The organism is Serratia fonticola (assembly GCF_001006005.1).
Classification (GTDB): domain Bacteria; phylum Pseudomonadota; class Gammaproteobacteria; order Enterobacterales; family Enterobacteriaceae; genus Chania; species Chania fonticola.
The window spans coordinates 4,263,167-4,319,915 of sequence record NZ_CP011254.1 but is presented as its reverse complement, the minus strand read 5'-3'; the positions used below and the strand labels follow the sequence as shown (position 1 = coordinate 4,319,915).

General features: G+C 53.2%; 56 protein-coding genes, 3 tRNA genes, 1 pseudogene and 1 riboswitch (2 of these 61 cut by a window edge). Of the genes and pseudogenes, 26 read left to right on the top strand and 34 right to left on the bottom strand.

Annotated elements, in window-relative coordinates; all coding sequences use genetic code 11:
• Nucleotides 1-228, top strand: partial view of a YceI family protein gene (locus WN53_RS19130; protein ID WP_024486808.1) — the end only. 351 nt of this gene lie to the left of the window's left edge; only the last 228 of its 579 coding nucleotides appear in the window; its start codon lies off the left edge, out of view; its stop codon occupies nt 226-228.
• Nucleotides 229-318: 90 nt separating this feature from the next.
• Here WN53_RS19130 and trhO read toward each other — a convergent pair whose 3' ends face one another.
• A complete protein-coding gene (trhO, locus tag WN53_RS19125; protein ID WP_024486809.1) occupies nt 319-1,371 on the bottom strand; it encodes an oxygen-dependent tRNA uridine(34) hydroxylase TrhO in 1,053 nt (350 codons plus the stop codon).
• A gap of 208 nt (nt 1,372-1,579) precedes the next feature.
• Between trhO and WN53_RS19120 the strand changes: the two genes are divergently transcribed.
• A complete protein-coding gene (locus tag WN53_RS19120) occupies nt 1,580-2,677 on the top strand; it encodes an NADH:flavin oxidoreductase/NADH oxidase (protein ID WP_046808173.1) in 1,098 nt (365 codons plus the stop codon).
• A 19-nt stretch (nt 2,678-2,696) separates the two neighbouring features.
• Here the strand turns inward: WN53_RS19120 and WN53_RS19115 are convergent, their stop codons facing one another.
• Nucleotides 2,697-2,858, bottom strand: a complete 162-nt coding sequence (locus WN53_RS19115) for a hypothetical protein (RefSeq protein ID WP_024486562.1) — start codon at nt 2,856-2,858, stop codon at nt 2,697-2,699.
• Nucleotides 2,859-3,185: 327 nt separating this feature from the next.
• On the opposite strand from WN53_RS19115, the gene WN53_RS19110 reads away from it, so the two are divergent.
• From WN53_RS19110 to WN53_RS28245, 5 genes are all read left to right on the top strand, one after another.
• Complete coding sequence (locus tag WN53_RS19110; protein ID WP_024486561.1) at nt 3,186-4,106, top strand: Kdo(2)-lipid IV(A) acyltransferase; 921 nt, start codon at nt 3,186-3,188, stop codon at nt 4,104-4,106.
• A 59-nt stretch (nt 4,107-4,165) separates the two neighbouring features.
• The gene (locus tag WN53_RS19105; protein WP_024486560.1) at nt 4,166-4,450 is read left to right on the top strand and encodes a YciI family protein; all 285 of its coding nucleotides are present in this window, start codon (nt 4,166-4,168) and stop codon (nt 4,448-4,450) included.
• 184 nt (nt 4,451-4,634) lie between these two features.
• On the top strand, nt 4,635-5,870 hold the full coding sequence (mdtG, locus tag WN53_RS19100) for a multidrug efflux MFS transporter MdtG (protein WP_024486559.1): 1,236 nt from the start codon (nt 4,635-4,637) through the stop codon (nt 5,868-5,870).
• Between the two features lie 477 nt (nt 5,871-6,347).
• On the top strand, nt 6,348-7,901 hold the full coding sequence (locus WN53_RS19095) for a peptide MFS transporter (protein WP_024486558.1): 1,554 nt from the start codon (nt 6,348-6,350) through the stop codon (nt 7,899-7,901).
• A 390-nt stretch (nt 7,902-8,291) separates the two neighbouring features.
• Nucleotides 8,292-8,987 (top strand): colicin Z family toxin, encoded by a 696-nt coding sequence (locus tag WN53_RS28245; RefSeq protein WP_024486557.1) that lies wholly within the window; start codon nt 8,292-8,294, stop codon nt 8,985-8,987.
• A 49-nt stretch (nt 8,988-9,036) separates the two neighbouring features.
• On the opposite strand, the gene WN53_RS19085 is transcribed toward WN53_RS28245, so the two are convergent.
• Nucleotides 9,037-9,447, bottom strand: a complete 411-nt coding sequence (locus WN53_RS19085; RefSeq protein ID WP_024486556.1) for a hypothetical protein — start codon at nt 9,445-9,447, stop codon at nt 9,037-9,039.
• 140 nt (nt 9,448-9,587) lie between these two features.
• Nucleotides 9,588-9,986 carry a VOC family protein gene (locus WN53_RS19080; protein ID WP_024486555.1) on the bottom strand — a complete coding sequence of 133 codons (399 nt, stop codon included), beginning with the start codon at nt 9,984-9,986 and terminating at the stop codon, nt 9,588-9,590.
• A 132-nt stretch (nt 9,987-10,118) separates the two neighbouring features.
• Between WN53_RS19080 and WN53_RS19075 the strand changes: the two genes are divergently transcribed.
• Nucleotides 10,119-10,919, top strand: a complete 801-nt coding sequence (locus tag WN53_RS19075) for an AraC family transcriptional regulator (RefSeq protein ID WP_024486554.1) — start codon at nt 10,119-10,121, stop codon at nt 10,917-10,919.
• Here WN53_RS19075 and leuA read toward each other — a convergent pair.
• On the bottom strand, nt 10,891-12,558 hold the full coding sequence (gene leuA / locus WN53_RS19070; protein WP_046808172.1) for a 2-isopropylmalate synthase: 1,668 nt from the start codon (nt 12,556-12,558) through the stop codon (nt 10,891-10,893). The two genes, WN53_RS19075 and leuA, sit on opposite strands and share 29 nt — an antisense overlap.
• 175 nt (nt 12,559-12,733) lie before the next feature.
• Between leuA and WN53_RS19065 the strand changes: the two genes are divergently transcribed.
• Together WN53_RS19065 and WN53_RS19060 are read left to right on the top strand one after the other, a co-directional pair.
• Nucleotides 12,734-13,108: a MysB family protein gene (locus WN53_RS19065; protein ID WP_024485685.1), complete on the top strand. Its 375-nt coding sequence runs from the start codon at nt 12,734-12,736 to the stop codon at nt 13,106-13,108.
• Between the two features lie 97 nt (nt 13,109-13,205).
• Nucleotides 13,206-13,754 carry a GNAT family N-acetyltransferase gene (locus WN53_RS19060; protein ID WP_024485686.1) on the top strand — a complete coding sequence of 183 codons (549 nt, stop codon included), beginning with the start codon at nt 13,206-13,208 and terminating at the stop codon, nt 13,752-13,754.
• A 3-nt stretch (nt 13,755-13,757) separates the two neighbouring features.
• On the opposite strand, the gene WN53_RS19055 is transcribed toward WN53_RS19060, so the two are convergent.
• The 3 genes from WN53_RS19055 to WN53_RS19045 form a co-directional block, all read right to left on the bottom strand.
• On the bottom strand, nt 13,758-13,997 hold the full coding sequence (locus WN53_RS19055) for a YceK/YidQ family lipoprotein (RefSeq protein ID WP_370454289.1): 240 nt from the start codon (nt 13,995-13,997) through the stop codon (nt 13,758-13,760).
• Nucleotides 13,998-14,078: 81 nt separating this feature from the next.
• The gene (mdoH, locus tag WN53_RS19050; protein ID WP_024485688.1) at nt 14,079-16,646 is read right to left on the bottom strand and encodes a glucans biosynthesis glucosyltransferase MdoH; all 2,568 of its coding nucleotides are present in this window, start codon (nt 16,644-16,646) and stop codon (nt 14,079-14,081) included.
• A complete protein-coding gene (locus tag WN53_RS19045) occupies nt 16,639-18,207 on the bottom strand; it encodes a glucan biosynthesis protein G (RefSeq protein WP_024485689.1) in 1,569 nt (522 codons plus the stop codon). The genes mdoH and WN53_RS19045 overlap by 8 nt, the downstream gene beginning before the upstream one ends.
• 252 nt (nt 18,208-18,459) lie before the next feature.
• On the opposite strand from WN53_RS19045, the gene mdoC reads away from it, so the two are divergent.
• The 3 genes from mdoC to WN53_RS19030 all read left to right on the top strand — a co-directional run bounded on the left by mdoC (nt 18,460) and on the right by WN53_RS19030 (nt 22,125).
• Nucleotides 18,460-19,587: a glucans biosynthesis protein MdoC gene (mdoC, locus tag WN53_RS19040; RefSeq protein WP_046808170.1), complete on the top strand. Its 1,128-nt coding sequence runs from the start codon at nt 18,460-18,462 to the stop codon at nt 19,585-19,587.
• 313 nt (nt 19,588-19,900) lie between these two features.
• Complete coding sequence (locus tag WN53_RS19035; RefSeq protein ID WP_021178338.1) at nt 19,901-20,125, top strand: hypothetical protein; 225 nt, start codon at nt 19,901-19,903, stop codon at nt 20,123-20,125.
• A 278-nt stretch (nt 20,126-20,403) separates the two neighbouring features.
• Complete coding sequence (locus WN53_RS19030; protein WP_024485690.1) at nt 20,404-22,125, top strand: potassium/proton antiporter; 1,722 nt, start codon at nt 20,404-20,406, stop codon at nt 22,123-22,125.
• Between the two features lie 417 nt (nt 22,126-22,542).
• Here WN53_RS19030 and WN53_RS29055 read toward each other — a convergent pair whose 3' ends face one another.
• The 3 genes from WN53_RS29055 to WN53_RS19015 form a co-directional block, all read right to left on the bottom strand.
• A complete protein-coding gene (locus WN53_RS29055; RefSeq protein ID WP_255417739.1) occupies nt 22,543-22,674 on the bottom strand; it encodes a hypothetical protein in 132 nt (43 codons plus the stop codon).
• 69 nt (nt 22,675-22,743) lie between these two features.
• A complete protein-coding gene (locus WN53_RS19020; RefSeq protein WP_024485692.1) occupies nt 22,744-23,247 on the bottom strand; it encodes a YlaC family protein in 504 nt (167 codons plus the stop codon).
• Between the two features lie 119 nt (nt 23,248-23,366).
• Nucleotides 23,367-23,672, bottom strand: a complete 306-nt coding sequence (locus WN53_RS19015; RefSeq protein ID WP_024485693.1) for a hypothetical protein — start codon at nt 23,670-23,672, stop codon at nt 23,367-23,369.
• Nucleotides 23,673-23,816: 144 nt separating this feature from the next.
• Here WN53_RS19015 and WN53_RS19010 point away from each other — a divergent pair, with 144 nt between their 5' ends.
• From WN53_RS19010 to WN53_RS19000, 3 genes are all read left to right on the top strand, one after another.
• Nucleotides 23,817-24,230 carry an Exc2 family lipoprotein gene (locus tag WN53_RS19010; RefSeq protein ID WP_024485694.1) on the top strand — a complete coding sequence of 138 codons (414 nt, stop codon included), beginning with the start codon at nt 23,817-23,819 and terminating at the stop codon, nt 24,228-24,230.
• Between the two features lie 428 nt (nt 24,231-24,658).
• On the top strand, nt 24,659-26,161 hold the full coding sequence (gene proP / locus WN53_RS19005; RefSeq protein ID WP_024485695.1) for a glycine betaine/L-proline transporter ProP: 1,503 nt from the start codon (nt 24,659-24,661) through the stop codon (nt 26,159-26,161).
• Between the two features lie 283 nt (nt 26,162-26,444).
• Nucleotides 26,445-27,641: an MFS transporter gene (locus WN53_RS19000; RefSeq protein ID WP_235166997.1), complete on the top strand. Its 1,197-nt coding sequence runs from the start codon at nt 26,445-26,447 to the stop codon at nt 27,639-27,641.
• Nucleotides 27,642-27,745: 104 nt separating this feature from the next.
• Here WN53_RS19000 and WN53_RS18995 read toward each other — a convergent pair whose 3' ends face one another.
• Nucleotides 27,746-28,702: a DMT family transporter gene (locus WN53_RS18995; RefSeq protein WP_024485697.1), complete on the bottom strand. Its 957-nt coding sequence runs from the start codon at nt 28,700-28,702 to the stop codon at nt 27,746-27,748.
• A gap of 139 nt (nt 28,703-28,841) precedes the next feature.
• Between WN53_RS18995 and WN53_RS18990 the strand changes: the two genes are divergently transcribed.
• Nucleotides 28,842-29,336 (top strand): Lrp/AsnC family transcriptional regulator, encoded by a 495-nt coding sequence (locus WN53_RS18990; RefSeq protein WP_024485698.1) that lies wholly within the window; start codon nt 28,842-28,844, stop codon nt 29,334-29,336.
• Between the two features lie 124 nt (nt 29,337-29,460).
• On the opposite strand, the gene WN53_RS18985 is transcribed toward WN53_RS18990, so the two are convergent.
• Nucleotides 29,461-29,880, bottom strand: coding sequence for a hypothetical protein (locus tag WN53_RS18985; RefSeq protein WP_046808169.1), 420 nt, complete (start codon nt 29,878-29,880; stop codon nt 29,461-29,463).
• A gap of 268 nt (nt 29,881-30,148) precedes the next feature.
• Between WN53_RS18985 and WN53_RS18980 the strand changes: the two genes are divergently transcribed.
• Nucleotides 30,149-30,601: a hypothetical protein gene (locus WN53_RS18980; protein WP_024485700.1), complete on the top strand. Its 453-nt coding sequence runs from the start codon at nt 30,149-30,151 to the stop codon at nt 30,599-30,601.
• 320 nt (nt 30,602-30,921) lie between these two features.
• Here WN53_RS18980 and WN53_RS18975 read toward each other — a convergent pair whose 3' ends face one another.
• Nucleotides 30,922-31,377, bottom strand: coding sequence for a PaaI family thioesterase (locus WN53_RS18975; RefSeq protein ID WP_024485701.1), 456 nt, complete (start codon nt 31,375-31,377; stop codon nt 30,922-30,924).
• Between the two features lie 238 nt (nt 31,378-31,615).
• Between WN53_RS18975 and WN53_RS28980 the strand changes: the two are divergent.
• Nucleotides 31,616-31,891 (top strand): annotated as a pseudogene (locus tag WN53_RS28980) (site-specific integrase); the annotation flags it as partial.
• Between the two features lie 92 nt (nt 31,892-31,983).
• Here the strand turns inward: WN53_RS28980 and WN53_RS18965 are convergent.
• The 6 genes from WN53_RS18965 to uvrY all read right to left on the bottom strand — a co-directional run bounded on the left by WN53_RS18965 (nt 31,984) and on the right by uvrY (nt 35,515).
• A tRNA-Leu gene (locus WN53_RS18965) sits at nt 31,984-32,069 on the bottom strand.
• 10 nt (nt 32,070-32,079) lie between these two features.
• Nucleotides 32,080-32,153: transfer RNA gene (locus WN53_RS18960), tRNA-Cys, on the bottom strand.
• A gap of 55 nt (nt 32,154-32,208) precedes the next feature.
• Nucleotides 32,209-32,284 (bottom strand) — tRNA-Gly (locus tag WN53_RS18955).
• Nucleotides 32,285-32,428: 144 nt separating this feature from the next.
• Nucleotides 32,429-32,977 (bottom strand): CDP-diacylglycerol--glycerol-3-phosphate 3-phosphatidyltransferase, encoded by a 549-nt coding sequence (pgsA, locus tag WN53_RS18950; RefSeq protein ID WP_021804755.1) that lies wholly within the window; start codon nt 32,975-32,977, stop codon nt 32,429-32,431.
• Between the two features lie 56 nt (nt 32,978-33,033).
• Nucleotides 33,034-34,866, bottom strand: a complete 1,833-nt coding sequence (uvrC, locus tag WN53_RS18945; protein WP_024485702.1) for an excinuclease ABC subunit UvrC — start codon at nt 34,864-34,866, stop codon at nt 33,034-33,036.
• Nucleotides 34,859-35,515, bottom strand: coding sequence for a UvrY/SirA/GacA family response regulator transcription factor (gene uvrY, locus WN53_RS18940; RefSeq protein WP_024485703.1), 657 nt, complete (start codon nt 35,513-35,515; stop codon nt 34,859-34,861). Before uvrY ends, uvrC begins: the two co-directional genes overlap by 8 nt.
• Nucleotides 35,516-36,307: 792 nt before the next feature.
• Here uvrY and WN53_RS18935 point away from each other — a divergent pair.
• A complete protein-coding gene (locus tag WN53_RS18935; protein WP_021178352.1) occupies nt 36,308-36,532 on the top strand; it encodes a DUF2594 family protein in 225 nt (74 codons plus the stop codon).
• Nucleotides 36,533-36,900: 368 nt separating this feature from the next.
• Here WN53_RS18935 and WN53_RS18930 read toward each other — a convergent pair whose 3' ends face one another.
• Nucleotides 36,901-37,329 (bottom strand): universal stress protein, encoded by a 429-nt coding sequence (locus tag WN53_RS18930; protein WP_021178353.1) that lies wholly within the window; start codon nt 37,327-37,329, stop codon nt 36,901-36,903.
• A 630-nt stretch (nt 37,330-37,959) separates the two neighbouring features.
• On the opposite strand from WN53_RS18930, the gene cycA reads away from it, so the two are divergent.
• Nucleotides 37,960-39,360: a D-serine/D-alanine/glycine transporter gene (gene cycA / locus WN53_RS18925; RefSeq protein ID WP_024486730.1), complete on the top strand. Its 1,401-nt coding sequence runs from the start codon at nt 37,960-37,962 to the stop codon at nt 39,358-39,360.
• A 66-nt stretch (nt 39,361-39,426) separates the two neighbouring features.
• On the opposite strand, the gene WN53_RS18920 is transcribed toward cycA, so the two are convergent.
• Complete coding sequence (locus tag WN53_RS18920) at nt 39,427-40,341, bottom strand: DMT family transporter (RefSeq protein WP_024486731.1); 915 nt, start codon at nt 40,339-40,341, stop codon at nt 39,427-39,429.
• A gap of 146 nt (nt 40,342-40,487) precedes the next feature.
• The gene (locus tag WN53_RS28790) at nt 40,488-40,661 is read right to left on the bottom strand and encodes a hypothetical protein (RefSeq protein ID WP_164721884.1); all 174 of its coding nucleotides are present in this window, start codon (nt 40,659-40,661) and stop codon (nt 40,488-40,490) included.
• Nucleotides 40,662-41,050: 389 nt separating this feature from the next.
• On the opposite strand from WN53_RS28790, the gene WN53_RS18915 reads away from it, so the two are divergent.
• Entirely contained in the window at nt 41,051-41,365 is a 315-nt protein-coding gene (locus tag WN53_RS18915; RefSeq protein ID WP_024486732.1) for a hypothetical protein, read from the top strand.
• A 114-nt stretch (nt 41,366-41,479) separates the two neighbouring features.
• Here the strand turns inward: WN53_RS18915 and WN53_RS18910 are convergent, their stop codons facing one another.
• Nucleotides 41,480-41,713: a hypothetical protein gene (locus tag WN53_RS18910; RefSeq protein WP_024486733.1), complete on the bottom strand. Its 234-nt coding sequence runs from the start codon at nt 41,711-41,713 to the stop codon at nt 41,480-41,482.
• Between the two features lie 502 nt (nt 41,714-42,215).
• On the opposite strand from WN53_RS18910, the gene WN53_RS18905 reads away from it, so the two are divergent.
• From WN53_RS18905 to WN53_RS18895, 3 genes are read left to right on the top strand one after another with little or no spacing between them, the layout of a single operon-like run.
• Nucleotides 42,216-42,626 (top strand): GNAT family N-acetyltransferase, encoded by a 411-nt coding sequence (locus WN53_RS18905; RefSeq protein WP_024486734.1) that lies wholly within the window; start codon nt 42,216-42,218, stop codon nt 42,624-42,626.
• A 25-nt stretch (nt 42,627-42,651) separates the two neighbouring features.
• A complete protein-coding gene (locus WN53_RS18900) occupies nt 42,652-43,341 on the top strand; it encodes a helix-turn-helix transcriptional regulator (protein ID WP_024528492.1) in 690 nt (229 codons plus the stop codon).
• A gap of 19 nt (nt 43,342-43,360) precedes the next feature.
• Nucleotides 43,361-44,650: a cytosine permease gene (locus WN53_RS18895; protein WP_046808167.1), complete on the top strand. Its 1,290-nt coding sequence runs from the start codon at nt 43,361-43,363 to the stop codon at nt 44,648-44,650.
• A 92-nt stretch (nt 44,651-44,742) separates the two neighbouring features.
• Here the strand turns inward: WN53_RS18895 and cobT are convergent, their stop codons facing one another.
• From cobT to cbiB, 6 genes are read right to left on the bottom strand one after another with little or no spacing between them, the layout of a single operon-like run.
• Nucleotides 44,743-45,801 carry a nicotinate-nucleotide--dimethylbenzimidazole phosphoribosyltransferase gene (cobT, locus tag WN53_RS18890; protein WP_024486287.1) on the bottom strand — a complete coding sequence of 353 codons (1,059 nt, stop codon included), beginning with the start codon at nt 45,799-45,801 and terminating at the stop codon, nt 44,743-44,745.
• Nucleotides 45,802-45,805: 4 nt separating this feature from the next.
• Nucleotides 45,806-46,423, bottom strand: coding sequence for an adenosylcobalamin/alpha-ribazole phosphatase (locus tag WN53_RS18885; protein ID WP_024486286.1), 618 nt, complete (start codon nt 46,421-46,423; stop codon nt 45,806-45,808).
• Nucleotides 46,424-46,432: 9 nt separating this feature from the next.
• Complete coding sequence (cobS, locus tag WN53_RS18880; RefSeq protein WP_024486285.1) at nt 46,433-47,179, bottom strand: adenosylcobinamide-GDP ribazoletransferase; 747 nt, start codon at nt 47,177-47,179, stop codon at nt 46,433-46,435.
• Nucleotides 47,176-47,721, bottom strand: coding sequence for a bifunctional adenosylcobinamide kinase/adenosylcobinamide-phosphate guanylyltransferase (cobU, locus tag WN53_RS18875; protein ID WP_024486284.1), 546 nt, complete (start codon nt 47,719-47,721; stop codon nt 47,176-47,178). Before cobU ends, cobS begins: the two co-directional genes overlap by 4 nt.
• Nucleotides 47,718-49,259 (bottom strand): cobyric acid synthase, encoded by a 1,542-nt coding sequence (locus WN53_RS18870; protein ID WP_024486283.1) that lies wholly within the window; start codon nt 49,257-49,259, stop codon nt 47,718-47,720. The genes cobU and WN53_RS18870 overlap by 4 nt, the downstream gene beginning before the upstream one ends.
• A 49-nt stretch (nt 49,260-49,308) precedes the next feature.
• Complete coding sequence (gene cbiB / locus WN53_RS18865) at nt 49,309-50,265, bottom strand: adenosylcobinamide-phosphate synthase CbiB (RefSeq protein ID WP_024486282.1); 957 nt, start codon at nt 50,263-50,265, stop codon at nt 49,309-49,311.
• A gap of 161 nt (nt 50,266-50,426) precedes the next feature.
• Nucleotides 50,427-50,619: riboswitch (cobalamin riboswitch) on the bottom strand.
• Nucleotides 50,620-50,840: 221 nt separating this feature from the next.
• Between cbiB and cobD the strand changes: the two genes are divergently transcribed.
• Nucleotides 50,841-51,914 (top strand): threonine-phosphate decarboxylase CobD, encoded by a 1,074-nt coding sequence (gene cobD, locus WN53_RS18860; RefSeq protein WP_024486281.1) that lies wholly within the window; start codon nt 50,841-50,843, stop codon nt 51,912-51,914.
• A gap of 190 nt (nt 51,915-52,104) precedes the next feature.
• Here the strand turns inward: cobD and WN53_RS26895 are convergent, their stop codons facing one another.
• The 4 genes from WN53_RS26895 to hypF all read right to left on the bottom strand — a co-directional run.
• On the bottom strand, nt 52,105-52,854 hold the full coding sequence (locus WN53_RS26895; RefSeq protein WP_052754323.1) for a PA3715 family protein: 750 nt from the start codon (nt 52,852-52,854) through the stop codon (nt 52,105-52,107).
• Nucleotides 52,855-52,912: 58 nt separating this feature from the next.
• Complete coding sequence (locus WN53_RS18850; RefSeq protein WP_024486279.1) at nt 52,913-54,115, bottom strand: hypothetical protein; 1,203 nt, start codon at nt 54,113-54,115, stop codon at nt 52,913-52,915.
• A 220-nt stretch (nt 54,116-54,335) separates the two neighbouring features.
• On the bottom strand, nt 54,336-54,926 hold the full coding sequence (locus WN53_RS18845; protein ID WP_024486278.1) for a HupE/UreJ family protein: 591 nt from the start codon (nt 54,924-54,926) through the stop codon (nt 54,336-54,338).
• A 60-nt stretch (nt 54,927-54,986) separates the two neighbouring features.
• A protein-coding gene (hypF, locus tag WN53_RS18840) for a carbamoyltransferase HypF (RefSeq protein ID WP_046808166.1) crosses the window boundary here: on the bottom strand, nt 54,987-56,749 show its 3' portion. The gene runs 574 nt beyond the window's last position; 1,763 of the gene's 2,337 nt are visible here — the last part of the coding sequence; its start codon lies beyond the right edge, outside the window; it ends in the stop codon at nt 54,987-54,989.

Genomic DNA, 56,749 nt, shown 5'->3' with positions numbered 1-56,749 from the left:
GAAGGTTATGCTGTAGTCGGCAACCTGACGTTGAACGGCGTGACCAAGCCGGTCACACTGGCAGCCAAACTGGTCGGCGAAGGTAAGGATCCTTGGGGCGGTTACCGCGCTGGTTTCGAAGCCAACGGTAAAATCAAGCTGAAAGACTTTGGCATCACCACTGACCTGGGCCCGGCTTCTCAAGAAGTTGAGCTGATCATCTCGGTCGAAGGCGTTCGCGAGAAGTAATACATTCGTTATACAACAAGGGCGCTGAATTAGTAGGGGCGCTGCATGCTGCGCCCGCTTAGCAGCGCCCTACTTAACTTATGTGTCCCCTTACTCTTTCGGTTCTGGGATATGCATGGTGGTTTGCAACAGCCCTTTGGACTTATTGAAGATTTTCACGCCATTCTCGCGGCCAGCCCGGCGGGCTCGCTGTTCTTCACGCGGTAGTTTCAACTCTTCGCGGCAGGTCTCGCTGCAACAGCCAGCAAATTTCTCGGCACAGCTTGGGCACTGGATAAACAGCAGATGGCAGCCGTCGTTCAGGCAGTTGGTATGAGTATCACATGGCGCACCGCACTGATGGCAGTTGGCAATCACGTCTTCTGAGATACGTTCCCCCATGCGCTCGTCAAACACAAAGTTCTTGCCGATGAACTTCAATGGCAACCCTTGCGCCTTCGCCTGGCGGGCATATTCGATAATACCGCCTTCCACGTGATAGACGTTTTTGAAGCCATTATGCAACATATAGGCGCTGGCTTTCTCACAACGGATCCCACCGGTACAGTACATGACAATATTTTTGTCTTTCTGCTCCTGTAGCATCTCCACTGCCATCGGTAGCTGATCGCGGAACGTGTCGGAAGGCACTTCGATCGCCTTATCAAAGTGCCCAACCTCGTACTCATAGTGGTTGCGCATATCAACGAACACCGTATTCGGATCGTCGATCATCTGGTTAACGCGATCGGCCTGCAGATACTCACCTACATTGGCAGGGTTGAAGGTCTCATCTTCAATCCCGTCGGCCACAATACGTTCACGCACTTTCAAGCGCAGTACCCAAAAGGATTTGCCATCGTCTTCCAGCGCAATATTCAGGCGCACTTGATCCAGAGCCGGATACGAAGCAAACAGCACGGTTTTGAACGCGTCAAAGTGACTCTGCGGTACGCTGATTTGCGCATTGATGCCCTCTTTGGCCACGTAGATACGGCCAAACACCTTCAGTTTATCGAACTGAATATACAGGCTATCGCGAAATGCCTTGGGGTCGTCAATGGTGAAATATTTATAAAAAGAAACTGTGGTGCGTGGCTCGGTTTCGGCCAGCATACGCGCCTTCAGTTCCTCATTAGAAATTCGGTTATGTAACACTGGCATGGTGTACTTTCCTGTCTTTCGGGAGGTGACTGATTGAGTGCCCACGGGCCGTTAGCCCGCGCGCGGCGCACATCATACCCGAAAATAGGCGGCAACACAGCATTAACCCAGCGGCAATGATTTCCGCACAAAGCTTGACGTTATTGGCAAATACCGATAAGCCTAGTGCAAGTTGTAGCAACGAATTTTGACGGACCTTGAGGAAATTATGAGCCAGCTGTTTACTCCGATCACCCTGGGGCTACTGCGGTTGCCTAACCGTATTATTATCGCCCCCATGTGCCAGTACTCTGCCGACAACGGCAAAGCCACCGAGTGGCATACAATGCACCTCGGCCATCTATCCCTTTCCGGGGCGGGTTTGCTGATTGTGGAAGCCACTGCGGTTTCACCGGAAGGCCGTATTTCTCCGGGGGATCTGGGCCTTTGGGACGACGCTACCGAACAAGCACTTGCCGACGTGGTTCAGGCCGTAAAAAAACACGCTACCATGCCTTTGGGGATCCAACTGGGGCATGCTGGCCGCAAAGCTTCATGCGCCCTTCCCTGGCAAGGCGGGGCTCAGTTGGCCAAGAGTGAGGGCGGCTGGCAAACACTTTCTGCCTCCAATCAGCCCTTTAACCCTCTGGATGAGGCTCCACAGGCCATGAGCCTGGAGCAAATCGAGCAGTTAAAGGCACAGTTTGTTGCAGCGGCACGGCGCGCCGACCGTCTCGGCTTCGATCTGATCGAACTGCACGGGGCGCATGGTTACCTGTTGCATCAGTTCCTTTCGCCACTGGCCAATCAGCGCACCGATCAATACGGCGGATGTCTACAAAATCGTATGCGATTGTTGCTGGAGATTTTCAGCGAGGTGCGGGCAGTCTTCCCGGCCAATAAAGCGCTTGGGGTGCGGATTTCCGCCAGTGACTGGGTTGAAGGGGGCTGGAACGAACAGCAGTCCGTTGAGCTGACCAGCGCTTTAAAGGAATTGGGCTGCGATTACATTCATATTTCCAGCGGCGGCCTATCGCCGCAGCAAAAAATTCCGGTGGGGCCGAACTATCAGGTGCCGTTTGCCGAAACCATCAAACATAAAGTAGGGATACCAACCATCGCCGTGGGGTTGATCACCGAACCGGAGCAGGCAGAAGCGATCGTCGCCACCGGTCAGGCCGATATGGTCGCGCTAGCGCGCGGTATTCTCTATAACCCACGCTGGCCGTGGCACGCGGCCGCAAAACTGGGGGCCCAAGTGCAGGCTCCGCCACAGTATTGGCGCTCAGAACCACACCGGGTGAAAGGATTATTCAAAGACCATTAAAACGGCCTCAAGCGGGTGTTTAGCGCCCGCTTGACCATTCCGTAGCACCGGAAATAACCGCACCAGCCAGCAGCCCGACCCCCGCTACGGCTAGTAAGGGGTTGTACTGCATATAGGCACCAAGACAGCCAAGTAACCCACCGATCACCAATAGCCCAGCGCTTAACCATGATGCCAACATAGTTACCTCCTGAATCAATAAACGAATAAAACACTGCCTACCTTATAGGTCGATTCTTACTTGATTTGGCCAAATAACCAACAGCTGCACCTGATTTAGGCCTAAAAAGGGTGTTTTAATGCGGTGAGTTTTCCTGTTACATAAGAAAAATGTCACAATACGCTACTATAAACGGCAGAAAACCATCGCATAGACCGAGTCGTTCAAGCAACCCGTGGCCAGCAAAAAATTCTGATGGCGACCTACAACACGACTTATGGCAACTCGACGTGTCTATGCATTTTATCTGTTATTACTGTTAAATGACTGCTTCTAAGCTGAGAACCCATGACGCAAGTTCCTTCTTTCAATCGATCTTTACTGCATCCGCGCTACTGGCTTACCTGGTTTGGCATCGCCTTACTCTACCTGCTGGTCCTGCTGCCCTACCCAATTATTTATCGTTTGGGGACCGGGTTGGGTCGCTTTTCAATGCGTTTCCTCAAACGCCGGCGAGCGATAACTGAGCGTAACCTGGAACTGTGCTTTCCGGATATGCCGAGAGCCGAACGTGATGCGTTGATCGCCAAGAACTTCGAATCCGTGGGGATGGGGCTGTTTGAAACCGGCATGGCCTGGTTCTGGCCCAACTGGCGTATCGAGCGCTGGTTCAGCGTCAGCGGCCTGGAGCACATTCAAAAGGCACGGGACAATCATCAAGGGGTGTTGCTGATCGGCCTGCACTTCCTGACGCTGGAGTTGGGTGCTCGTATCTTTGGCATCCACAATCCGGGGATCGGCGTTTACCGTCCACACGATAACAAGCTGATGGACTGGCTACAGACCTGGGGCCGTATGCGCTCGAACAAATCCATGCTGGACCGTAAAGACGTCAAGGGGATGATCCGCGCCCTGAAACAGGGTGAGATCATCTGGTACGCACCGGACCATGACTACGGCCCGCGCAGCAGCGTGTTTGCCCCGCTATTTGCCGTAGAAAAAGCAGCGACCACCACCGGCAGCTATGTGTTGATCCGCATGGGGAAACCGGCGATCATTCCCTTTACGCCGCGCCGCCTGCCAGAAGGCAAAGGGTACGAACTCATCATGCAGCCAGCGGTGGAAAATTTCCCGCTGGATAACGAAGTCGAGGCTGCAGCCTTTATGAACAAGGTGGTAGAAAAAGAGATCCTGATGGCGCCGGATCAATATATGTGGCTACACCGCCGCTTCAAGACCCGCCCAGAAGGTGAGCCTTCTCTCTATTAATCATTACGGGTCGAGATGGCCCGCATGATTTTGTCACTTACCCAGCAACAGGAGCTTCTATGTATATCGTCAGCCTGACCTATCACCGCCCGATTGAAGAAGTAGAAAGCCATCTTGAAGGGCATATCGCCTGGTTGAAGCACTATTTTCAAGCCGGCAGCTTTATTGCCTCTGGCCGTAAGAACCCACGTACTGGCGGCGTGATCCTGGTAAAAGATATGGAACGCACCAAGCTGGATGCCATCCTGGCGGAAGATCCCTTCGTTGCCGTGGCCAATTATGAGGTGACAAACGTCGCTCTCACCACTACCAGCGCCGGATTCGAAGCCTTGGCCGGTGCCTGAACCCTCAGTTCCCGCGTTGCCCGGCGCGGGAATAATTGTCATTCTCCGTTTTAAAACTTTATTTCATTTTCACGCAAAATCACACAGCTGCTCATTTGATAACCTGCGTTATTAAGCGCATACTTACCAAGCTAACTTTTTTGCCTTGCGCGATCGCCAGGCATCTCTTCCCGCACGGAAACCTATGGCCCCGGCAGCAGAACCCATCAATTGGCAACGTAACCTGTTCATCACCTGGCTGGGCTGCTTTCTGACCGGTGCGGCCTTTAGCCTGATCATGCCGTTCCTGCCGCTGTACGTCGAAGCTCTTGGCGTTACCGGCCATCAGTCGCTGAATATGTGGTCCGGATTGGTGTTCAGTATCACCTTCCTGTTCTCCGCGATTGCCTCGCCGTTCTGGGGCAGTCTGGCCGATCGCCGTGGGCGTAAGCTGATGTTGCTGCGTTCTGCGCTAGGAATGGGCATTGTGATGGTGCTGATGGGCATGGCGCAGAACATCTGGCAGTTTCTGGCACTGCGCGCGGTGCTGGGGTTGCTCGGCGGCTTTATTCCCAACGCCAATGCGCTGATTGCTACCCAGGTGCCGCGCCATCGCAGCGGCTGGGCCCTGGGTACTTTATCGACCGGCGGCGTCAGTGGTGCCCTGATTGGCCCATTGATTGGCGGCTTGCTGGCTGACCAATATGGCCTGCGCCCCGTGTTCTTCATCACTGCCACTGTGCTGTTTATCTGTTTCCTGCTGACGCTATTTTGCGTACGGGAACAATTCACTCCAGTGCAGAAAAAAGACATGCTGCATGCGCGCCAGGTGTTTGCCTCGCTCAAAAGTCCCAAGCTGATCCTCAGCCTGTTTATCACCACCATGATCATCCAGATCGCCACTGGCTCGATTGCCCCAATCCTCACGCTTTACGTGCGTGAACTGGCAGGCAACATCAGCAACCTGGCGTTTGTCAGCGGTTTGATCGCCTCGGTACCCGGCGTTGCCGCCTTGATGAGTGCGCCACGGCTGGGCAAGCTGGGCGACAGGATCGGCCCGGAGCGGATTCTGGTGTTTATGCTGGTGATTTCCGTGCTGTTGCTGATCCCAATGGCCTTTGTCCAGACACCGTGGCAACTCGGCGTATTGCGCTTCCTGCTCGGCGCTGCCGATGGCGCACTGCTGCCTGCGGTGCAAACCCTGCTGATCTACAACTGTACCAATCAGGTTGCCGGGCGAATATTCAGCTATAACCAATCTTTCCGGGATATCGGCAACGTCAGCGGCCCACTACTCGGCGCCGCCGTTTCTGCCAGCTATGGATTCCGCGCGGTATTCTGCATGACGGCGCTGGTGGTGCTATTTAACGCGTTCTATTCCTGGTGGTGTTTACAGCGGCGGCCAGCGAGAATGCGTGAAGACACGTTACAGGAAGAGTAATAGCGCTATTTATCGCCAGTTGTTCTGATAAATATTATCCAAGCCCCGTTTCCCTTACTTTTATTATTGTTACCCTTTCGCTCCGGCTCTGCCCCAATCTCTAAGAATAATATTATTAACACATTGTTTTTAGACACAAAAGTCACAAATAGAGCAATAAACCACCTGTCAATCGAAATAACGCCACAACCAACATAAAAACCAATAAAGTAGATGTTTGTCGACTTTTCGTCTAAAAAATGGGATACAGGTACTAGACAAAACCACCATTCAGTTATCAAATGGTTAAATAATATCACGCCAGAAATAACATTCTGACCAAGTGAATAAAATGGCCTGCAGGGTTTTCAAGCTTAATAGGCGCTGCGGCTGAGGTTTTGTCAGGTAATCCGCATCAGCGGGATTACCTCACTTACAGACACAGACATACCACAGTATCTGCTGCCAGCGCGCAGCACATTATATTGGGAAGACTTTATGCAATCCTCTGTTAATCAGAAAGAAAGCCGGACGTTCCTCGGCCATCCATATCCTCTCGGCTCGTTGTTCTTCACTGAAATGTGGGAGCGCTTCTCGTTTTATGGCATTCGTCCATTACTGATCCTGTTTATGGCCGCCACGGTTTATGACGGCGGGATGGGGTTGGCGCGCGAAAACGCCTCGGCGATCGTCGGTATCTTTGCTGGCAGTATGTACCTGGCGGCACTGCCGGGTGGCTGGTTAGCCGATAACTGGCTCGGCCAGCAAAAAGCCGTTTGGTACGGTTCGATCCTGATCGCTCTGGGTCACCTGTCGATTGCCCTGTCCGCTATTATGGGCAACGACCTGTTCTTCGTCGGCCTGATGTTTATCGTGCTCGGTTCCGGCCTGTTCAAAACCTGTATCTCGGTAATGGTTGGAACCCTGTACAAGAAAGGCGATGCGCGCCGTGATGGTGGCTTCTCGCTGTTCTACATGGGCATCAACATGGGCTCCTTTATTGCCCCGCTGATTTCCGGCTGGTTGATCCGTTCACACGGTTGGCACTGGGGCTTCGGCATCGGTGGTATCGGGATGTTGGTGGCCTTGGTGATTTTCCGGGTGTTTGCCGTACCGGCCATGAAGCGCTATGACAGCGAAGTGGGCCTGGACTCAACCTGGAATAGCCCGGTTGCCAAGAAAAATGGCGTGGGTGCCTGGCTGATTGCACTGGCCGTGGGCGTTGCCGCGATCGTGGTTATGATCTCACAAGGCATCATCGTGATTAACCCGGTCGCCGTTGCCAGTATGTTGGTTTACGTCATCGCCGCCTCGGTCACGCTGTACTTTATCTACCTGTTCTTCTTTGCCGGCCTGAGCCGCAAAGAGCGTGCTCGTCTGCTGGTCTGTTTTATCCTGCTGATTTCTGCCGCCTTCTTCTGGTCGGCCTTCGAACAGAAACCGACCTCGTTCAACCTGTTCGCTAACGATTACACCAACCGCATGATCGGCGACTTCGAGATCCCAGCGGTATGGTTCCAATCGATTAACGCACTGTTCATTATCCTGTTGGCGCCAATCTTCAGTTGGGCCTGGCCGGCTCTGGCTCGTAACAAAATCCGCCTGAGCAGCATCACCAAATTCGTGATCGGTATTCTGTTTGCCGCCGCAGGCTTTGGCCTGATGATGCTGGCCGCGCAACAAGTGTTGGGCAATGGCGGCGCTGGCGTGTCACCAATGTGGCTGGTGGGCAGTATCCTGATGCTGACGCTGGGTGAGCTTTGCCTGAGCCCGATTGGCCTGGCAACCATGACGCTGTTGGCACCGGATAGAATGCGTGGCCAGATGATGGGCCTGTGGTTCTGTGCCAGCGCGCTGGGCAACCTGGCCGCCGGTTTGATTGGTGGCCACGTGAAAGCGGATCAGTTGGACATGCTGCCAACCCTGTTCGCCCGCTGCTCTATTGCGCTGGTGATCTGTGCCGCCGTGCTTATCCTGCTGATCGTCCCGATCCGCCGTATGCTGGAAAACACGCAGGGTAAAAGCGGTGACAAACCGGTCACGCACGCCTGATAGACACTGAAGCCTTTTAATTAAGCCAGCGCCCAGCGCTGGCTTTTTTTGTTTGGAGTCATCAGCCCAGGAGAGGGAACCGAGCGTGCTACAACTTGGCTACGGTATTCATCCTCCGCATCCCATTACCGATTAACTCTTGCACGGAGTTCGAGGCCCAACACAACTAAAATCCATAATAACAATATAATTCATTGTTTATATTGAAATTTAATCTAATTAACTCTCCTTTCAAAATATCTTCCGGTAGTGTGGATTACAGCACAAATGCGAATCGCTCTCATTTATTGCCTACCTTTGCGAGTGGTTGTATCATCCAGATACTGTATATAAACAAATTACAATACATACAGTATTCTGAACACATGAAAACATAAAAGGAGAACATCAATGGTAAATCATCCAGACAACGTCACCTACGATGCATTTGACTGTAACAGCGGCAACCCACATGAACCCAACACCCACTGGGACCCCAAAACCAGAGCCTGGGAATGGGATGATTTGAAGTTAAATCCTGGTTCAGTTCCTGATTCATTTCCTCAAGAGGTGAAAGAGGCACTGGAAAATAATATCTGTATTATTTGTGGGAAAAAGAACTGCCCATATATCAAAAATAATAAGGACTATCAGAAACTCACCGATGCACTTAAAAAAGGTGATGCAGGAGAAGCCAGAAAAATATATATGACAAAGTTTGCTCAACGCCGAGGTCAGAGCAAAGGTGTTGTGATGGAAGGACTACAGAAGTCTCGTGAAGCCAAAAAAAGAGACGGTAGATGTGGTGGAAGTAAACCCTTCCAGTCGAAAGGTGTCAATCTTATACCTGGAATATGGAGTGGCTGGATGGATCTTGCTGCCGTGTCAGGGAATGATGCCTACACAGCGAGTTTTGATCATACATCTAATTCACAATCATCATTTGACGTGCAGATTCAATACCCAACCGCAAACGGGATAGAGACTATAAATACTATTGGTCCAGGCTCACAGTTTATTAAAACATCAGGAATAGGAACGCCACGTATCCGTTTTAAAACCCACTCAGTGCCAATATCAGTAAGAGTGGACTACCCACAGAACTAGCCCCGTAACCAGATAAAAAGGGAGGGTTTCCCTCCCTTGAAACTGGCCGTTACTTCTGATAGGCATTTAATATTTTAATACCTATCTTACCATCTGGAATATATTGCCTAAATGACAGTTCTGTTTTCACTTCAGAAGAAATTTGCGTAGGTTCTAAAATAACAACATCATTAAAATATACGGCAGCCGTACTACCTATATTTTCATTAAACACAGAATTTAATTTACCCGAACAATCAGCACTTTTATTCAACATCATGGCCAAAATCATGGCATCCGGATGCTTATCTCTGTTTTGGTTAGGTATAAGCTTCATCTCTGAGACGCATTCTTTTTTTAACACGAAGCTATCATTGCCAGAGACGTATACAAGCCTGTCCTTTTTATCATGATAAGCACATCCAATTAGGACAGCTGATGCAATGCTTATTATTAATAATCCCACTATATTTTTAGTCATCCCCACCCCTATCTATAGACTAAAGTTATCGAAATTTCATTATAAATCAATATATAAACCATCCCCAGAATAAAGCCAAATACAACGAAAAGCAATTAAAGCTGGCACACAGCACAGTGCAAATCTGCGCCAGGGCGGCATTAGCTTTGCCAGGCACGTGCTTGCAACACCACACGATAGCCATCCAAATCTTCAAACGTTTGCCCATGCACATCCCAATAAGGGTTGTAGGCTTGCACGCGCTCAAAGCCACTGGCTAGCATCTGATGGCACCTTCTCTGCCAACAGGTTATTTCCGGCAAATAAAATACCAGCAGGTTGTCTTGCGTAGGCGCGCGCCCAACCAGCACTCCTCGGTGATGGGTGAATTCCAGATGATAGGCATGATGCGGATGGCCAAGCATAATGCCATCGAACCCCTGGTGATCTGCAAACTCGCCCAGTTGTTCAAACCCCAACCCCTGGCAATACATTTTGGCAATCGCGGCCAAATGGTCGGTGGGCCGGGCGATCCGTAATACCGCGTTGGCAAGTTCCATATTTCCTCCCGTTGGCAAACAGCTAGCCTAAGCCGTTTCATGGCAAAACGGCGTACAGGAAATGCGCTTTGCGCTAGCTGCAAGACATGGCATGCTGCAACAGACACGTCATCAGGCTCCAGAGGAGGAACAATGCTGTTTAACGTCGACTTTCTCCCAGAGAATCAGTCTATCGTGCCGTTTTCAAAGGACTATCAGGATGGCGATAGCGAACCGGATCATTACCACAGCTGCGCTCAACTGATCCATGGCCTCAGCGGTGTGGTACAGGTGAATACGCGCGTAGGCAGTTGGGTCGTCCCCCCCGGCCGTGGCGTGTGGTTACCGGCCAAAGTGGAACATAACCTGCGTTTTAGCGGTAACGTGGCGGCACGCACGCTGTTCGTCGATCCCCTGGCCCGTGCCGATTTGCCTGCTCAGTGCCAAGTGGTGCAGATTTCCCCCTTATTGCGTGAACTGATTATCAGCGCGATGGATATTCAGCCCGGCTACCGGCCCGGCGGACGCGAAGAACGCATTATGGAACTGATCCTCGATGAGTTGCGTATGCTGCCGATCCTGCCCCTGCACCTTCCCGAGCCACGCGATGGCGTCTTATTGGCCCTGTGCCAGCACATTCAACAATCTTTGGCGCAGCCTTGGGAGTTGGAGCTGGCGGCGCAGCACATCAACGTCAGTGGCCGTACGCTGTCCCGTCGATTCCAGCGTGAGACCGGCCTACGCTTTAGCGACTGGGTACGTCGTGCCCGCCTGCTGGCGGCGCTCAACGCCCTGGCCGCCGGAAGGTCGGTTCTGGAGGTGGCTTTGGATCTGGGCTATGACAGCCCCAGCGCGTTTAGCGCCATGTTCCGCCGCCTGCTTGGCGTTTCCCCCAGCACGTATTTTACCCAGGCTCAGCCAGCGATCACGGCAAACAGCGGCCAGCCACGTTGAACAGAGCCTGGAGCGAGGCACTGGCCGAGTCGGCGTCAATCCCTACTCCGTAAATTGCCTCCCCCCTTGCAGGGGTACAACGGATATAGGTTACTGCCCGGCTATGGCTCTCATGCCCCAGGGTGTGTTCATGGTAATCGTCGATAGCCAGCACCAGGCCAAAGCGCTGGCATAACGCGTCCACCGCGCTGGACAGTAACCCGTTACCGCTGCCTTGCAACTGCATTGGTTCCCCCGCCAGAGCCACCTGCGCCGTAAAGCTGTAAGCCGCCCCACCCTGACTTTGCGTTTGATAGCTGAGCAGCTGTAAGCGCGGCTGTTCCACCAATCCGTAGCTGTTGCGGAACAGCCGCCAGATTTCCGCCACCGTCATCTCCTTGCCGCTTTCATCCGTGGCCTGTTGCACCACTTTGCTGAAATCGATCTGCAAGCCACGTGGCAAGCGCAACCCATGATTCTGCTCCAGCAGCCAGGCAGCGCCACTCTTGCCAGACTGGCTGTTTACGCGGATCACCGCCTCATAGCTGCACCCCACGTCTGCCGGGTCAAGCGGCAGATAAGGCACCTGCCATAACCCATCTTCACGCTGCTGTTGGGCGGCAAAGCCTTTCTTGATAGCGTCCTGATGCGAGCCAGAGAACGCGGTAAACACCAACTCCCCGGCATAAGGATGGCGCGGGTGTACCGGTAACTGGTTGCACTGCTCCACCACTTCAACCACTTCCTTCAACCGGCTGAAGTCCAGCCCTGGCGCGATGCCCTGGGTGTACAAATTGAGGGCTAACGTCACCAAATCGACATTACCCGTGCGTTCACCGTTGCCAAACAGGCAACCTTCCACTCGGTCAGCCCCCGCCAGCATGGCCAACTCTGCGCAAGCGACACCGGTACCGCGATCGTTATGCGGATGCACGCTGATGGTCACCTGCTTCCGCTGGCTGAAGTGGCGACAGAACCATTCGATCTGGTCGGCATAAATGTTCGGGGTACTCATCTCCACGGTGGCGGGCAGGTTGATAATCATGGGCCGCTGGCGTTCAGGTTGCCACACGTCCGCCACTGCCTCACAAATTTGCAGGGCAAACTCCAGCTCGGTAAAGCAGAAGGTCTCTGGCGAATACTCGAAACACCAGTCAGTTTCCGGATGCCGGTCGCACCATTGGCGAATACGGCGTGCGCCATTCACCGCCAGCGCCACGGTAGCGGCTTTGTCCTGCTTGAAAACGATGTCGCGAAACATCGGGGCGGTGGCGTTATACAGATGCACGATGGCACGTGGAGCCCCTTGTAACGACTCCATAGTGCGGTCGATCAGATCGTCGCGCGACTGCGTGAGCACCTGGATTGAGACGTCATCCGGGATCAGCCGTTGCTCGATCAAGTGACGAACGAAGTCAAAGTCGGTTTGTGATGCGGAAGGAAATGCTACCTCGATTTCCTTAAACCCGCAGGACAGTAACAACTGGTAAAACTGTAGCTTGCGAGCGTTATCCATCGGCTCGGCCAACGCCTGATTGCCGTCACGCAGATCGCTGGAACACCAGCGCGGTGCCTGCTGCTGGATGCGCCCCGGCCACTGACGATCGGGTAAATCGATGGCCGGGAACGGCCGGTACTTGCTTGCTGGGTTGGCTAACATCCTGATTCTCCTACAGACCAAAGTGTGTAGTCATTATTTCCTGCCCGTAGCCACACGTCTCCCGGCGGATGGACAACCATCGTCGCAAAACGGACAACAAAAAATTTGCATCCTGCGGCGATGCGACAACAATTAATGCTGGTGTCCCCCAAGATGATTGAAAAAGGAGATGAGCATGAGCCTGTATGCCACGCTGGAAGAAGCGATCGAAGCCGCTCGCGAAGAGTTTATCGAAACGGCGGAAGGCGGCGATGATGAACCGCCGGTACCTCAACAGTTTAACCTGCAAAAATACATCATGTTGGATGGCGACACGATGTGGCAGGCGGAGTTTTTCGAAGAAGAAGGTGAGTCCGTTGAATGCATGACGATGCGCAGCGGTGCTGCCGCCCAGGCCATTTTTGACGGTGACTACGACGAGATTGAGATCCGCGCCGAGTGGATCAACGAAAATACGCTACATGAGTGGGAGGAAGGGGATTTTCAGCTCGACCCTCCGCTGGATACCGAAGAAGGCCAAAGCGCTGCCGACGAATGGGATGAGCGTTGAGCCCGTTGGGTGGGCGCCTGGTTGCCCACCCTAGCCTTGACGACCCTGGTTACGCATTGCATGCTGCTACATTCTCTCCTTAACACAGGTAGGCATCATGCTCATCAGGCAAGCGGTTCCCGGTGATTATCCCGCAATTCTGGCTCTACAGGCGCAAAACACTCCAGAGCAACTTAGCCCCCAGCAGCGGCAACAGGGATTTATCGTCTCGCAGATGAACGAAAAACAGCTGGCGAGCATCAACAGTGGCCTGGGTATTTTGATCGCTACCGAAGAAGAACAGTTGGCTGGGTTTGTCTGCCTGATGCCAACCGACGCCCAACCCCGACCGCCGGTAGTGGATGCCATGCTGCACACGTTGGCCACACAGCGGTTTCAAAACCAGGCATTGGATCAACAACGGGTATTTCTGTACGGCCCGGTATGCCTGAGTGCCGATTGGCGGGGAAAAGGTGTATTACGCCAGTTGTTTGCCGCGGTGAAAGCGCGAACTCAGCAGGATTTTGACGTTGGAGCGTTGTTTGTTAGTGAGGATAACCCGCATTCGCTCGCCGCCCATGTCGCTGGCCTGGGAATGACGGCGTTGACCACTTTCCACTGCAATAACCAAAGCTATCAGTTGGTGGTCTTCGCAACCAGAGGCTAAAACCTATTCGTAAGGCCCGTGCTGCGCATCAAACGGCAGCATAAAGGTATCCACCACCAGCGAGAGCGGTACATCAATCACCATAACACTGCGCCAGGGAGTATCACGCAAATCCCACTGCACCCCTGGATAATATTGGTGCCCGTGGCCTGCACCAGGCACCGTACGGCTGATAATGCTACCGCAGCCAGATAATGCCGTCACCATAGCGGCCAACAGTGCCAGACGGACTAGTGAAGCCATTTTCAACATCCAAGCTTTATTGAGATTGAAACGAAAAAGGGGAACACGCAGTGCGCATTCCCCTTTAATTAATACTAACCGTTAGCGTTGGCCGACGGGGTGAGCCAGCTCATTATGCGGTAACTGCCGATAATGTTCGCGCCAGGCCTCGCCCTGCGGCAGCAGCCAAATGCGCTGATGCAGGCGTGATAACGCTACCGGATCGCTTAACAGCTCAAGGCGTTTGGCTTTCGCCAACTTCTCTGGTCCCACTTCCAGCGCCTCGTTCACCCGCTCTTCCCGCGTCCGATCGATAATAGTACGCAGATGGTGACGAGCCGTTGCCAGAGCGGCAGCCAAGGCGTTGAAGGACGGGTCTACCGCCGCATGCATAAAGCCATTGCGCAAGGCACGCTGGCGATTAAGCTGCAGATAGGTGTCTGTGGCAACCAGTTCACGCGGCGGATCGTATTCTTCCGGGATCAGGAACAGCTTGGCTCGCTTGCTCTTGAGACCGAGCGTTGCGCGGCTCGACAGCGCCGAAACAAACGGTGACAGGATCAGCGAGAAGACGATCGGTGACAGCCACCACAGGAAGTTCAGATCCAGCAATGCCATACCGCCGCCCCAAACCAGCCCCAGCAGCATTTGCGAACCGTGACGCTTGAAGGCCTCTCCCCAAGGGGTGTCATCATCATCACGCTGCGGCGAGTTCCACACCACTTCCCAGCCCAGGAAGGCGCTGACCACAAACACGGTGTGGAACAGCATGCGCACCGGCGCCAACAGCACTGAGAACATCACTTCCATCAGCATGGAAATCAGCAGCCGGATCGGCCCGCCGTATTGCTTCGAACCTTTTGCCCAGACCAACACGATGCTCAGCAACTTCGGCAGGAACAGCAGCACCATGGTGGTGGAGAACAGCGCAATCGCCAGTTCTGGCTTCCACTGTGGCCACACCGGGAACAACTGCCGGGGTTGCAGGAAGTATTGCGGTTCCACCAGCGTATGCACTATCTGCAACGCGGTGGACAGCGCCAGGAACATAAACCACAACGGTGCCGACAGGTAGGACATTACCCCAGTCAGGAACACCGCGCGGTGTACCGGATGCATGCCTTTTACCAGGAACAGGCGGAAGTTCATCAGGTTACCATGACACCAGCGGCGGTCGCGTTTCAGCTCGTCCAGCAGGTTAGGCGGTAACTCTTCATAACTGCCCGGCAGATCGTAGGCTATCCAAACGCCCCAGCCAGCACGACGCATCAATGCGGCTTCTACAAAGTCATGGGAGAGAATGGAGCCAGCAAACGAGCCCTCACCCGGCAACGGTGCCAACGCGCAGTGCTCGATGAAGGGTTTCACCCGGATGATGGCGTTATGGCCCCAGTAATGGGATTCGCCCAACTGCCAGAAGTGCAGACCAGCGGTGAACAACGGGCCATAGAGACGCGTGGCGAACTGCTGCACACGAGCATACAGCGTATCCATGCCTGAGGCTTTTGGCGCAGACTGGATGATACCGGCGTTCGGGTTGGCTTCCATCAAGCGTACCAGGCCGGTGAGGCACTCGCCGCTCATCACGCTGTCCGCGTCCAGGATCACCATGTAGCTGTACTCACCGCCCCAACGACGGCAGAAGTCGTCGATGTTGCCGCTCTTGCGTTTAACACGGCGGCGGCGACGGCGGTAGAAGATACGTCCGTGGCCCTCAACATCGCGGCACAGCTCCATCCAGGCTTTCTGTTCGGCGACGCAGATATCGGGATCGTAACTGTCGCTCAGCACATAGATATCGAAATGCTCAAGCTGACCGGTCGCCTTCACCGATTCGTAGGTTGCCCGCAACCCGGCAAATACCCGTTCAACGTCTTCGTTACAGATCGGCATGATCAACGCGGTACGGTGCGCTGGATCGATCGGCTCATCACCTTTGATAGTCGAAGAGATGCTGTATTTATCTTTGCCAATCAGCAGTTGCAGGAACCCCATCAGCGCCGTCCAGAAGCCGGCAGAGACCCAGCAGAACAGAATGGCAAACAGGATCAGAATACCGGTCTGCAAAAGATACGGTAATATTTGCAACATCGACTGCATCAGATCCTGATCGAACATGGCGATAGGATCGATCAGCGCCCAGCCCTGATAAGGCAGGATGGTTTTCATGTACCAAGTGGCGATGCCGGTTTGCACCAACATCAGGATCAACAGCACGTAACGGCGCATTGAACCGACAATACGCCAGCGGTTTTCCGCCTCGGCTTCTTCTTTGCTGGCATGACGATTGTGCGTCTTACGACCCAGCAGAGTATCCCAGAAACGCCCCACCGGGTTGGTGCGCCAGGCTTCAGGGAACATGGTGGTACGTTTTATCGGCGGCGTGGCTTTCAGGATGGTGCGCCCTTCCGGGTCACAATCAAAATCGTCGTCATCGACGGCATCCGGCCAAGCCTGGCTGATGCGTGCCTTGACCGAGGCCAGGGCAATGTCATCGGCAGGCAGCGATGCTACATTGACATCAGAGGCTCCCATCTGACGATGCAAAGCCTCCAGTGCCGGGGTATCGGTATCACCCGCCATCATTTGTTGTTTGAGCACCCCTGACCGCTCATCGGTCAGGGGCATTGCCGCAAGATATTCCTGGGCAGTTTCAGTAGACTTATTCATTGGCAGGTAGCTGATAGCTCCAGGTTTCCGTCAGGGTCTTGTCACCGTTGACCAACGCAGCACGCATTTCTACCGGCTGTTTCTCGTCTTTCACTTTCAAACGCACCGTCAAACGCCAGCCTTTGGTGACCGGATTATAGCGAACGCTGTTTTCCACCATTTCGCCGTTGTCACCAATGCTGATCTGAGAAGCTACCGGCGTATTGGCATCCAGCGTTTTCAGTGCCGGGCCGACGAAGTCAACCAGGAACGCCACGCTGCCGTCCGGCTCGCGGATCAGGTTTGACTGCTTCACATCACCGGTTGAACGCATGGTTTTACCCACGTAGCCGATATCCTGTGAATGCAGCTTCTCTTCGTCGCGGGTGAAGTACAGGCGGTAGTTCAATGCCAACGGCGTTTTTGCATCAGGCAACACGTCCGGCGTCCAGAACGCCACGATGTTATCGTTGGTTTCATCCGCAGTTGGGATCTCTACCAGCTCAACCTTGCCCTTGCCCCAATCGCCGCGCGGCTCAACCCAGGCGCTTGGACGCAGATCGTAACGATCGTCCAGGTCCTGGTAGTCACGGAAATCACGGCCACGCTGCAGCAGACCAAAACCTTTCGGGTTTTCGATGCTGTAAGTGCTGACCGACAGGTGCTTAGGATTGTTCAGCGGACGCCAGATCCACTCGCCGTTACCAGCATGGATAGACAGACCGTTGGAGTCATGCAGCGCCGGGCGGTAATTCAGCGTTGGCGAAGGATTGCTCGGCCCAAACAGGAACATGCTGGTCAACGGTGCCATACCCAACTTGCCCACTTTGTCGCGCAGGAACACTTTGGACTGGACATCTACCGTGGTATCGCGGCCGGGGTAAACCACAAAACGATAAGCGCCGGTGGCACGCGGAGAATCCAGCAAGGCATAAATCACCAGATGTTTGTCGCCCTGCTTAGGACGTTCGATCCAGAACTCGCGGAAACGCGGGAACTCTTCGCCAGATGGCAAGGCAGTATCAATAGCCAGCCCACGGGCAGAAAGCCCATAAACCTGCCCTTTACCCACCACGCGGAAGTAGCTGGCGCCCAGCATGCTCATGATTTCGTCGTTCTTATCCGCACTGTTGACCGGATAGAGCACTTTAAACCCGGCGAAACCGAGTTTCTTTACCGAGTCGGGATCGTGCTTGACGGGACCAAAGTTGAAATAGTCCGGGCTGTATTTGATCTCTTTGACGGTGGTGGCCGTAACCTCGTTGATGGTCACCGGCGTGTCGAAGTACATCCCTTGATGGTAGAACTCAAGCTTGAAAGGGGTTTTCAGCTTGCTCCACACGGCTTTATCGTGATTGAACTGGATCTGCTGATAGTCCGCGAACTTCATATCGCGAAACTGAGAAGGAAGGTTGCTCTTCGGGGCTTCAAAGCCTTTTCCTGCCAGATCCTGTGCCTGTTTGGCCACATCGTCGATAGAAAAAGCCCATGCCTGCGAACTCAACAACGTGCATAAAACGGTAGCACCTAACCAACGTACGCTCGTGGCGCGTGGTTTTTTTGATAATAGATTTACTAGCACATCCCCCCCTATTCGTGTGCTCAAAATATTCAAAATCCATATTAATGGATTATTCTGCTCGCCGACAACATGATAAACGTGTGCTGATGTTTACGGCTTAGAGTTTAAGCAGTTGTGCAGCGTAGCAAGCCGTGCTCCAAGACGCTATGGAAAAATGTCGGTCGCTATAGTAGGGTTTGAGTTTGCGATTACCCCATTGCCGACTTATTAAGCGGGTTTACACTCCCCTGATGCAACCACCAGCGGTAACCTATGACTAACAGCACTAACCAGCGCGAGTTTTTCCTGGATTCGATCCGGGCCTATTTGATGCTGCTGGGCATTCCTTTTCATCTTTCTCTGATTTACTCCAGCCACTCGTGGGCGGTAAACAGCACGACCCCGTCGTTTTCGCTAACGGTGCTGAACGACTTTATTCACGCCTTTCGCATGCAGGTGTTCTTCATCATCTCCGGCTACTTTTCCTACATGCTGTACGAACGCTATGATAGCCACCGCTGGTTGAAGGTACGCCTGGAGCGGGTTGCCATTCCGCTGTTGAGCTCTATCCCATTGATTACCCTGCCACAGTTTTTTTTACTCAAGAACTACACCGATAAATTAGCCGGCTGGGATGATTTTACCCCTTATCAAAAAATAAACGTGGCGGTCTGGGAGTTGGTCTCCCATCTGTGGTTTTTATTAACCTTGTGCTTATTGACCTGCGCCTGTTTTTATCTGTTTAAAAAAATTAAGGCTATAAAAACGCCGATGGCACCGCGGCCAATAAATAAAATGACCAATCTCAGCAATATCTCATTGTGGTTTTTATTGTATGCCTTTATATACGGCGTGTTTCATCGCATTATTTTAATCACCGCCCCGCATTTACTGTCTAACGGCCTGTTCAACTTCGTGGTGATGGAAACCCTGTTCTACCTGCCGTTCTTCATTGTGGGTGCCTACGCGTTTAAGTACTCATGGCTGAAAGCGGTGTTCCTCAAGCCCTCGTGGCCAGCCGTACTGGGCTCACTGCTGCTGTTGGTAGCCTACATGCTCAACCAGAAACTGCTGGCGCACAGCAGTTTTGGGTTTGAACTGGAAATCATGATCAAAGCCGTGCTCGGGGTCCTGATGGCCAACGTGGTGTTCGCATTTGGCCATGCGCTGCTCGATTTCCATTCGCCTCGCATTACCTATCTGGTCAACGCTTCGCTGTTTATCTATCTGGTTCACCATCCGCTGACGCTGATATACGGCGCCTTCGTGACTCCGCTGATCGATAATAATCTGCTGGGTTTCCTACTGGGCCTGGTGTTCGTCTTTGCTTGCGCCTTCCTGTTATATGAGTTGCACAAGCGCATCCCGCTGTTACGCTTCCTGTTCTCTGGTAAAGCCTAACCTCCCGTGTAAGGGCGTTGCCTGCAGCGCCCTGCTAACATGACACTCCCCCCTCGTAAGTGCGCCGCATGCTGTGACCGCTTAGCTATAATTGATCGGTGGTCAGCGCACATATTGCTCAACCTATCGCGACCCGTTGATGCAAAGTTGTGCTGGAGCATATTGCAGTGACTTGTTATAACTACAGTGCATAAGAAAAAATCCACATCCCTGCCTTACGGTAGCGATTGGGCTCACGAACCCTAAGGGATGGCGCATCACCATCGCGTGCGCCGGTAACATTTCCCTTCCGTCACGACAGAGAGGATTTTTAATGACCGATAAACCGACCGCGGCAACCGAAGCCGTAGCAGAAAACGCCACACTACTGAAAATCTTGGGTAGACTGCTGTCCGCACTGGATTCTTCCATCAGCGGCAAAGATCGCAGCGTATTGGTAACCGAGCTTTCCAGCCTCAACCTGGACGGGATCTCTGAGGCCGAAAGGAAACTGGCAGCCGAATTAATCAAGCGTGCCCTGCAATCACTCGATCACTAACCTCCCGCCTGCAAACCATTAAGCCTCCTGCTGGGGGGTTAATGGTTTTTCATCAATAACCTGTTTCCTACCGTCCTCAATGAGCTGATAAATAGGCACAAAAGCCGCAATACCCACATTTCACCTCTCCTTTCATCAAATTTTGCGGCAACCAGCCATAATGACACCGTTTTTTTGGCAATCAGCCTTGGCGTTGCACAGGAAAAACAGGCTATTATGACCCGGTGTCATTGCTTTGGCGCCCCACCTTTCAGCTCAACTCGCAGGAGAACATTATTTTGGATGCCAGCACGATCAATAGCTTGTTCATCATCGGTGCCGTGTTGGTGGGAGCAAGTATTCTGCTCAGTTCTTTCTCTTCGCGCCTGGGTATTCCCATTCTGGTGATCTTTCTGGCGATAGGCATGCTGGCCGGTGTTGACGGCCCCGGAGGCATCGCCTTCGATAACTATCCCGTCGCCTATCTGGTCAGCAACCTGGCTCTGGCGGTGATCCTGCTCGATGGCGGGATGCGTACCCGCGTCAGCTCCTTCCGTGTCGCGCTATGGCCCGCATTGTCACTGGCCACCATCGGCGTACTGATCACCGCAGGTCTGACGGGCCTGGCCGCCGCCTGGCTGTTTAACCTCGATTTGATCCAGGGGCTGCTGATCGGTGCCATTATTGGATCGACCGATGCGGCAGCGGTGTTTTCACTGTTGGGTGGCAAAGGGCTGAACGAGCGTGTCAGCGCGACGCTGGAAATTGAGTCCGGCAGTAACGACCCGATGGCGGTGTTTTTAACCATCACCTTGATTGCCATGATTTCCGCTGGCGAAACCTCGTTAAGCTGGATGTTCATCGTCCATCTCTTGCAGCAATTCGGTATGGGTATCGTACTCGGCCTGGGCGGCGGGTGGTTGCTGATAACGCTGATCAATCACATCAAGTTGGCGGAAGGGCTGTATCCGCTGCTGGCGGTGAGCGGCGGCATCTTGATCTTTGCCCTGACTACCGCTCTGGATGGCAGTGGCATTCTGGCGGTCTATCTGTGCGGCCTGCTGCTGGGTAACCGTCCAATCCGTAACTACCACGGCATTGTGCAAACCTTCGACGGCCTGGCCTGGCTGAGCCAGATCGGTATGTTCCTGGTGCTTGGGCTGTTGCTTAACCCGCACGACCTGTTACCAATCGCCATCCCTGCCCTGCTGCTCTCGCTATGGATGATCCTGTTTGCCCGCCCGATTTCGGTGTTTATCGGCCTGCTGCCGTTTCGCAACTTCAACCTGCGCGAACGCATGTTTATCTCCTGGGTGGGGTTACGCGGCGCGGTACCGGTGATCCTGGCGGTGTTTCCGATGATGGCCGGGCTACCCAATGCCAATCTGTTCTTTAACGTCGCGTTCTTTGTGGTGTTGGTTTCACTGCTGTTGCAGGGCACTTCGCTGTCCTTTGCCGCCAAAAAGGCCAAGGTGGTGGTGCCACCGGCATTGGCCCCGATTTCCCGCGTGGGGCTGGATGTTCATCAGGAAAACCAATGGGAGCAGTTTGTCTATCAGCTAAGCGCAGAGAACTGGTGCGTTGGCGCGGCGCTGCGCGAACTCAAGATGCCGCCGGGAACGCACATTGCCGCGCTGTTCCGTGGGAAAGAACTGTTACACCCGAGCGGCAGCACCCGCTTGCTGGAGGGCGATACCCTATGCGTTATTGGCCATGAACACGATCTGCCTGCGTTGGGTAAACTGTTCAGCCAGGCGCCTACGGTTACGCTGGATGAGCGGTTCTTCGGCGATTTCATTCTGCAATCCGATGCGCGCCTGAGTGATATCTCTCAGGTCTACGGCCTGAATCTGCAAGAAGGCGTGGACGATCAGCAAACGCTCGGCCAGTTTGTCACCCGGTTAATCGGGGGCGAAGCCGTGGTGGGGGATCAGGTGGAATGGGATGGATTGACCTGGACTATCGCGGAGATGGATGCTAATCAAATCAGCAAGATAGGCGTCAAGATCGTTACCGATTAACCCGTTAATCGCCATTAACCATGCCGTTGCGGGAACTAATCCGGCCCGGAAAACTCTTAATGACAGTCATTAATGCCCACCTCAGCGTTGAGGTGGGCCGTTTGCGGTACATCAACCGTCGGATAAGATCTTGAGCAGCAAAGCGAAGTTCTTTTCAGCCTTGACCGTCATCGCTTTAAGCGTTGCCTTACTGGATTTGGGTATCGCCGATTTGGTCCATCGAATACTATTTGGATGATGTAACCTGATGCAAAAACAACAAGAGAAAGATTTACTGGGAAAAGTGCTGCTGACCGTTTCTGCCCTGTGCCTCGTCACCGTGGCCGGACTGTTGGTCTGGGGTTTTGTGCTGGATTGAGGCAATGTCTGGCGAGCGGGCATAAAAAAACCGCCGCGGCGGTTTTTTTGGCAATTCAATCAGATTTTGCAGCCTTCGCAGTCTTCTTCATCCTCGAAAATCTCAGGAACTTCCCTGGCCTTCTGCGCCGCATTTTTTTCCGCTTTGGCTAATTCATCATCAATGTCAAAATCAAAAATATCATCACTCATCGCTATTTCCTAAGAATAGTCTCATGACCAACAACTATTATAGCCAACCTCGACAACGGTGCAACCTATTCAGCTCAGCGCGGCCTGCGGCGCTGACGGGGTGGCTAACCTTTTGGCATAGGCCAGATCGTAAACGTCATAGAAATCAATCTCGCCCTTGTTGGCGATGATTTCCTGCATACGCGTTTTCAACACCGAGCTCACCGTAGGTTCGTTCAACAGCGCCTGGATAGCCTGCGGCGACAGTGCGCGCGTAAAGTACCATTCCCCATTGTAACAAACTCGCAGATCCAGCACGCCGATGTCCTCGAAGCGGTAAACCGGTTTGATTTCAATCAGCAGCATGGCAAACATAAACAACACAAAGGCAGTAAAACCCAGGAACGAATACAGCCCCATATAGGGCACCGGGTACATCACCGCAATCACCGCAAAATAGCCAGCGAACATGGCAAAGCACAGCCAACGGTGGGTACGTGCAAACTCGCTGTTGAAACGCGGCTTGCCGTCACGCCCTTCCCGCCGGTTAATCTGTTCTATCTCTGCAACCAGGATGTTCTTAATCGTATCCATCGCCATACCTTAATGCCTCAGCGCATCGTGACTATCACCAATCTCAGCCCAAGCTATCACAATGACAGTTTATTGAGGTAGATCAATTCCTGCATTATTCGCCGCAAACTGTTATAGGATCAACGTGACTGTGATGCCCTTCCCTGCCCCTGAGCGACCATAAACATACGCTGCGCAACATCATCCGCCTGCTTGATTTTACGTTTCTGCGGTTCGTCACAGCGATGCGCAGCGCGTACATAGGCGATTTCATGTGCCTGATCGATCATCGAAATCACCTTGTCGCACGCTGTTTTATCCATATTGCCCAATAGGGTGGTGATGATTGCCTGGTAGGCATTGGAGGCCGCAATGAGTGCCTGTTCACGGGCTTCCAATGCCTCTATACGCTGCAAAAGCACTTGAAGCAGTTCGGTATCAGACATATCCACCTCCACTCACCAGGCAACGCTGCCTGTAATAAGTGTAGCAAGGGTTGCGCTATCATGATGGGTTTCAATGTGTTGCTACTGGGATAGGATAGAGGGACATCCTCTGGAACCTTCAATACCTATAACAAGGAGCATCACATGCCATCAAAACGTTATCGTTCTATCCCGTTGTTAGCCACGTTATTACTTTGCGCTTGTACTGCCTCACAAAGCAGCGTTGAAAGACACGCCCGCCATGCCACTTATCAGTTGGCGAATGCGCATTTCGACCCCAACACACAGACCAATATCTCGAAGTCAGCCAAAACCGCCATCCCGTTCTTCGAGCAGTTCTACCAGGCAGGAAAAAAAGATCGCCAGGATGGACTGACCCGCGAACAGGCACAGCAAAGAGTGAATGGGTTCCGCAGCCCTGATTTTTTACCTGAGTCAGAGCAAAAGGCGATGATGTTTAATCAATCCTATACGGCTGACTCGCCGAAAAAACAGCGCGAGATCCTGCTCGAAAATGCTATCGCCACTTACTGGGATGGTTATGACGGCAAGCCTTAACCAGGCGAACTTTAGCAGCCCCCTTCTCTTACCTCTGTGAGGGGGCCTTAACCCTGTATCATTCCTGTACTGTTCGGGGACATTGTAGACAGGTGTTCGCAGACATGCTGAACACTTTTTAGCACCCTTTATTGATGAAAATTGGTCCATCCCTCAGATAATCCTGCAGTAAAAGCCTCTGAAAAACATAACATTTTTTACTCGATTTGATTCAAATCCCAGATAACGCTAAGCTATATGACAAGAAAAACTAATCCTAAGGATGACCTTTTTTGTTTAAAACCCTATTTATTGTGATGAGACTCTCAGAAAAAAACCACGAGGACAATCTGCAAAACAAAGGTGACATTAGCCTGACTGATATCTTGACCAATAAAAATGAGCGGGCCGACGAACTCGCCGACGATCAATTTTGCATGGGATGATTTATGAAGCTAAGAAAAAAAAGGCATAAACCACTACAGATTAATGACATCACTATTATTGATGACAGCAAGTTAAAGAAAGCCATTACCGCCGCCGCATTAGGCAACGCCATGGAATGGTTTGACTTCGGTGTTTACGGCTTTGTCGCCTACGCACTTGGCCAGGTGTTCTTCCCTGGCGCCACGCCCGGCGTGCAGATGATTGCCGCTCTGGCCACCTTCTCGGTTCCTTTCCTGGTACGTCCTTTGGGCGGCGTCTTCTTCGGTGCCATGGGCGATAAATTCGGCCGCCAGAAAGTGTTATCCATCACCATCATTATTATGGCGATCAGTACCTTCTGTATCGGCCTGATCCCGTCCCACGCCTCAATTGGCATCTGGGCCCCTATCCTGCTGTTGCTGGCCAAACTGGCACAGGGCTTCTCCGTCGGTGGGGAGTATTCTGGCGCAGCCATCTTTGTGGCCGAGTATTCACCAGACCGTAAACGCGGATTTATGGGCAGCTGGCTCGACTTTGGCTCCATCGCCGGCTTCGTATTAGGGGCTGGTGTGGTGGTACTTATCTCCAGCATCGTGGGTGAGGCCAACTTCCTCGACTGGGGCTGGCGTATTCCGTTCTTCCTGGCAGCACCGCTGGGTGTGATTGGCCTGTATCTGCGCCACGCCTTGGAAGAAACGCCAGCGTTCCAGCAGCATATGGACAAAATGGAACAGAACGATCGTGCGGCCATTGAGAACCCGCCGAAGACCTCGTTCAAAGAGATCGCCACCAAGCACTGGAGAAGCCTGCTGGTGTGCGTAGGTATCGTGATCTCGACCAACGTGACCTACTACATGCTGCTGACCTACATGCCAAGCTACCTGTCGCATAATCTGCACTATTCCGAAGACCACGGCGTGCTGATTATCATTGCCATCATGCTAGGTATGTTGTTCGTCCAGCCACTGGTCGGCATGACCAGCGACCGCATTGGCCGTAGACCCTTCATCATTGGCGGTAGCGTCGGCCTGCTGTTGCTGGCCATCCCTAGCTTTATCTTGATCAACAGTAACGTTATTGGCCTGATTTTTGTTGGTCTGTTGATACTGGCCGTGTTGCTCAACTCCTTTATCGGAGTGATGGCCTCCATTCTGCCTGCGATGTTCCCAACGCACATCCGTTACAGCGCGCTGGCGATTTCATTCAATATCTCGGTACTGATTGCAGGTGTCACACCAACGCTGGCCGCCTGGCTGGTCGAAACCACCGGCAACCTGTATATGCCAGCCTATTATCTGATGGTAGTGGCAGCGATTGGTCTGGTTACCGGCCTGTATATGAAAGAAACGGCTAACAAGCCGCTGCGCGGTGCTGCTCCTGCCGCCTCTGACCGCTCAGAAGCCAAAGAGCTGCTGCAGGAAACTTACGATAATATCGAGCAGAAAGTCGAAGATATCAGCCAGCAAATCGCCGATTTGGAGAAGAAAAAGCAAACGCTGATCGACCAGCATCCAAAACTGGATTAATTCTCCACGCTGAACAAACAGGCCAGAGCTCGTTAGCGTAACGACTCTGGCCTTTTTATTTCTCTCAACGGGCGTATTACGAGCCGGTTAAGATTCTGTCCGTTGCCTCGTTCGTTCTGTTTGCTTCCCCCCACGAACATGCTAATTTGCCATGACTTTTCAGGAATGACGCAGTTATCAGGTTCGGATACCTCAATGCTCTGCGCCCCTAACTTCAACAGTAATAATTAAGGGGGTGCTCTTGCCCGGCCGAACTTTCAATCCCGTCGCCATGTACCAAGGGTTGCCAAACGACGTCTATTTTATTGCCTTAGCCAGGTTTGTTCTTGGCCTTGGCAATTTCATCATACCGTTCATGGTTCTGCTGCTAACGCAAAAACTAGGCTATTCAACAACCATAGCAGGCGGCCTGGCGATGGGAGTCACCGCATTCTATCTTTTGGGGAATCTGGTCGGCGGCAAGATGTCCGATAGTTTCGGCCATAAGAACATGATGATTTGGGGGGAGATCGTTGGTTCGATAATCTTGGTCGTGAGCGGTTTCTTTGCCGATTGGCATACTCTGCTACCGGCATTGCTTTTTGTCAGCTACTTCTTTTTTGGTGTAGCTCTCCCGGCAAGTAATGCCCTTGTCGCCGATCTATCCACACCAGCCAATCGCAATGCGGTGATGTCGTTAAGCTATCTTGCCTACAACCTGGGCTCTGGCGTTGGACCGGTTCTGGCTGGCTATCTTTTCTGGAACTACACCGCCTGGATTTTTTGGGGTAATGGCCTCGCCGGCCTGATAGGCGTAGCCATCGTTTTATTGTACGTAGCCAATCCTGCCGACGGTCGGGTAACAAACCATCGAGAACACTCCGAACTGGAAAAAGCCACAGATGCTTCGGTATGGCAGGTGTTCAAGCAAAGGCCTCGGCTGCTGGTATTCGGCGTGTTATGTATGCTGCTGTGGTTTTCGTTAAACCAAATGACCATGACCACCCCGCTCTACCTTAGCCATATTTTTGGCCAACAAGGGCCGGTCTTGTTTGGCCAGTTAATGACCTCCGCCAGCATTTTGGTAGTGGTGATGACACCGCTGATTATCAGAATGACCATCAACATCTGCGACATTAAAAGCCTGGCCATTTCCGCGTTGGCGTTGGCACTGGGATATGGCATTACCATGCTATACCCTCTGGTTGCCATGCAGTTTATTGCCTGGTTCTTTCTTACCATCGGCGAGATCTTGCTCGTCACCAAGGAAGGGATCTATTTAGCCAATAACTCCCCACGCAGCCATCGTGGACGCATCAGCGGGATAGTGACCACCATTAGGAGCCTGGGCCTGATGCCTACCTATATCTTGATGGGGGCGTATATACAAAGCTATGGCTACCTGGATGCCTGGAAATTAATCATTGGTATCTCATTGCTTACGGGGTTGATGTTGATAGCCCTTTCGGTCCAGCAGAGAAAGGTTGGCGAGAATTACTAGAGCAGTCCCATAAGCTGGCCAAGCTAACTTGGCCATGTTTACTTACGGGCGCAGCATTGGAGATGTTTGTCCAACATTTGGGGTTCAGTTCACATGCAGCGCCCCTACTGAGTCTTAATGCCTCTTGCCGATGGCTTTACCGTCACAATAAAAATACCCGACATAATGACCAGCAGGCCAATACCCAGCGTGAGAGTCAATTGCTCCCCCAGGAAGACAACGGACATCAGTAAGCCTATCACCGGCACCCCGAGCATCGCCGTCGACATGCTGGTGCTCGACAACCACATGCTGGCGGCATTCACCGCAACAAAGCAGAACGCGGTCGCCAGCGGCCCCATAAACAGCAGTATTTCGATTAACGATGTAGAACCATCGCCTGTATATGGCCCTTCGAAAACCCGAGCCATCAGTGCTAACGGTACGCTTGCCAACAGCATCTGCCAGGGAGCAAGCTCATATGCGCTGCACACCCCTTTATGATAACGCAGGTGCAAAATGCACATCGCCCAGGCAAAAGAGGCCGTAAGCAACATCAGGTTCGCCACGATGAGAGCCTTATCGCCCCAGTTAAACGTGAACGGGTTGAACAGCACAATGACCCCTACACCACCCAGCAACGATCCCATCAGTTGCCGACGTGAAAGCGACTGCCGGAAAAACAACACTGCGATAGGCATGACCCAGAGCGGCGTAGTGTAAGCCAGGATTGCGGATCGGCCAGCAGGTACTTCGGTCATGGCAAAGGCACCGAGCACGGTAAATGTCAGCATTTGCAGCAGCCCCACGCTCGCCACCAACGGCCAATCCTTGCGTGGCGGGAATCGCAGCTTTTTGGTCAATATCTGCAGAGCAAACAGGCACAGCGCGCCACTGACAAATCGGGTGGTAGAAAGCCAAATCGGCGTCATATGAGAAAGCCCAGCCTTCATCACCGGCCAGTTCGCCCCCCAAATCACAATAGCCCCAACCAACAGCAGGACGCCTTTGATTTTCACGCTATCGGGCGCGTAGCTCGACACGCTTGGCGAGCCGGTTAAGTATTTACCCTCAGTATCCACAGCGGTTTCTCATCCATTTATTCAACATGCCAATTTTATCTGGATAACCGGGGAAACTTTCTCTTATTATGTTCATCAAATCGGTTTTTATGAGTCACTTTAACCTCATAAATCACATTTTAAGGGTAAATTTTCTCATATGAAGAAGCTTGATCGCACAGACGTGGCCATTCTCAACTCGATGCAGACGAACTCGCGGATCACCAATGCCGAGCTTGCCCGTTCGGTCAATCTCTCCCCAACCCCTTGCTTCAACCGTGTAAAAGCCATGGAGGAGTTGGGCATCATCAGGGGACAAGTAACCTTACTGGAACCGGCGGTGCTAGGGCTCCATGTGAACGTATTTATTCAGGTGAGTTTGGAAAAGCAGGTGGAAGGTGCGCTCAGCAACTTTGAACAAGCCATTGATCAGCGGCCAGAAGTGATGGAGTGTTATCTGATGACGGGCGATGCAGACTACCTGCTGCGGGTATTGGTGCCCGATATTCGCGCACTTGAGCGTTTTATTCTGGATCATCTGACCAAGATCCCGGGCGTAGCCAACATCCGCTCCAGCTTTGCCCTCAAGCAGGTGCGTTATAAAACGGCGCTGCCGCTACCGGCAGAAGGCATCAGCATAGTCTCGACGAAATAGTCGTTTGATAACGAGTCACGCATGAGCTGGCAAACTTCAACCGACTCAAGGCGTAGGGGCGCTGCACGCTGCGCCCAATTTTGAATAAGCTGCGCGAAAGTTGGAACCTCCGCGCATAGAAGGATTATTTTTTCTTGGCAGTAGTCGGATTTGGTTTGGCTTTCTTTGGCTTGGCAACGACTTCTGCAGCAACGGTTGACTCTTTAACCGCTGGAGCCGATGTCTTGGCCCTCGATTTTGCCGCTACGGGGGCCTTGTCGACATTGTTTTTTGCTTTGGCCGCAACGACTGCAGGTTTACTCGGCGTTGTAACCACCTTGGCCTCCGAGGCAGGAGGCTCTATAGCGTTGTCCTTAGCTTGAACAGCACCGGGCTCTGCAGCTAATGCCTTATACTTTTCCACCAGGTTTTGGTAAGTATTTAACGCTTTGGCGCCATTAAAGGAGTTGTCAATTTTCCCAGCGCGGATCAGTTCGATAACCACCTGCTGGGCCGCTAGCTCTGGATGTTTCGCCGGATTAATAATCTCAATTTCAAATTCCATCGTCATCTCCTGATTGAATAGCCGAGTCTTGTAGCATACCAGTTGCCGCTGGCAACGAAATCGGGCTGAATCCATTCAATTGATAAATCGACGATAGAAAAGCCTAGCCCTCCGTGATTGAATTCGACCATCGACTGAGAAAATGCGTCATTGCTTGTCGAATCGCGTTAAGGGCTATTGAGTGCTAGATTTAGATATGCCCCTCTGCCACTGAGATATCCAGTCCGTATCCGTGGCAACAGAGCGGCTCATTTTGGGAGGAACTACAATGTCAAAAAATGCAGCCGTTATGCTGATACTTACGCTACTTGGCATCGCCCCGGCCCACGCCATCAACGCAAAATTTGCCCAGCAGCTTGAACGTTCTGGCTGCACCCAAGTGACCGAGGCCCAAGGCTGTGACATTCACAAAACCAAGGCCGAGAATGCCAAGGCCGGTTTTGGAGCCGCCCCCGCCGCTGACACGAGTGCCAGCCCATATACCGGTGAGTGGGTTGCCACATTCCCACAGACGGGTGCCACGGTAGCGACAATCAGTATCGATGCCAAGGATCATGTCTTGGTCAACGGTAAGCAGGTTAAAGCAAAAAAATCTGATGGTGCGCTGGTGTTCAAAAATGGCGCTATCACTTATACCATTCAAGGAGATCGTCGCCTCAAGGGGGAAGATGTCTGGGTGGATAATGATGCAGGCAGCAAAGGAGTGATTAATGCCAAATAGAGGGTATTAGTTGTGCTATTTTTAGCCGACAAGCGGATTTCAGGCACAAAGAAGCCCCGGCGGCTAAGCATGAGCTTTTCTATAAGGTTGTGGTGGCCAGTGCTGATCTCCGGCATGTGGCAGGTTGAAATATTCACATTCTTGCCCCTGCGCATTCACCACATATTCAGTTAACCTATCAGTTTACGGTATGTCTGGGTTGTTGATGGCTTTGCTTGCGCATTACGCAGCAGCCTCGCAAAGTTGCTCTGTAATGGTCAATCAAAAACCGCCCGGAGGCGGCCAAAATCAATATCATTAGGTAATTATTCTTCTCCATATTATGACACTATCTTCCACGTCGAGTCCGGAACCTCAAAAGGAAACACCTTGAACGTTGCAGTAGCCGTCGCGATAATATCCCCAGCCTCGTTAAATAATTCACCAGAGGTAAATATAATCGAATTCTTTGCATGAGCAATGCGTCCTCTGCCATAAATTTTCCCTGGGTAAGCTGCATTTACAAAGTTAGTCTTGGACTCAATGGTTATAGCAACTTTCCCTTGAGGCATTGTGATATAGATGGCTGGCCCCATTGAATCATCCAACATTGCCGAGAGCACCCCTCCTTGAATACATCCTATAGGGTTTGCTAGTGAATCGCTTGCTTCAAACTCAACATGTACCTCTTTCTCTTCACTATTGTATTTAATGAATTTCCAACCAAGCGTTTTTGCAACAGGAGACATTTCAGCAAGGCCATTAACAACATTCATGAAAAGTGGTTCACTAGACATAAGTTCCTCTGCATCAGATAAGACAGGAACTATTAATGTAGTAGAAATCCTATACAGTTCAAATTGAGAACAACATTTTATAAATTCAACCTGGTTGCAAAACACTGTGCCCTTCAGATCCCGAATAGGCGATCAGCAAAGTCAACTTTCGTGGGGTAATTCTGCACGCCAAATATTCAGCGAGCCTATCTGTCAGGCGCAGATTTGTAGTGAGGCTTGAAGCGCCAGTGTGTAGCTAAGCGTGTTCGTTCTTCACCACCCGTCGGGATCCAGGTATAACCCGGGACAGCTTTAACGCACATTGGATGAAGGCTAAAAAGGCAACATCGGAGAAACATCCAGACCTGAGTTTCGATTGCACGTTCCACGATTTGAAAGCAAAAGGCATTGCTGATCTGGACGAAAGCCTGTACGACAAGCAATATCTGGCCACAAGAACGTGACGCAAACGGCGCGGTATGATAGAAAAATTGCGGTTGTGCCAGTGGTCGGCGGCCAGAATATGGCGAAATGATATGGCAAAAGGGGATTTTTGGCACAAAAAAACCGCCTCTCGGCGGTACGACATTACTACATATTGCTTTGATTATTCTTAGTTTATTTTCCTGGTACCCGGGGCGGGACTTGAACCCGCACAGCCATAAGCCGAGGGATTTTAAATCCCTTGTGTCTACCGATTTCACCACCCGGGCTCGGGAAAATTGGAGGCGCGTTCCGGAGTCGAACCGGACTAGACGGATTTGCAATCCGCTACATAACCGCTTTGTTAACGCGCCTTAATTCTGTTTGCCTTTGCAGGCTAAAGCTCGCAATCACCAGCTTTACTAAATTTGGAGCGGGAAACGAGACTCGAACTCGCGACCCCGACCTTGGCAAGGTCGTGCTCTACCAACTGAGCTATTCCCGCTTTAATCAGAACTTGCTGATTTTTTTAAATCTTTTGGCAACTCACCGCTGCCGTCTGATGCGATGCATTCTACTTATCTGGCGTGGTGAGTCAATAAAATTGTTGTCTCACCGGGTTCGTTTGCCGATTTTTACATCGCTTCGATCAAGGTTCCAGCAAATCGCGGCGTGCCGCGTTCAAATATTGGAACATTGACCAGAAGGTCAGCACGGCGGCGATGTACAGCAAGCCGAACGACAGATACTCCACCGTAGGCTCTGGCCGCCACAACAGGCCAACCAATGACATCATCTGCGCCATGGTTTTCACCTTGCCAATCCACGAAACCGCCACGCTGCTGCGCTTGCCGATTTCCGCCATCCATTCGCGCAACGACGAGATAATGATCTCGCGGGCGATCATGGTTGCCGCAGGCAGAGTGATCCACCAGGTGTGATAATGTTCCGCTACCAGCACCAGGGCCACCGCCACCATCACCTTATCGGCAACCGGATCGAGGAACGCGCCAAAGCGGGTTGTCTGCTTCCAGCGACGGGCTAAAAAGCCGTCAAACCAATCGGTTACAGCAGCAAACACGAAAATGACCGCACAGAGCATCGGAGCCCAGACGAACGGCAGATAAAACGCCAGGACGAAGAACGGGATCAAAACTACGCGGAACAGGGTAAGCCAAGTCGGTATATTCAATTGCATAATGCTGGTAACTATCTGGCTGGAGTGGAAATTAAGAGTATGTTGCTACATTGCCCTCAGTGTTTCAATGCATTGTAGATCTTTTCTGCCAATGCTTGTGAAATACCCGGCACTTTTGCAATTTCCTCAACGCTGGCGTTCAATAATGGTTGAAGTCCACCCATATACTTCAACAGCACCTGACGCCGTTTTGGCCCAACACCGTCGATCAGCTCCAAGGCGCTGGTGTTTTTGACTTTCGCCCGTTTCTGGCGATGGCCGGTGATCGCATGGTTGTGTGAGTCATCACGAATATGCTGGATCACGTGCAGTGCCGGCGAGTCCGAAGGTAGCGAAATCCCCTCCCCCTCAGGGACGAAGAACAACGTCTCCAGCCCGGCTTTGCGATCGCTGCCTTTGGCAATACCGATCAGCAACGGTTTGTGCTTGTCCCAGGTCACGTTCAGCGAATTGAACACGTCAATCGCCATACCCAGTTGCCCTTTGCCGCCATCAATAAAGATGACGTCCGGGATCTTGCTCTCTTCCAGAGCTTTACCATAGCGCCGTTTCAGCACTTGCGCCATCGCCGCATAGTCATCACCCGGCGTGATGCCAGTAATATTGTAGCGCCGATACTCCGAGCGCAATGGACCATTGCTGTCGAACACCACGCAGGAAGCAACGGTCTGCTCTCCCATGGTGTGGCTGATATCGAAACACTCCATCCGGTTTATTTCGGTCAGGCTCAGCGTTTTCGCCAGTTCCGCCAACCGCTGATGGATAGTCGATTGCTGAGAAAGCTTGGTGACCAGCGCCGTCGAAGCATTGGTACGCGCCAGCTTCAAGTAGCGGGCACGGTCGCCACGCGGCTTGCTCTGGATCTGGATCTTGCGGCCAGCCAGTTCGCTTAGCGAGCTAGCCAACAGATCTTTTTCCGGTAACATAAAGTCCAGCAGGATCTCGGACGGCAAGGTGCGCGCCTGGCTGCCTTGTAAATAGAACTGGCCCACAAAGGTTTGCACCACTTCACTCAGTTCTGTTCCACCCGGTACTTTCGGGAAGTAGCTGCGGCTGCCTAACACCTTGCCCTGGCGAATAAACAGCACGTGTACGCAGGCCATACCCGCATCGAAAGCCACGCCGATCACATCCAGATCGTCGCTGTCTCCTGAGACAAACTGCTTTTCTGTCACTCGCCGTACCGCCTGGATCTGATCGCGGATGCGCGCAGCTTCTTCAAAATTGAGCAGTTTGCTGGCGTTTTCCATCCGCGCAATCAACTGGTGCAATACCTGCTGATCCTTACCGGACAAAAACAGGCGCACATAGTCTACTTGCTGGCGGTAATCTTCCTCACTCACCAAACCGGCAACGCATGGCCCCAGACAACGGCCAATCTGATACTGCAGGCAAGGACGGGAGCGATTGCGGTAGACGCTGTTATCGCATTGACGCACGGGGAACAGTTTTTGCAGCAGCGCCAGCGTTTCACGCACGGCGTAAGAATTGGGGAACGGGCCAAAGTATTCACCTTTGGCATGCTTGGCACCACGGTGTACCGTCAGCCGTGGGTGGCTATCGGCACTCAAAAAAATCAGCGGATAGGATTTATCGTCGCGCAACAGAACATTATATCGGGGCTGATACAGCTTGATATAATTATGTTCCAGCAGTAACGCCTCGGTTTCCGTATGGGTAACGGTAACGTCAATTTGTGAGATATTTTTGACCAGCGTTTCCGTCTTACGGCTACTGACCTGAGTGCGGAAATAGCTCGCGAGACGTTTTTTCAGGTCCTTGGCTTTACCCACATAGATCACCGTCCCCGTCAGATCATACATGCGATAAACGCCAGGCTGACTGGTTACGGTTTTAAGAAATGCCGGTGCATCAAAACGATCATTCACTGCTTAACAATGTCTCCGCGTTGAACAGCCCGTGTCTGATCGCCAGGTGGGTCAATTCAACATCCCCGCTGATATTCAGCTTGGTGAACATACGATAACGATAACTATTCACTGTTTTAGGGCTGAGATTCAGCTGTTCTGAGATCTCATTCACTTTCTTCCCTTTAGTGATCATCAACATAATTTGTAATTCACGCTCAGACAAGGTGCTGAACGGGTTTTCCGCCTGCGGCTCCAACTGGCTTAATGCCATTTGCTGGGCGATGTCCGAAGCGATGTAGCGCTGGCCGGCATGTACCGAACGGATCGCATTAATCACCTCTTGCGGTGCTGCGCCTTTGCTCAGATAGCCAGCAGCGCCCGCCTGCATCACCTTGGCAGGCAACGGATTCTCAGTATGAATAGTCAACATGATGACCTTGATATCGGGCGTGTAACGCACAATCTTACGGGTGGCTTCCAGCCCCCCAATACCCGGCATATTCATATCCATCAAAACGATATCGACAGAGTTGCCGCGGCACCATTTTACGGCATCTTCACCGCATTGTGCTTCGCCAACAACTTTAATGCCTTTGATATCTTCAAGAATGCGTCGTATCCCTGCGCGCACCAGTTCGTGGTCATCAACAAGAAGAACGCTAATCAAGGAAAATTCTCCAAAATAAGGGAGTAACGCAATCAATCAGCCTCTGTCATCTAAACAGATATTACTTGGTTTTCAGCAAAGAATGAATACAGATTAATACTTACTCTCGGTTAACTATGGCCGGGTTTGTCGACCCCTGCGCCACCTTTGTTACGATTAAACCACTGGTTAGCGGATAAAAAACCATCAAGCCTATTAGGCTTAATACATTACCACCATGATACGCCATTTTACGCCTTCTGGCGGGAAAAATAATCGCTGTTTTCACAAAACCAGATAATAACCGCCCTACCAACTATCACCCGTAACTATATGAATTACAAAAAAATAACAAAATTACGCCATTTTTAATCACGTACAAACCGCTATAGGGAAACCCTTATTCAGAATACATAACCGTTGTAGACGGCGAAAAAGGTGACATTTCAAGAGAAAATAACCGACTTAAATGTCAATAGCTTGCAGATGAAATAGTTATTCATCACGTCGAATTAAGCCAGTATTACTTTATAAAATCCACTCGATCTGAAAGCCCACACCCCGCCACTAACTATAAATGAGTACGCAAAGGAATTACACCACTAGCGTAAAAAAATGCCCTGCCAACCAGCCCTCACGGGCATCATGCCCTCGCCACGCGGCCTCAGCGATACGAACCGCCGATGCTGTGATATACTCCGCGCCCTAAATGAGGCACGGGGTCTGCCTGGGTGAGTCGGCAGCGGGTTGTTGTGCATCAAACCACATTTCACATTTCACTTCAGGCTTATGCCTTAAAATTCAGGAGATAAAATGAGCAACGTTGACTTCACTACGTCTGCAAACCCGCAAGCGCTGGCCACAGAAGTTGCCTGCCTCAAAGCGACTTTGACGTTGATATTAAAGGCAATTGGCCAGGCTGATGCCGGTAAAGTGATCATCAATCTGGAACGTTTTGCCGCTCAGGTAGATGACCCGGATCAGGCTGAAATCTTCAAGAACAGTATTCAGCAGATCAAGCACGCCTACCGCCAATAATCCGTGCGTTATCAGGCCCCCGTTTGGGGTCTGATAACGGCTTGGCGATGTAATCCCCCCCTCCTTAGCGGTTGAATGATAAGTTTCGTAACAGAATATTTTCTATCATTAACTTAACCAACATCCACTCTAGCGCATTAATCATTAGTTGAAAAAACAACAATAGGATTAGTCCCATTTAATCATTAATAATGTTGTGGGATTTTTATTACCCCATTATTGTTCGTACCGCGAATAAATAGCCCTATAGTTTAGGAATTAACTCACCTTTCGCGCAGTATCTGCACGGGCATGCTGGCAAGCACCGTTTTCTTTGGGGTAATTGGCCCGCAAGGCACGGGCCGGGTTTGATGGAGACTAACTACTGCTTATCGGACTACCATCACCGAGATCTTGGCGTGGCGGACAATGGCGGCCGCATTTGAGCCGAGCAGATAGGTTTTGACACTAGGACGGCGAGAGCCAATCACGATCAGATCGGCTGAGATTTCCTCGGCAAGTTGTAACACCTCGTCACGTGGCGAACCGAAGCTGATGGTATAAGAAAGACGCTCCAACGGCAGATCGATCCCCGCCATGAGCTTCTTCAACCCCTCCACCGCCTTCACTTCAGCCTGATTTTCAAACTCTTTGATGCCAAACGAATAGGCGGTCACAAACGCCGAAGCATCCGGCAAGGCATGGAAGAAATGCACCTTGGCCCCAGACATCTTGGCCAGATACTCCACGTGTTCGAGCGCATGTTCAGTCAATACGTCTTCAGCAAGATCTACCGGTACTAAAATGGTCTTGTACATATTCAATCCCCTCTCTGTATTACCGTGATGAACACAGCTTACCGCTGGCCAATGGGAGCTTGTACCTATTTATGATGCTTTTGTGATCAGCAGGTGTAGCTGGTGGCTTCTCGACCTTTTGGCCACCATTACTCAACCAATGATTTATACTTTTGTGATTTGAACCGCAAAACCAACCAAATGTACGCTGCACGCCCGGCGATCCTCTGCCAAGCCGCGCCAGCTGCAGCAATAAACTGATTAGAACTCAACTGCTCCCCGCGCAAAACCCACTATTAACGCCCCTCAAGCACAAGCAGGCATCAGGATTAGTTTTACCGTCTTTTAGCATTAGTTTTTCTCATGCGAATTTTATAACCCCCTGTTTAATCAATGAGATAACCACTGCTGGCACTGTTCATTTGCCGCGGTAAAGAGTAATCTTCCGCCCCCTAGACGTCCGATTTGCCTCCCCTGAGTAAAGAATAATCGGCTTTTATCCCACCTTATTATGTTGTAAATATGTTGCACAAAGGTGGTGATATTGAGTTACCTTAACTTTTGTCGGAAAAACCGGCTAATACAGATAAAAAAGAGCCACTTCAGAGCTCGCCATTCCACTCATGACAGGTAAAAACAGGACAGCATACGATGGTAGATCATTCTAAAATAGCAGTGGACGCCACGCCCGGATCAGAAGATCACCTAAGGCGAAACCTCTCAAACCGACATATCCAGCTGATCGCTATTGGCGGTGCCATTGGTACAGGTTTGTTTATGGGTTCCGGTAAGACCATCAGCCTGGCCGGGCCTTCCATCATCTTCGTGTACATGATCATCGGCTTTATGCTGTTCTTCGTGATGCGCGCGATGGGTGAGTTACTGCTCTCCAATCTGCAGTACAAATCTTTCAGTGACTTTGCTGCCGATCTGCTCGGCCCCTGGGCAGGGTTCTTCACCGGTTGGACTTACTGGTTCTGTTGGGTGGTGACCGGCATTGCCGACGTGGTGGCCATTACCGCCTACGCGCAGTTCTGGTTCCCCGATCTCTCCCAATGGATCGCCTCTTTACTGTGCGTGTTGCTGCTGCTCAGCCTGAATCTGGCAACGGTGAAAATGTTCGGTGAGATGGAGTTCTGGTTTGCGATGATCAAAATCGTCGCGATAGTGGGCCTGATCATCGCCGGCCTGGTCATGGTGGCCATGCACTTCGAATCCCCAACCGGCAGCGTAGCCTCCTTCTCCCACTTATGGAATGATGGCGGCATGTTCCCTAAAGGCATTAGCGGCTTCTTTGCCGGCTTCCAGATTGCGGTGTTTGCCTTTGTGGGTATCGAGCTGGTGGGAACCACCGCGGCCGAAACCAAAGATCCGGAAAAAGTGCTGCCACGGGCCATCAACTCCATCCCGATCCGCATCATCATGTTCTACGTCTTCGCGCTGATCGTGATCATGTCGGTAACGCCTTGGAATTCGGTGGTGGCCGATAAGAGCCCGTTCGTCGAGCTGTTCGTGCTGATTGGTCTGCCAGCCGCAGCCAGCGTGATCAACTTCGTGGTATTGACCTCTGCCGCCTCTTCCGCCAACAGCGGCGTGTTCTCCACCAGCCGTATGCTGTTCGGCCTGGCACAGGAAGGCGATGCGCCTAAATCCTTTGCCAACCTGTCCAAACGTGCGGTACCGGCAAACGGCCTGACCTTCTCTTGTATCTGCCTGCTGGGCGGCGTGGTGCTGATCTATCTGATCCCGAACGTCATGACCGTATTCACGCTGGTCACCACCGTGTCGGCCATTCTGTTCATGTTCGTCTGGACCATCATTCTGTGCTCGTATCTGGTCTACCGTAAGCAACGCCCGGCACTGCACCAGAAATCGATCTACAAGATGCCTGCCGGTAAGTTGATGTGCTGGGTATGCATGGCGTTCTTCGCATTCGTGCTGGTGCTGTTGACGCTGCGCGAGGACACACGCCAGGCGCTGGTCGTCACGCCACTGTGGTTTATCATTCTGGGGATCGGTTATCAGTTTGTACGCCGTAAGAAAGCGGCCTGACCTTAGTTATTGCAACGCCGCGTTCTCACGCGGCGTTTTTACAGGTGCAGCATGCAGCGCCCGCCCCTATGTCAACTCTACCGGCTTTGGTTTACGCCGAATACGCAACTCACTGACAATCACCCCCAGCACAATCAACCCTGCGCCAATCAGCGCCAACCCAGGCAAACGCTCACCGGCGATACGGCCGACTATTCCAGCCCATACCGGTTCACCGGCATAAATAACCGTGGCACGGGTAGGTGAAACGCTGCGTTGTGCCCAGTTCATCGTCAGTTGGATCACCGCACTGGCGATCCCCAGCCCTACCGCGCTGTAAAGCAGATAGTTGGAAAACGCCGGAACCGACTCTCCGGTGGGAGCCATCATCAAAAACGATAACAACGACGCAGTAGCCAGCTGCCCAATGGTCACCCGCCGCACATTGACCTTGCCCGCAAAAGCACCGATTAAAATCACCTCGATGGCGATCGCCAACGCACTGACCAACGTCAGGAATTCACCGCCGCTGAATGCCAGGCTGGAACTGCTTGGCCCGCTCAACAGCATCAGCCCGACGAAGGCCAGCAGAATGCCAATCCAGGACATGATCCCCGGCATACGCCCAAGGACCAGCCACTGCAATAACGGCACAATCGGCACGTACATGGCAGTAATAAAGGCCGACTGGCTGCTGGTGATGGTTTGCAGCCCCATGGTTTGCAGGCCATAGCCGAACATGATCGAGGTGCCGATAAACACTCCGGCCTTGATTTCGTACCAGGTCATCCCGCGTAGCGAACGCAGAGAGAACAGCACCAGCGCCAACGTCGCGGTGCCAAAACGTAGCCCGACAAAAAAGAATGGCCCACTGACCAGCATCGCCTGATGCACGGCCAAAAAAGTGCCGCCCCAGAGCATGGTGATAAAGACCAGTACGGCTTCCTGGGGTTTGATCTTCAGAAACAGCGTGGGAGTAGAGTTTTTCTTGACCGTTGACACTGACTTGCCCTTCCTGCTGGGTGCACTAAAATACACAATTTCTGCCAGTATGGGGAAAAGGCTAGCAATCGGCAATATCGTGCCGGATTGGCAGCAGCAATCGCTGCCCGGTGCCGAGGGTTGACAACCAATCCTCCTGGACCTTTTTACTCTTCCTGGGCCGGGACTTCCGGCAGCGTTTCCAACGGCGGCTGTATCCCCTCAGAGATGTAATCTACGGCGGCCAGGGAGCGCTCGTTGCCCATAGCGTCTTCCACCACCACATGTTTGATAGCGCCATCAGAAAGTATCACTCGCTTAATGCCACGTTCGGGTTCCATATCTCCTCCCGGTGTAAATGTCTGCCCCTCAAGTTTAGCCTGTGCAGCGCTTGTCGGGTTGCGGTCTAAGCGTTTATCTGAATACCCTTCGCATTTTTTATCATATCCCCCCGGTTATCCGAGCTCCGTGCGGCAATGCACTTTGTATGGTCAGCGAAAAATCATCAATGGCAGTTATACATATAAGGCTAGCCATCAATCATCCCTATCTTGTTTGCGGAACCCGAGCAGGGTTAAAATGCCGACCAGCCTACCGCTCACCCGTTGAACGTCCGGTCGATTCAAGCTGTGTCCGCCTGTCCGCCAACCAAAGCCAGGCGTTCTATTTTTTGCGTACTGCAAAGGGAAATAAGTCAGTGTCTAAAGATTTTGATGAACTAATAAGAGACATGGATCTTATTATTGAAAATGTAGACAGTTTCAAGGCTATGGCCCCACGCATGCCGCCACCGGCGGTAGAAGCGCCGCCAACAGCCCACTCCTACGATTCATTCTGCGAAAACATTGCGCTGAAAGTGGTATTGAAGGTTCTGCTGTCATCGGTAGACAAGATCGTCAAGGTGCAAATCGCCAACCGGGTTGAGCAAGAGATCACTCAGATCGAGCAACAGGTCGTCATGGCTGGCGGTGGCCCGGTTGCGCCCGAAGACCTGGCACAGATGACCCACTACGTGCGCCGTACCGTTCACGATTTGCTCAATTGAGTTCCGCCAGAAAAGCGGTTGTGCGTTGGGGATGGACTGTTTCAGCCTGGATAGCATGGCTTGGCGAGTATCGGCACTCAGGGAATGGTTGAATAATCATCGGGTATCCCCGAATCAAGCGTACTCCAGGCGTTTCGGCTGCAAGCCGGGCGTTTGGGGTTTCGTCACCTTGACGGCTTTCGCCGGATCGCCTGCCACAAACTCCAGGGTGGGCGAATAGTAAAAAGGCAACCATGCCTCGAAATTCTCTTCCCACTCCCATTTGACTGGGCATGGCCACAGAATATCTTCGTGCAGAATGTAATAGATCCACCTCCCATGAGGGCGGCGTGGCTTAAGTGTTTTCATAATGCCATCAATACTTTCTCACCTGTTGCAAGCTGGCCGCGAAATGGGCCGCTCGGCCATAATACCTCAGTGGAGCCACTTGAAGCGAGGAGCACCACGAAACGCGGTGCTTAACAGGTAATTATACGATAACGGCACGGATTTTGCGGCAAAGTAGCGGAGTTTAATCCGCTACTTTGCGCAATGCATTACTACGAAGTGATGGTAAATCTTACTACATGTTCAGTGAGGAATAGTGCGGTTGGCAAGTTAGCTTGCTCTTGTCACTACCCTCGGCCCTAAAGGGCGTATCCCTGGTGAAGCACAATATTTTCTATTCGGTATACTCTTGAGAAAGGTCAATTATTCCCTTCTCTTGCCAACAACATACCCATTTTTTGCCACCAGGAAAACAGGTGAAAAACACCCTTGTAATCATTGTCAATAAATGTTAACAAAAGCTAATCAATACAGACACCTTAATGAACATTTGAATTATTAGCATGAAAAGGAAAGATTGGCCATGAAGATTAACGTAACGGACACTCCAAATCCGCAGGACGAAGAGTTCGTGATTGACAGCCTCTGGGCGCACAACCATCAGTATGATGCGGTAGATATTCATCCGTTATTCCTGACCGTCACCGACGATCGCGGGCAGATTGTGGCAGGGTTGGTTGCCAGAACCTGGTGGGGTGGATTAGAAGTCCAGTACCTTTGGGTAAGCGACGAGTATCGCAAAAAAGGCTACGGCCGTGACCTGATGCTGCGGGCAGAACAGGAAGCCGTCAAGCGCGGTTGCCATATGGCCTATGTCGATACCTTCAGTTTTCAGGCGCAGGCATTTTACGAAAAACTGGGGTACCAACCGTATGGCAACTTAGCGGGCTATGCGCACCGCCATACTCGCATTTATTTAGCGAAAAACATCTAATAGCGCTGGAGTATGAGGGGTTCAAATGGATTCATTTTGGCAGAGCAATGAATTATATTTAAAAGGTCTCATCACCATGATGGAACATTTAAATGAGCCTTGGGGCATTAAAGATTTATCTTCACGCCATATTTATATGAATAAGGCGGCCTATCTTTATACCAATACACCTCTCAATTTCGATATTGCGGGCAAGCTTGATGCCGAATTCCCTGCCGATTGGGCAGAGTTCGCCCCCGACTTGCAAGAACACGACAGGAAAACCGAAGGAACGCGGGATCGCGTAGCCGTCATCGAGACGCACTTCTGGTACGGTAGCGACAGCCTGGTCCCCTTTATCAGCGAAAAACTGCCTATTTATAATGACAAGGAAGAGCTGGTTGGCACCATGTGGAACGCCCGTCCGCTGGACAGTTTTTCACCGCTAAAATATATCAACCAGCAAAAACCCAGCATATTAACCACCGAAGTCAGCATCCAGATTTTTACCCAGTCGGAGTTGGATATCATATTTTTGATGCTGCAACGCTACACCAACAAAGAGATTGCCAGGTTATATGACGTCAGCAATAAAACCATAGAAAATAGAATCTACAACATCTACCAAAAAGCCGATGTGCATACGCTCCAGCAGTTCGAGGAGTATTGCAAACTGGTGAATTTGGACAGCTACATTCCAGTACGCCTGATTGAAAAAGGCATCCAATTTATTTAAACGTTAACGAGAGATTATCGTGATTAAAATTGAAGACTACCCACTGAGCCGGGTACCGCAGGATAAGAGGGTCTCCTTCCTCAGCGTCGCCATCGTGCATATGGGTATGCTAACGGCCTTGGACCAGTTTATGTTGGGTGCCGTGCTGGGTAACTCAATGACCCTGACCGATGCCTTTATCGCCATCTCGATTGGCAGCCTGATCTTTGGGGTCGTGACGTTCGGGCTGGGTTTGGCCGGGATGAGAGAAGGTATCTCCGGCAGCCTGCTGGCTCGCTGGTGTGGCTTTGGCCGCATAGGCTCGGTGCTTATCGGCCTGGTAGTGGCCGTCAGCCTGTTGGGCTGGTTTGGCATTCAGAACGCCATCTTTGCCAAATCGCTTAACTTCGCCTTGGGCGATCGCCTGGGCTTCCCGCTGTCAGCCTCACTCTCCGGCCTGTTTTTGACGGTGCTGGTCGCTTTTGGTTTTAAAGCGCTGCGCATCACTGCACGTATCGCGGTGCCGCTGTTTATCCTGCTGGTGTTCTTTATTTCCTATAACGTCCTCTCTGGGCAGAAACTGCATGAGGCCATTCTGCTGGCACCGATGGGGGACGCGTTAACCATCAGCGCGGGCATCACCATCGTGGTCGGCGGCGCCATTGTCGCCAGCCTGATGACCCCTGACCTGACCCGTTACTCCAAAAACAAACGCCACGTGTTTGGCATTACTCTGCTGACCATTATTGCCGGTGAATTCGTGGTTAACGGCCTGGCGATTTTTATTGCCAAAACGCTCGGCACCGCAGACGTGGTAACGATCATGGCCCAGAGTGCAGGCGGTATCGGTTTGCTGGTGGTCGTGTTCTCCACCCTGCGCGTTAACGATCTGAACCTCTATTCGTCGTCCTTGGGCGTAGTGAATGCGGTTGAAGGGATTACCGGTAAGAAGCTGAAATACACCGCGACCACGGTGATTATCGGTCTTTTGGGCACGCTGCTTTCGGTTCTTGGGATCCTGGATCGGTTTGTGGATTTCCTGACCGTGCTGGGCGTGGTATTCCCACCGATCCTCGGCGTCATGCTGGTGGACTATTTCCTGCTGCGCAGCCACCGCGATGCTCTGGACGCCAGCCGCCAGCTTGGCCAACTGCCGCAACAAACGCCGCTCATCGGCTGGGCAGCGATTATCGCCAGCATCGTCGGTAGCGTAATCGGCCTGGTGACGGAATGGGGTGTGCCAACCATTAACTCACTGCTGGCAGCCAGCGTGATTTACTGGCTGTTTAAACGCCTGTTTGGCCGGGCAACCAACCTGCAAACTGCTTAATTTGTCGAATTAACAGGGTCGAGCATATGTTCGACCCTAGCTAAGCGGGCGGCGCCCCTACAAGGTGAAACCTTGGTGGTGGTATCAGCCGTTCAGGTCGCGCTACCGGGAATAACGATATTACTGTCCGCCAACGATCCCATCTGATTAAACATCACGCAGGCGGCATCCACGATATGCATGGCGATGGCGGCACCGCTGCCCTCCCCCAGCCGCATGTCCAGCTGCAGATAAGGTGCCAATTGCAGGTGCTCAAGAGCCGCAGCCGCGCCCTTCTCCGCAGAGAAATGGGACGGCAACAGGTAATCCCGAGCCTGAGGCGCAATGCCGCAGACCGCCAGTGCAGAGGCATAAGAGAGAAAACCATCGAGGATCACCGGCAGACCGGCCGCAGCAGCCCCCAGCATCACGCCAGCCATTCCCACCAGATCGTATCCACCCAGCTTCGCCAACACGTCCAACGCGTCTTGGGTATCCGGCTGATTTACCTCAATCGCCCGACGCACCACGTCCACCTTGTGGTGCAAACGATCGCTGGGGAAATTGGCCCCAATGCCGACCACTTCCTGCGGATCGCGGCCGGTAAAGACGCTAACTAACGCCGCGGCTGGCGTAGTATTAGCCATCCCCAACTCACCAACGCCAAACAACTTCACCCCAAGCGCCGCCTGTTCCAGCGTCAATTGAGCCGTGGCCAACAGCAACTCCTCCGCCTGCTGGCGCGTCATTGCCGCACCACGCGCAATGTTGCCGCTGCCGCGCCCAACTTTCATGTCGATCAGGCCCGGCAAGGGTTCGCTGTCGATGCCAACATCCACCAGCTTCACCTCGGCACCGGCATTGGCCGCCAATACGCAAACGCCGGTATTGCCTTTCACCATATTCAGCGCCTGGATCACCGTCACTTCACGCGGTGACACCGCCACCCCTTCGGCATAAACGCCGTGATCGGCCATCATGACGATTATTTGCTTGCGGCTGGCGTCCATCTCGCTAAAACCGCGCATCCCGGCCAACTGGGTCGCCAACTGTTCCAGGCGGCCAAGGCTGCCCGGTGGCTTAAGCAGGCCATCAATCTTTGCCGCTGCCTGTTGCATGGCGGCCGCGTCCAACGGCTTAATCAGGTCGATTAACGATGACAATGTTTGCATAACTTTATTCTCTGCTTGCAGGCTGCCAATGAGCCTGGCTGTTAAATACTTTTAGCGTGACAAACCCCTGGTTGAGTTCCACCACGCTGTAGGTTCCCTGGGTAAACGGGAAATGCCACATCCCGGCGGGGGGCAACTTTAGTAACCCAGCCAGCAGCAGGCTCAGAGAACCTTGGTGCGCCACCAGCAAACGATCGCCATCGCCCTGTTCGTTCAGCAGACGCTGGGCCTGCTGGCTAATCCTCTGTGAAAACAGTGGAAAGGACTCCCCCGCTGGCGGGCAGGCTAGCTGCCAATCCGCCACCCAGTCGGCCCAGGCAGCACTATCCTGCTGCTGTAAATCCTGGTGATGGCACATTTCCCAGTCGCCAAAATTCATTTCGTTAAAGCCGCCGTCGGGTTGGATCACCAGTTCCCTTGGCCCGAGCACGATCTCGGCGGTATGTTGGGCGCGTCTTAACTCACTGCTGATCGCCTGGGTAAAAGGCACCTCGGCCAGCCATTGTGCGATCTGCCTGGCCTGCTTCTCACCTTGTTCGGTCAACGGCAAGTCGGTCATGCCGCAAAATACGCCCTGCCGATTCGCCGCCGTTTGCCCGTGTCGTACCAAAAATAGCCGCATAACGCTCACTCACAGCAGTGCCAGTAAGAAGACCAGCTCGGCAATTTCTATCGCCGCTCCCAGGGTGTCACCGGTTTGCCCGCCCAGACGGCGGTGCAGATAGGTACGCAGTAACATCACAGAGATCAGCGCACAGCCAAGCGCAAACAGCCCCTGCCCATGCCCTAACAAGGCGACCAAAGCGGTCCCCAGCGCCAGAGTGAACAGCGTTTGTCCACCGCTAATCTTGCCAATGTAAAGGTTCCCCAGCCCGTTACCCTCACGGGCATAAGGCTGGCGATACATCATCAATACCACCAGGCTCCGGCAGGCTACTCCTGCTGCCGCCAACGTGGCCAACATCGGTACCCCGCGCAGTGCCAGTTCACTGATCACCAACACCTTGGCCACAACGATAAAGATCAGCGCCAACCCACCATTGGTACCTAGGCGACTGTCGCGCATGATCTCCAGCATTTTTTCCCGAGTACGAGCCGAAAATACGCCGTCACAGGTATCGGCCAATCCGTCGAGGTGGAAGGCACCGGTAACCAGAGCCAACGCCAGCACGTATCCCAACGCCGCCAGTGGTACCCCACACCAGGGAGCCAACAGGGTAAAGACGGCGCCACCGATTGCACCGACGATCAGGCCAATCAAGGGGAAACCGACGATGCCACGCTGGTAATTATCCATCGCTAACCCCTGTGTCCAACTGGCGGGCAACGGGATACGCGTCATCAATTGCAGGGTGGCCCAAAACAGTCGCAAACTCATTTGATCTTGACCTCAATACCAGAAATTACCAATAGCACCGACTCAGCGGCGGCGGCCAAACGCTGGTTAACACGCCCGGCAATATCACGGAAGTGCCGTGCCAGACGGTTTTCCGGCACGATGCCCATCCCCAGTTCATTGGTGACCAGATAAATCGCCGCTGGGCTGCGGGCGCAGGCGGCCAGCAGATCATCGATCTGCCGTTGGATTGCCGTTTCAACCACGGCAAAGTCGATGCTTTCCACCGGCATCTCCCCGGTCAGGTCAAACATCAGGTTGGCGATCAGCGTGGTAATACACTCCAGGATCACCGCATCTCCCACCCCCGCCTGTTGGTCGATCACGCTGGCCAGTTGCTGGCTGCCCTCCCAGGTACGCCAATGCGCAGGCCGGGCCTGGCGATGCAGCTTGACCCGTTCAGCCATTTCCTCATCGGTGACCACCGACGTGGCGATATACAACACCCGGTCACTGACACCGCTCGCTAACCTTTCGGCCAGCGAACTTTTGCCGCTGCGTGCTCCACCGGTGATCAGGATCATTGGGCCCCCGTTTGCTGGTGCTCGGTCATCAAGCGGTAAATTTTATCCATATCAATATGTTCCCGCATCTTATCGGCCAAGAGATCAAACTGTTGCTGCTTATAATCGGCATAATCGAAAGCCGGGCCGTCGTAAACCGGCAGCCCTTTACGCTGGCGCAATTGGTTTAGCAGCGCGCGGCAAAAAGGTGCGCTGTCGAATAAGCCATGAATATAGCTGCCCAGTACGTTACCGGCGGGGTTAACTGCCCCGTCAAAGGCGCTGTCCGGTTGGCCGTTACGTAGGTAAAGACGGGAGAAAGGCGTAGCCTGTGATCCTAGCTGGGTGGTGCCCATATGGATTTCATAACCAACGACGTCCTGCTCGCCACAGCCAGACCAGAGGCCGGGCAACCCAGGCTCACATTGTGCTGTCACCTGCGTTGTGACTTTTTGCGGTGCGAAGCGGGTGGTGACATCCAGCAATCCCAAACCCGCCATCTGTTCCACACCGGATTCCACGCCATCAATAATGTGCTTGCCAAGCATCTGGTAGCCGCCGCAAATACCCACGATCTGCACTCCGGCCCGGTGCTGATCCTGTAACGCCGCCGCCAACCCGCTGTGCTGTAGCCACTGCAAATCCCCCAGGGTGTTTTTGCTACCCGGCAGGATAATCAGATCGGCACCGGCCAGCGCCGCCGGGTGCGAAACATAGCGCAGCCCTACGTCAGGCTGGGCCGCCAAGGCATTAAAATCGGTAAAGTTGGACATATAGGGCAGCTGTACCACCGCGATGTCCAGCTCATGGCTGCTGCCTGTCGGGGCATATTTGCCATTTTGCAACGCCACACCATCCTCATCTTCCAGATCGATATTCAACCAGGGCATCACGCCCAGCACTGGCACACCAGTCAGGGCTTCGATCTGCTCCAAGCCCGAGTAGAGTAAGGCAATATCACCACGGAATTTATTGATGATCACCCCTTTCACCCGAGCTTTTTCTTCCGGTTCCAGCAGGGCCAGTGTGCCGTAAATAGCGGCAAATACCCCGCCACGATCGATATCGGCCACCAACAGCACTGGCGCATCGGCGATCGCCGCCATGCCCATATTGACGATATCGCAATCGCGCAAGTTGATTTCCGCCGGGCTACCTGCCCCCTCCAGCACCATGATGTCGTAGCCGCTGGCCAGGCTGTGATACACCTCGCTGATTTGTTGCTGCAACTGCGGCTTGTACTCGTGATAGCTGACCGCGTCCATATTGCAGGCCACTTTGCCCATCAGCACCACCTGCGCCTGGCAATCGCTGGTCGGTTTCAGCAGTACCGGGTTCATCCGCACATCGGGTGCGATACCGGCGGCTTCGGCCTGAAAGATCTGCGCCCGGCCCATCTCTTCGCCACGGGCGGTAATGCCAGAGTTGAGCGCCATATTCTGCGATTTGAACGGCGCACAGCGATAGCCATCCTGCATAAATATCCGGCACAGCCCGGCCACCAGCACGCTTTTACCCACATCGGATGCGGTTCCCTGCACCATCACACACCGTTTCATCACTTATTCTCCACGTCGCGCTGGCTGAGCCGCGCAAACCATTATTATTTCAAGCGCCAAGCCATAGCAGGCGCAACGCTGCAAACAGCAGCAGAGCCAACAGCGAGGCCGTCATCATCAGACGAGTGCTGCGTGGAATATCCGCCAGCTCGATCTCCCGCCGGGCCTCACCGATCCACGGCTTTTCGACCCGTTGACCAAAGTAATTGTTAGGACCGCCAAGCCGCACTCCCAGCGCTCCAGCCACGGTGGCTTCCGACCAGGCGCAGTTAGGGCTGGTGTGCTGATAGCGATCGCGCCAGCCAATGCGTAACGCCTGGCGATAGTCCAACCCGTTCAGCCGGGCCGCACAGCTCAGCAGTAGCCAGCTAAGCCGGGCCGGTAACCAGTTGGCGAAGTCATCCATCCGCGCCGACACATAGCCGATAGCGCGGTATTTCGGCGTTTTATAGCCCACCATTGAATCAAGAGTGTTAACCGCTTTATACGCCATCGCCAACGGTGCTCCACCTATCAGCAAAAAGAACAGCGGCGCAATTACGCCATCCACGCTGTTTTCTGCCACCGTCTCCACCACCGCCCGGGTGATTTGCGGCTCTTCCAGTTGTGAGGTATCCCGCCCGACAATCCACGACAGCTTGTGGCGGCTCTCCTCAAGATCGGCACTTTGCAGTGCCCGGTGAACCTCCATGGCCGCCTGCTCCAGGCAGCGCCCGGCGAGCAGGGTATAAATCAGCCAGACTTCCGCCAGCCAGCCTAACCACGGGTGGATATACTGCATCAGCGTCAAAAATCCCCAACTGACCAGCCAGACCGACCCAACGACGCCCAGCCACAGCAGCCCGCCGCCAAGTTTTAGCGTTCTCTCGCTATGGCAAGTCCGGCGGATCGCGCGTTGCAGCACCGTGATCAGGTTACCGATCCAGCGCACCGGATGCGGCCAGTGCGGTGGGTCACCTAACAGACTGTCTAGCAGAAAGGCCGCGAACCAGGCTAGCAGCGTCATGACACGCACCTTGTAGCCGCGATTGAGAAAGCCTGATGGTGGGTTAATGGCATAAAAAAATCCCGACCTCTCGGGCGGGATTTGGGTGTCAACAGGATACGACCAGGCGGTGCAACATAGCTGCACGTATCTTATGACAACCCCCTTCCCACCGAAGGTGTTGAATGTGTGACCAACTGGCCGGTCTTCTGGCTTAGCGTCATCCTCATCCACTCCCTTCCCAATCCTCAGATCAGTGGCGCAGTGGATTCGTCGGCATCACAGCAGCGGGGGCTGCGGGGGAGTTAAACCCCCTTCCCAACCACAACCTGTCATCGTTCAGGATGTGGGTTATCCAGTTGGCAATAATACGGTTAATCACAACGTTATGGGTTCTATGAACTCCACGCTTCAATTTATCACTTAGTTTTCATCTCGATAGCCTCGACAATGGCCATGCCATAATAACCTGTTGATATGGCGAATACACGCCAAGATCTGGCATTCACCTGGGCGACAGGTTTAGTTTGCAACGGATCAACGGCAATTACGCTGTGTTATCCTGCACGCAAACTTGACAGGGGAATAGCAAAACCGTGAGCGAACATGGTGGTAACGTACTGGAAATGGCGTTGAAAACCGGTCTGGATCCGGCCGAGATTATTGATTTCAGCGCCAATATCAATCCATTGGGCATGCCCGCCAGCCTGAAGGCGGCGATTATCGAGCATCTGACCAGCGCCGAATGCTATCCCGACGTTGAATACCGGCGTCTGCATGCGGCATTGGCGCGGGTTCATCACTGCCCGCCAGAGAATATCATGGCAGGCAACGGGGCCACCGAGCTGATTTACGCCATCGTGAACCGGCTACGCCCCCGCACGGCGCTGCTCCTTACGCCGGGGTTTGCCGAATACCGCCGGGCTTTGCAGCGGATTGACTGCCAGATCGAGGACTTCCTGCTGGATGAAGCCGGGGGTTTTCAACCCGATGAGCGGCTGCTGCAGGTGCTGGCCGAGCGCCAACCGGACTGTCTGTTCCTGGCCACCCCTAACAATCCGACCGGGCTGATGCCAGACCCCGCGCTGTTGCAGGCCATCCTAGCCTGCTGTCGCCAGCACAATATTGCGTTGATCGTTGATGAAGCCTTTATCGATTTTCTGCCAGATGCGCCGGGGCTGATCCCACAAATGGCGGAGTATTCACGCCTTTATATCCTGCGCTCATTGACCAAATTCTTTGCCATCCCCGGCCTGCGGCTCGGCTATCTGGTCAGCAGCGATCGCGCGGCTTTACAACAGATGAAACAACTGCGCGAACCCTGGACCATCAATGCCTATGCAGCACTGGCAGGCGAGGTGATCCTCGACGATCGCGATTACATCCAGCAAACCCACCAATGGCTGGCAGAGCAGCGTGCTTGGTTGTTTAACGCGCTGGCTACCTTGCCGCACTTGCGCATTTGGCCAGGGGCAGCGAACTATATTTTCCTCCGCTGCCTGCGTCCCGGATACGATCTGCAACAGGCGTTGTTGCAGCACCGCATCTTGATCCGCCACTGTGCCAACTACCCTGGCCTGTCCGCCGACTATTATCGGGTGGCGATCAAGAGCGAAGCGGCCAACCGCAAACTGATAGCCGCGCTGCAACAGGTGCTGGTGGAGGACTGAGGCATTTATAGGCGTCAAACATTAACCTATTGAATATCTTAATGGGCGCAGCATGCAGCGCTCCTACAAGGTGAGCCGGAGGTGATTTGTCTGGGGATCGCACATGTTCGACCGTAGGGGCGCAGCATGGCACGACGACTCTGTTCGTAGAGGCAGATTTTTTTCATGGTTGCTAACGACCAGGCACGGATTAAAAACGATGATCGAGCAGCTTATCCTGTGCAACCGGATACGCTTTACCATCGAACTTGAGTTCGACGCGGGTCTTGGCAACGACTTTGCTGCTTTCCACGCAGTCCTCCCCTTTTTTGCTGGCTTCCTTGTGCGTCGCCATGGTCTGTAGTTGTAGATCCTGGAAGCCGTTATGTGCGCTCTTGCCAAGCGCCAATGCGCGATGGGTCGTGGCAAAATCCCCTGCACACTGGCCATCCCACTCACCGCTATATTCATTCATGGTGAGATTGTTGAGCACCAGACTGACTTGCTGATCTTGCAGGGTATAGAGGTTAAGCCGTTCGATGCTGATGGGATTGACCGAGGAGGAGCCACGGTGGATAAAACGCACCCCGAAGGCGCGTATCGCTGGAGATAATTGGTAGCGCGCAGTGTCGATGGTCACGCTGCTGGTGTAGATGGCATCATCCATAATCGCTTTGGGATGATATTTGCTGGCCAGCACCTTGCTGGTCAGGCTATCAACCACCAAAACGGCGACGTCATAGTCGGTAAAATCGGGTTGGGCCTCTTCCTTGGGTTCCAGCATCAGCACCGCTATGGTTTTTTCCGGAGCATAGGGCCACACCTTGCAGGTGGACAGCTCGGTATTCATGGTCGTTTTGGCGGCGAAGGGCTTAGCCAATTCGTTAAGCAGCGGCTGGCAATCAGCCAGCGAGGAGAAAGAAATCACCCCTAACGCCAGTCCACCTATCACTTTAATCATCACTCGATTTCCTGTCTGCAATTGCATTAATTCAAACCTATTTTCTGGTGACGACTTCTCAGGCCACGTCCTGCAGGTAGACAGGCTTGCCAGCGCTGCGCTTGAACAGCGCTAGCTTTTGGCGAGCCAAGACAAAACCCGCCGCGTTCACTGAGTCTTTGCGAGCTAACCACCCCGCCACTTCCAACAGCAGCATCAGGCCACAGCAGAACATTACGCTCAGCAGGCCAACAGTAGCGAAGATGTCGGCAGCGTCCAGCCAATCCCATTTATCCGGCACCCCGCCCTGGTGCCACCAGTCATTCAACGTGAAACAGACCAGCAGCAGCATCAAAAACAGACAACAAATGGGCAAAGTTTTATACAGCCACTTAAGCCGTTGCAGTGACACCGCCAAACCGCTTGGCCGGTTGAGATAAGCGCTGCCGTCCCGCTCATTGCAAACGCCGATCACGGCGTTGCTCGGCCGGGCGATCAGCAGCGTCACTGGATCGTTGGCCGCCAGGAAGAAAGGATGTTCACGCAGCAGCAGCGGGTTAAGGTTTTCAATCATCGGATCCACGCCGGTGCGAAACGTTAATCGCCCAGCGCTACAGCTAAATTGGTAATCGATCACTTCCCGCTGGTATTCACCACTGCCAATAATCTCACGCCTGGCGCTCACACGGGTGGCAATGCTTTGTACGCAAGAGAGTATGGCCTGATCGGACATCAGTTTATCGTTGCTCGGAACAGGAGGCTGCACGCCGGAAGTTTGGCAAAGGGCAACATCGCCATGCATCACCTGTTCCAGACCTTGCAGCGACTGGCGCGCCCTACGGCTGGCGTTCATCGTCCACTGGGTGAACGAGCTAAAACAGCCCCATACGCCGCAGCTTAAGACCAACATCAGAATAACCGCCACCCAAAGATTGGGTAACCAGGTAAACCCATAGACCGCCAGCCCAATCAGTCCTGCTGAGCCCACCATCTGCAAGATGAGCCTGGAAGGATTTGGTTCATCAGCCGCTTGGGCTTGCAGGATGCCTTTTTCCGCGCTCACCAGCCAGTGCAACCAGTAGCTACCATCGGCCAGTTGATGCGCCCCGATATAAACCCCCTCTCCCGCAACCAATTTATCCAGCACGCTGATATCGGCAAACTGGTCGCTATAGGTGTAGAAAACCTTATCCCCAGCCAAAATACGCCGCAGCAGGTGTTCACCAGTGGCATTTTTATCATGGCGAATAAAGGACAGATGGTGGAAGCCGATTTTTTTCATGGCTGATAACCGGCGAGATCGGGGGACTGCGGGGAGGAACCGACAAAACCAGACGTCAATAGTGCCCAAAACCTTCTCATTGCCACAATCCCTGTTAGCGCCTGCATTAACTCCCCTTGGAATTTAACCAAAAAGTGAGCGTCAATCCAGCCGTTAGCAGGGATTATTCAGCTATTGCCAACATCCCTGTCAGCAATTTGCCGTTGTTGGCACCAGGCTATCAAAGAATACCGCTGAGCAGGCCGATCCCCAGCAGAGATGAACCGCCGCCAATCACCCGCGCCCAGCCGCTATGCGTAGACGAAGACGCCAGCAGATAACCGATACCCAACCCCGCCACGTGCAGCAACGCCGTTGCAATCACCATACCGGAAAGCGCCGCCACCGAATGAGAAAGCTCAGCACCGTGGGCCAGGCCGTGGAAAATGGCAAAAGCGCCGATAATCAATGCGCCCGTTATCGCCGACAGTTTCAGCTGTAAGGCAACCATCACGCCAATGCCCAGCAGCGAGGCGGCAACGATGAACTCAGTGCCAGGTACGGTCACACCTGCCATGCCAACCAGCGCACCGGTCAACAGCAAACCGGCAAACGCCAGCGGCGCCAGCCACCACTGCTTGGTATTCATAGCACTCCAGATGCCTACCAATACCATGGCAACCAGATGATCCATCCCGGTCAGCGGATGGATAAAGCCTTCGGTAAAGCTTAATACGTGATGCGCGCCACCGTCATGGCCCACATGGGCAAAGGCCAGCATGGGGAACAGCGCCAGTAGGGATACAGCCACAGCTTTGACATTAATACGCATAATGAATACCTAAATTTTCCAGTGAATGAAGGTGGTGGTTTTACTCGTAAAAACAGTTGATTACGTTATAAATTCATCCTTATGCCTGCCTTGAATAAGTCGGTTGGCGGCAATCAGCGCCTGCCCCAAGGCCAACCCGCCATCGCCTGCCGGTAAACGGGATGGCAGCAAGACCTGTAATCCGTGTAACTGCTGGAGCAACAGTTGCCGCAACAGCGCGTTATGCATCACTCCACCGGACAGCACGACGGTATTGATGCCGTATTGCTTTGTCGCGTGGCGAGCCAATGCGGCAAATCCCTGGGCCAGGGCGAAATGGAACGCATAAGCACGCTGCGCCGGGGGGGCCTGATAGGCCAGCCATTGCCGCCAGAAGGTGGCCAGATCCAGCTGATTGCCGAGCAGCGGCAGTGAAACCGGGGGCTGATGAGGCGGGCTTTGCCACGCCAAGGCTTCCAACTGGCAGGCTGCCTCCCCCTCCCAGGAAATTTGTGGCGGCACGATCTGTAATGCTGCGGCTACCGCATCAAACAAGCGCCCGGCGGAAGAGGCCAACGGTGAGTTGATTTGCCGTTCTACCGCCTGCAGTAAGATCGTCGCCTGCGGTTGAGGGATAGAGGCGGCCTCTGGCAACGTCTGCCAATCGGGGACAAAACGCTGTAACTGGGCCAACAGGTTGCGCCACGGCTGGCGAGCGGCCACATCGCCCCCTGGCAATGCCACTGCGGGCAACCCGCCCAAATGCTCACAATGCTGATAATCTACCAGCAGGCATTCACCGCCCCACAGTTGCCCGCCAAGGCCATATCCCAGCCCATCCAACGCCAGCCCGATTACCTTACCGCCGTCGCGCGGCCAGCCATGTTCCGCCAGGCAGGCTACCAGATGGGCATGATGATGCAGCGTGGTGACACAAGGGATCGTCCGCTCGTTGGCCAACGCCAGGCCCTGCTGGTGGCTGAGATAGCCGGGATGGGCATCGATGGCGATCGCCTGTGGCACCACGCCGTAAATTTCCCCAAACAGCGCCAACAATCGTTGTTGCTGTTGCCGGGTGGTTTCATCTTCCAGCGAGCCTAGATGCTGGCTGACCACCGCCCGGTCATCCCACAGCAGGCAGAAGGTATTCTTGCTATCGGCTCCCAGTGCCAGAATGGCCGGTTGGGAGGTAAAGCCAGGGGGCAAGGGCATCGCATCCGGGACATAGCCACGTGCCCGGCGCAGCATCTCACTACCCTGCTCGGTCAAGCGTACTAAAGAGTCATCGGCTCGCTGGACGATCTCGCGGTTATGCAGCAGCCAGACGTCAGCCACCCCAGCGAGTTCATCCAGTGCCTGTTGGTTGCTCAGTGCGGGAGGTTTGCCTGCCGGATTGCCGGAGGTCATCACCAGTGGCCGCGCGACCTGTTGCAACAGCAGATGTTGCAGCGGATTTGCCGGTAACATCACCCCTACCTCATTGAGCCCCGGCGCAATCTCCCCGCACAAGGGACTTTGCGGGTGAGCCATTACCAGCACTATCGGGGCTGGTGGGCTACGCAACAGCTTTAACAGTGCCGTCGGTTCCGCGACCTGAACACATTGTTGCAGCCAGTGAGTATCCGGCATCATCACCGCCAAGGGCTTGGCAGGGCGATGTTTACGTGCGCGCAGGCGCTGTACCGCAGCCGGGTTGGTGGCGTCACAGGCAAGATGAAAACCGCCGATCCCCTTCACCGCCACGATCTGCCCGGCAATCAGCGCCTGTGAGGCCAGTTTCAGCGCATCGTCGGCACTGGCGGTGGTTTGGCCTGCGGCATCGCTGAGCCACAGGTGCGGGCTAC

Excerpts from the sequence above, each read along its gene's own strand:
- trhO (WP_024486809.1), bottom strand. The coding sequence starts at position 1,371 with ATGCCAGTGTTACATAACCGAATTTCTAATGAGGAACTGAAGGCGCGT.
- WN53_RS19120 (WP_046808173.1), top strand. The coding sequence starts at position 1,580 with ATGAGCCAGCTGTTTACTCCGATCACCCTGGGGCTACTGCGGTTGCCT.
- WN53_RS19115 (WP_024486562.1), bottom strand. The coding sequence starts at position 2,858 with ATGTTGGCATCATGGTTAAGCGCTGGGCTATTGGTGATCGGTGGGTTA.
- WN53_RS19110 (WP_024486561.1), top strand. The coding sequence starts at position 3,186 with ATGACGCAAGTTCCTTCTTTCAATCGATCTTTACTGCATCCGCGCTAC.
- WN53_RS19105 (WP_024486560.1), top strand. The coding sequence starts at position 4,166 with ATGTATATCGTCAGCCTGACCTATCACCGCCCGATTGAAGAAGTAGAA.
- mdtG (WP_024486559.1), top strand. The coding sequence starts at position 4,635 with ATGGCCCCGGCAGCAGAACCCATCAATTGGCAACGTAACCTGTTCATC.
- WN53_RS19095 (WP_024486558.1), top strand. The coding sequence starts at position 6,348 with ATGCAATCCTCTGTTAATCAGAAAGAAAGCCGGACGTTCCTCGGCCAT.
- WN53_RS28245 (WP_024486557.1), top strand. The coding sequence starts at position 8,292 with ATGGTAAATCATCCAGACAACGTCACCTACGATGCATTTGACTGTAAC.
- WN53_RS19085 (WP_024486556.1), bottom strand. The coding sequence starts at position 9,447 with ATGACTAAAAATATAGTGGGATTATTAATAATAAGCATTGCATCAGCT.
- WN53_RS19080 (WP_024486555.1), bottom strand. The coding sequence starts at position 9,986 with ATGGAACTTGCCAACGCGGTATTACGGATCGCCCGGCCCACCGACCAT.
- WN53_RS19075 (WP_024486554.1), top strand. The coding sequence starts at position 10,119 with ATGCTGTTTAACGTCGACTTTCTCCCAGAGAATCAGTCTATCGTGCCG.
- leuA (WP_046808172.1), bottom strand. The coding sequence starts at position 12,558 with ATGTTAGCCAACCCAGCAAGCAAGTACCGGCCGTTCCCGGCCATCGAT.
- WN53_RS19065 (WP_024485685.1), top strand. The coding sequence starts at position 12,734 with ATGAGCCTGTATGCCACGCTGGAAGAAGCGATCGAAGCCGCTCGCGAA.
- WN53_RS19060 (WP_024485686.1), top strand. The coding sequence starts at position 13,206 with ATGCTCATCAGGCAAGCGGTTCCCGGTGATTATCCCGCAATTCTGGCT.
- WN53_RS19055 (WP_370454289.1), bottom strand. The coding sequence starts at position 13,997 with ATGGCTTCACTAGTCCGTCTGGCACTGTTGGCCGCTATGGTGACGGCA.
- mdoH (WP_024485688.1), bottom strand. The coding sequence starts at position 16,646 with ATGAATAAGTCTACTGAAACTGCCCAGGAATATCTTGCGGCAATGCCC.
- mdoC (WP_046808170.1), top strand. The coding sequence starts at position 18,460 with ATGACTAACAGCACTAACCAGCGCGAGTTTTTCCTGGATTCGATCCGG.
- WN53_RS19035 (WP_021178338.1), top strand. The coding sequence starts at position 19,901 with ATGACCGATAAACCGACCGCGGCAACCGAAGCCGTAGCAGAAAACGCC.
- WN53_RS29055 (WP_255417739.1), bottom strand. The coding sequence starts at position 22,674 with ATGAGTGATGATATTTTTGATTTTGACATTGATGATGAATTAGCCAAA.
- WN53_RS19020 (WP_024485692.1), bottom strand. The coding sequence starts at position 23,247 with ATGGATACGATTAAGAACATCCTGGTTGCAGAGATAGAACAGATTAAC.
- WN53_RS19015 (WP_024485693.1), bottom strand. The coding sequence starts at position 23,672 with ATGTCTGATACCGAACTGCTTCAAGTGCTTTTGCAGCGTATAGAGGCA.
- WN53_RS19010 (WP_024485694.1), top strand. The coding sequence starts at position 23,817 with ATGCCATCAAAACGTTATCGTTCTATCCCGTTGTTAGCCACGTTATTA.
- proP (WP_024485695.1), top strand. The coding sequence starts at position 24,659 with ATGAAGCTAAGAAAAAAAAGGCATAAACCACTACAGATTAATGACATC.
- WN53_RS18990 (WP_024485698.1), top strand. The coding sequence starts at position 28,842 with ATGAAGAAGCTTGATCGCACAGACGTGGCCATTCTCAACTCGATGCAG.
- WN53_RS18985 (WP_046808169.1), bottom strand. The coding sequence starts at position 29,880 with ATGGAATTTGAAATTGAGATTATTAATCCGGCGAAACATCCAGAGCTA.
- WN53_RS18980 (WP_024485700.1), top strand. The coding sequence starts at position 30,149 with ATGTCAAAAAATGCAGCCGTTATGCTGATACTTACGCTACTTGGCATC.
- WN53_RS18975 (WP_024485701.1), bottom strand. The coding sequence starts at position 31,377 with ATGTCTAGTGAACCACTTTTCATGAATGTTGTTAATGGCCTTGCTGAA.
- pgsA (WP_021804755.1), bottom strand. The coding sequence starts at position 32,977 with ATGCAATTGAATATACCGACTTGGCTTACCCTGTTCCGCGTAGTTTTG.
- WN53_RS18935 (WP_021178352.1), top strand. The coding sequence starts at position 36,308 with ATGAGCAACGTTGACTTCACTACGTCTGCAAACCCGCAAGCGCTGGCC.
- WN53_RS18930 (WP_021178353.1), bottom strand. The coding sequence starts at position 37,329 with ATGTACAAGACCATTTTAGTACCGGTAGATCTTGCTGAAGACGTATTG.
- cycA (WP_024486730.1), top strand. The coding sequence starts at position 37,960 with ATGGTAGATCATTCTAAAATAGCAGTGGACGCCACGCCCGGATCAGAA.
- WN53_RS28790 (WP_164721884.1), bottom strand. The coding sequence starts at position 40,661 with ATGGAACCCGAACGTGGCATTAAGCGAGTGATACTTTCTGATGGCGCT.
- WN53_RS18915 (WP_024486732.1), top strand. The coding sequence starts at position 41,051 with ATGGATCTTATTATTGAAAATGTAGACAGTTTCAAGGCTATGGCCCCA.
- WN53_RS18910 (WP_024486733.1), bottom strand. The coding sequence starts at position 41,713 with ATGAAAACACTTAAGCCACGCCGCCCTCATGGGAGGTGGATCTATTAC.
- WN53_RS18905 (WP_024486734.1), top strand. The coding sequence starts at position 42,216 with ATGAAGATTAACGTAACGGACACTCCAAATCCGCAGGACGAAGAGTTC.
- WN53_RS18900 (WP_024528492.1), top strand. The coding sequence starts at position 42,652 with ATGGATTCATTTTGGCAGAGCAATGAATTATATTTAAAAGGTCTCATC.
- cobT (WP_024486287.1), bottom strand. The coding sequence starts at position 45,801 with ATGCAAACATTGTCATCGTTAATCGACCTGATTAAGCCGTTGGACGCG.
- WN53_RS18885 (WP_024486286.1), bottom strand. The coding sequence starts at position 46,423 with ATGCGGCTATTTTTGGTACGACACGGGCAAACGGCGGCGAATCGGCAG.
- cobS (WP_024486285.1), bottom strand. The coding sequence starts at position 47,179 with ATGAGTTTGCGACTGTTTTGGGCCACCCTGCAATTGATGACGCGTATC.
- cobU (WP_024486284.1), bottom strand. The coding sequence starts at position 47,721 with ATGATCCTGATCACCGGTGGAGCACGCAGCGGCAAAAGTTCGCTGGCC.
- WN53_RS18870 (WP_024486283.1), bottom strand. The coding sequence starts at position 49,259 with ATGAAACGGTGTGTGATGGTGCAGGGAACCGCATCCGATGTGGGTAAA.
- cbiB (WP_024486282.1), bottom strand. The coding sequence starts at position 50,265 with ATGACGCTGCTAGCCTGGTTCGCGGCCTTTCTGCTAGACAGTCTGTTA.
- WN53_RS26895 (WP_052754323.1), bottom strand. The coding sequence starts at position 52,854 with ATGATTAAAGTGATAGGTGGACTGGCGTTAGGGGTGATTTCTTTCTCC.
- WN53_RS18850 (WP_024486279.1), bottom strand. The coding sequence starts at position 54,115 with ATGAAAAAAATCGGCTTCCACCATCTGTCCTTTATTCGCCATGATAAA.
- WN53_RS18845 (WP_024486278.1), bottom strand. The coding sequence starts at position 54,926 with ATGCGTATTAATGTCAAAGCTGTGGCTGTATCCCTACTGGCGCTGTTC.